Origin of the sequence: Streptomyces sp. NPDC001530 (assembly GCF_042894545.1) — a bacterium.
Classification (GTDB): Bacteria; Actinomycetota; Actinomycetes; order Streptomycetales; family Streptomycetaceae; genus Streptomyces.
This window is the reverse complement of sequence record NZ_JBIAVS010000032.1, coordinates 1-57,069: the sequence shown is the minus strand read 5'-3', so window position 1 is coordinate 57,069 and position 57,069 is coordinate 1. Positions and strand designations below refer to the sequence as shown.

Sequence of the window (57,069 nt, the reverse complement as noted above, 5' to 3'; positions counted from 1 at the left end):
GATCGCGCAGGATGCGCAGCCGTTCCACGGATGAGCGCCGGGCGATCTCGGTCAGGAGGTTGTCGGTGAAGGCGTGCTGGATCGCCAGCAGCAGCCCCTCCTTGTCACCGAACCGGCGATAGACGGACCCGACCGCCATGCCGGCCCGCTCGGCGACGGCGGCCACGGTCAGCGCCTCTACCCCGCCCTGTTCGAGCAGCGCGTACCCGGCCTGAAGGATGTCCTGCTGCGAACGGCGGCTGCGTTCCTGGAGGGCGGCAGGTCGGCGGGCTGTGGGCTCGGTCACTCGCGCATTTTATCGACGGGGCTCTTGACGTCCACGTTGCGGGCATGTGAACCTCGGCTCACATTGAATGTGAATCCAAGCTCACATATTTGAAGCTGCGACTCGACGCCATCTGCGTCCCATCCTTCCCACCTCACCCCTCGCCCTGGCGAGGGCCGTTTCCGGAGGTGCTCCATGGCTCCGCTCTACGACATCGCCGTCGTCGGCTACGGACCGACCGGACTCACCGCCGCGTCCCTGCTGGGCCGGCTCGGCCACCGGGTCGTGGTCTGCGAACGCTGGCCCGGCCTGTATGGGCTGCCCCGCCTCACCCACATCGACGACGAGACCGCCCGCACCATCCAGGCGGCCGCCGACATCGACGAAGCGCTGCACGACTCGTCCCTTTGCCAGTACGTGTGGGTCAACGGCAAGGGCGAGACCCTCGTGCGCATCCCGGCGACACCCGAGGGCTCGATGGGGTATCCGGACCACATCTCCATGTACCAGCCGGACGTGGAGAGCGCGATCGACAAGCGGCTGCGCGGCTACGGCACGGTCGACGTCCGTCAGGGCTGGGCGGTCACCGGCCTCGATCAGGACGCCGACGGCGTCACACTGCGCCTGCGCGGCTGGAACTCCGATGCGATCAGCGCCGACGGACCGCACGATCAGGTCCGGGCCCGCTATGTGATCGCCGCCGACGGCAGCCGCAGCGGGCTCCGGGAACTGCTCGGCGTGGAGCGTCAGGATTTCGGCTTCAACGAGCAGTGGGTCAACGTCGACACCGAGTGGCTGCGCCCCCAGCCCGCGGAGTTCGCGTACGGCACCCAGTACTGCGATCCCGCGCGCGGGCACATGACCATCAACATCGGCCACACCCGTCAGCGCTTCGAGTTCGCCCTGCTGCCGGGCGAGACCCGCGAGGAGATGACCGCCCCGGAGACCGCCTGGCGCCTCCTGCGCGACTACCACGACCTGGGCCCCGACGACGTGCGGATCACCCGCCGGCTCGTCTACGGCTTCGAGGCCCGCATCGCCACCCGGTGGCGGGCCGGCCGGGTCTTCCTGACCGGCGACGCCGCCCACACCATGCCCCCGTACCTCGGCCAGGGCGCGTGCAGCGGCATACGCGACTCCACCAACCTCGCCTGGAAACTCCACCTCGTCCTCGGTGGCCAGGCACCGGACGCGCTCCTGGACACCTACGAGGCCGAGCGCCGCCCGCACGTCACCGCCATCACCCATGCGGCGATCGGCCTGGGCAAGGTCGCCAACACGCACGACACCGAGGTCGCGGCCGCCCGGGACGCGGCCTTCCTCGCGGGCAAGGTGCCCCTGCCGCCTCCGTTCCCGCCGCTGAGCGACGGAGTACTGCGACCGGGAACCGACGCGCCGGTCGGCACGCTCACCCCGCAAGGGCGGATCCGTCTGGCCGACGGGCGCAGTGGACGCTTCGACGACCTGACCGGATACGGCTTCGCCCTGGTCACCGCCGAGGACCCGACCACCGCCCTCGGCCCGGAGCGGCTCGCCCTGCTCCAGCGCCTGGGCTGCGCCGTGGTCGCCCTCGATACCGTCGACGACCTCGGCGGACGCCACCGGGAGTATCTCCAGCGGCTCGACGCGGTCGCGTATCTGGCGCGCCCCGACTTCGTGCTGTTCGGCACGGCGGCCGACAGCAGGGACCTCGGCGCGTTGGTGGACGACCTTCGGGCCGCGTTGTCCGGAACGGTCGAGGCGGTCGCCGTATGACCACCGGGAACCCTGAGATGTCGGCTCCGCTGTCGCCCTTGGTGGCGGCCCAGCACCGGGCGATGCCCTTCACCCGGCTCGCCGACTGCGGCATGGACCCCGCCGACGCCCGCCGCCTGCTCGCCGCCACCGCGGAGGCGAGGCCATGGCAGGACGCAGCGGAAGCTCTGGCGGAGGGGCAGTTGGAGCGAGCACGTCTCGCGGAGGGGGCGGGCCACCGCACGACCGCCCGGCAGGCGTACCGGTTCGCTTCCGCAGCCCTGATGTTCGCGCAGATGGCCTACCAGACAGACACGCCGCGGAAACGGGAGTTGTACGCCCGGCACACCGCCGCGACCACCGCCCTGGCACCCCACGTGGAGCGCGTGGAGATCCCTTACCGCGAAGGCGTCCTCGGCGGCTGGCTGTGCCTGCCGCCGGACGGCGCGGCCCGGGCCACCGTCATCGTGTGGGGCGGGCTCAGCGGCTGGGGAGCCGCGTATCTGCCCGTCGCCGACGCGTACACCGCGCGCGGCCTGGCCTGTCTGCTCGCGGAAGGACCCGGTCAGGGCGAATCCCGGCTGCGGCACGGGCTGTACGTCGACGAGCGCGTCACCGAAGGCTTCGCCCGTTTCGTCGACCTGGTCGAGGCCGATCCCCGTCTCGGCGGTGCCATCGGTGTCCAGGGCGTCAGCTTCGGCGGCCTGTTCGCCGCCCACCTGGCCGCCGCCGACCCGCGCGTCGGCGCGGTGATGGTGAACGGCGCCCCGGCAGCCCCCACAGTCCCGGAATTCCGCACGGCCCGTGAGCAGATGGCCGCCGTGGTCGGCAGCGACGACCCGAACCGGGTGGCCGAGGTCATGGACAGCCTGCGCTTCGACCCGGACAAGCACCGCATCACCTGCCCGCTGCTCCTGCTGCACGGCGGCCAGGACCCCCTCGCCCGCTACGAGGACCAGGAGCCCTTCCTGCGCGCCGCGGACCCTGCCGCCGCTACCGTCCGCATCTGGCCCGACGGCGAGCACACCCTGTACAACCATGCGGCCGAACGCGACGCGTACGCCGGAGACTGGTTCATGGACCACCTCGTCGGCCAGGACATCCCGAGCAGGTAGGAACACCCATGGACTTCACCGTCGAGACCGCCACCGACGCGGTCGTGGACAGCTTTCGACAGACCAAGGACCGGCGGCTGCGCGAGGTGATGGAGAGCCTGACCCGCCATCTGCACGCCTTCGTACGGGACATCGAACCGACGATGGAGGAGTGGGAGGCCGCGATCGGCTTCCTCACGGCCGTCGGCCAGACATGCGACCACACCCGGCAGGAGTTCATCCTGCTCTCCGACGTCCTGGGCGTCTCCATGCTCGTCGAGACCATGAACGGGACCATGAACGGGACCGAGACGGGAACCGAGAGCACCGTCCTCGGCCCCTTCCACATGACCGAGTCCCCCCGCCGTGAACTCGGCGACTCCATCGACCTCCTCGGCACCGGCCGCCCGTGCGTGGTCTCCGGCCAGGTGCTCGCGGCCGACGGCACCCCGCTGCCGGGCGCCGAACTCGACGTGTGGCAGTGCAACGAGGACGGCTTCTACGATGTGCAGCAGCCCGACGTCCAGCCGCCGGGCAACGGCCGCGGACTCTTCCGTACGGACGTCGAGGGCCGCTTCTGGTTCCGCACCGTCGTCCCCTCCCACTACCCGATCCCCACCGACGGTCCCGTCGGCCGCCTGCTCGACGCCACCGGCAGGCACCCCTACCGGCCCGCCCACATTCACTTCATCGCGAGCGCCGACAGCCATCGACCGGTCACCACCCACGCGTTCGTCGACGACAGCCCGTACATCGACTCCGACGCCGTCTTCGCGGTCAAGCAGGGCCTGATCACCGACTTCACCGAGTCGTACGACGAGCAGGGGGCCGAGCGCTTCGGCGTGACCGTACCCTTCACACACGCCAGGTTCGACATCGTCCTGGCGCCGGAACCGGAGACGACGTGATGACCCTCCAGCAGCCCTCCTTCACCTACGAAGCCCAGCCCATGCGGGTGGTCTTCGGAGTCGGCAGCCTGGGCCAACTTCCCCAGGAGGCAGAGCGGTTGGGCCTCCGCCGACTGCTGGTGCTGTCCACGCCGGGTCAGTGTGTTCTCGCCGAGCACGCCGCCGGCCTGCTCGGCGACGCATGCGTCGGGCTGTTCACCGAGGCCCGGATGCACGTGCCGGTCGAGGTCGCCGAAGCGGCCCGCATGGCCGCGCGCGACACCGGCGCGGACGGCTGCCTGGCCATCGGCGGCGGCTCCACGATCGGTCTGGGCAAGGCGATCGCCCTGGAGTCCGGCCTGCCCGTGATCACTGTGCCGACCACCTACGCGGGCTCCGAGATGACCCCCGTCTGGGGACTCACCGAGCACGGGCGCAAGCGCACCGGCCGCGACCGGGCCGTCCTGCCCCGCAGCGTGGTCTACGACCCCGAACTCACCCTCCGCCTGCCCGTGGACGTGTCGGTGACCAGCGCCTTCAACGCCATCGCCCATGCCGTGGAAGCCCTGTACGCGCCCGACGCCTCACCGATCGTGTCCCTGATGGCCGAGGAAGGAGTGCGCTCGCTGGCCACCGCCCTGCCGATCATCGCCGCCGACGCTCTGGACCTCGAGGCCCGGACGGACGCGCTGCGCGGGGCATGGCTGTGCGGGGCGTGCCTGGGCGCCACGACCATGTCGCTCCACCACAAGCTCTGCCACATCCTCGGCGGCACCTTCGACCTGCCCCACGCCGCCACCCACACCGTGCTGCTCCCGTACGTCGCCGCCTTCAACCTTCCCGCGGCACCGGCCGCCGAGCAGGCCCTCCGCCGAGCCCTGGCCACGGACGACGTACCCAAGCACCTGGCGCACGCGGCTGCGGACCTTGGCGCCCCGTGCTCCCTGGCCGAACTGGGCCTGACCGAGCGCGACTTCGACGAGATCACCGCCCAGGCGCAGGCCCAGCCCTACGCCAACCCACGGCCGGTCACCGAAGAAGCCCTCCGCTCCCTCCTCACGGACGCCCTGAACGGAAACCTTGTGCCCTGACCGGGAAGGCGCCTCTTCGGCCAGGGAGCGGTCAGCGCAGAGGCCGGCCGCAGGTCCGCCGGCCATGGCCGCGGTGACGGCTCGGTCGAGGACCACGATGGGGTTGCGGGTCATCCGCTCCAGCAAGCCATACAGGGCGAGGGTCCGTGGCCAGTCCGGTTCCTGAGCGTGCCGGGCCTGACCGTGGACGGCCGCAATCGTCTTCTGCAATGGGCGGCGCACGCTCCTGTTCGGGCGGCCGGACGCACCGAGCCGCCTTCGGCCGTCTTGACCGTCGTCCGCCCGCACAGAGCCGGAATGCCGCCGTCAGGCGCGCGCCACTGTGCTGTACCGGCCGAAGCCGGTGCTGTGCCCGGTAGCGCCGTCCGAGGACCGCCGACAGGGCGCTCTCCACTTTCGCTCGTGCGCCACCGCCGAGGGGTCGTTGGCTGACTGCCGCTGGGCGCGGTGGCGACGCGTGGGGAGGGCTGAGGGCGGCGCCGAAGATCGGCATGTGGCGTGCCGTTGGCTGAGAAAAACGCTTGGACTGGGCGGGCGCCGTCGCGGGACACTGCCATTCCTGGCCTGCCCGACCGCACGTTGGCGTCGCCGCGAGCCGCGCGGGGGCTCCGTCGTCGTGGCCCGCATGTCGGAGGACGACCCGAGCGAGCGCGCTCACTCGAACCGAAGCTCCGCACGGTCATTGAGGCAACAGCGGCTCCCTGAGAAGTACGTGGCGGGCTGCCGTACGACAACACGGGGTGGGGGATGGGATCGCCTGAATCGCGCGAGGTCTCGCCGGGGAAGGGCCCGGTGCTCCTCGCACTTCGTTATTACGGACGGGAGTTAGCCCGGCTACGCCGGCTGACGGTGCCCGCGATGCTGCTGCCGGCGCTGGGCAACATCGGGATCAACTACATCGCGCCGCTGGTCGTCGCGAAGCTCGTCGGCCGCATCGCCGGCGACGCGGGTATCGCCATCGGCTCGACGCTGCCGTACGTCCTCGGCTTCGCCGGTGTCCTGTTGCTCGCGGAGGTGCTGTGGCGCATCGGGCTGCACTGCCTGAACCGCCTCGACGCGCTCGGCATCGAGCACCTGTACGTCATCGGCATGGACGAGCTGTTCGCCAAGGACGCCGCGTTCTTCCACGACAACTTCGCCGGGTCGCTGACCAAGCGGGTCCTCAGCTTCGCCTCCCGCTTCGAGGAGTTCGTCGACACGCTGACGTTCAACGTCCTGGGCAGCCTCGTGCCGCTGGTGTTCGGATCGGTGGTGCTGTGGCGCTATGAACCGCTGCTCGTAGTCGGGCTGTTGGCGATGATCGCGCTGACGGCGCTGTGCGTGGTGCCTCTCATCCGTCGCCGTCAGGCGCTCGTCGACCAGCGTGAGGAGGCGATCGCCCGGGTGTCGGGCCACGTCGCCGACAGCCTGATGAACATGGACACGGTCCGGGCGTTCGCGGCCGAGGAACGCGAGGCCGCCGAGCACCGGTCCCGCGTCGCGGCGTCGCGGCGGCTCATGTTGAGGTCGTGGGACTACGGCAACCTGCGCATCGACACGCTGGTCGCGCCGATGTCCGTACTGACCAACGCACTGGGCCTGCTGCTCGCGGTCGCGCTCGGCGGGGGCGGGCACGGCGTGGAAGCGGTCGTCGTCGCCTTCACGTACTACTCCAACGCGACGCGGATCATGTTCGAGTTCAACCAGATCTACCGCCGGCTGGAGAGCTCGATGACGGAGGCCGCACAGTTCACCGAACTGCTGCTGAAGCCGCCGACCGTGCTCGACCCGGCGTCGCCGGAGCCGCTGCTGTCGCGGGGCGCCGACGTCCGCTTCGAGCGGGTGACCTTCGCCCACGCGGGCGCGGAGCCGCTCTTCGAGGGCCTCGAACTGGCTGTGCCCAGCGGGGCGAAGATCGGTCTCGTCGGCCGGTCCGGCGGCGGCAAGACCACGCTCAGTCGGCTCCTGCTGCGGATGACGGACATCGACGCCGGCCGGATCCTGATCGGAGGCCAGGACATCAGCAAGCTGCGCCAGGCCGACCTGCGCAGCCTGATCGCCTACGTGCCGCAGGACCCGGCGATGTTCCACCGCACGCTGCGGGACAACATCGCGTTCGCCCGGCCGGACGCCACCGACGCCGAGATCCGCCGCGCGGCCGAGGCGGCGCACGTCACGGAGTTCGCCGACGCGCTGCCGGACGGCTTCGACACGATGGTGGGCGAGCGCGGGATCAAGCTGTCCGGCGGACAGCGCCAGCGGGTCGCCCTCGCCAGGGCGATCCTGCGCGACGCGCCGATCCTGCTGCTCGACGAGGCGACCAGCGCCCTGGATTCCGAGAGCGAGATCCTCGTCCAGAAGGCGCTGTGGCGGCTCATGGAGGGGCGGACGGCGCTCGTGGTGGCGCACCGGCTGAGTACGGTCGCCGGCATGGACCAGCTCGTCGTCCTCGACCGCGGCCGGATCGTCGAGCAGGGCACGCACCAGGAGCTGCTCGCGTCGGACGGCGCCTACGCGAAGTTGTGGCAGCACCAGTCGGGCGGCTTCCTGGACGACAGCCCCGCGCGGGCCGATCTGCACTGAGCGCGAGGCCGCCCCGCCGCGCGGTACAGCTGATGCCCCGACAGGGGCGACCGTTTCCGGCAGGCGGCGCATGCGGTGCGCCGCCTGCCGGACCGGCTTGGCCGTTACTGCTGGGCTGCGCGGCGGCGGCGTACGACCAGGACGGCGCCCGTGCCGGCGACGACGGCGGCGACCGCCGCGCCCGCGAGGGGCAGGGTGGAACCGGAACCGGTGTTGGCCAGGTCCCCACCCGTGGTGGCGGAGCCCGACGAACCGGTCACCGAAGAACCACCCGTGGTGGAGGAACCACCCGTGGAACCGGAACCGCCGGCGGACGTGGTGCCGGAGCCCCCGGTGGACGAGGTGCCGGAGCCTCCGGTGGACGACGTCGAGCCGCCGCTCCCCGTCGAGCCACCACCCGTCGACCCGCCGCCGGCGACGTCGAGCTGGATGTCGGCCGTGTCGTTCGCCTTGTTCTTGTCGAACGGCCGGGACTCGTCGGCGAGGGCCACCGAGCCCTTGGCCCCCGGCACAGCCTTGTCGATCTTCAGCTTGAAGGTGTAGGTCTCGCCGTCGCCTTCGTCGACCCAGGACTGGCTGGTGCCGCAGCTGTAGCTTCCGGATCCCACGCTCTTGCAGTACCCGTGGGCCTTGGTCACCGTCGTACCGGCGGGCATCTTGACGAGAACCCGGGTCGGCGCGGTGCCCAAGTCCCGCAGCATCCAGCCCGGCCCGGCGTTGGTGAACTTCACTTCCAGGGGCACCGTTTCGCCGACGCGGCCCTTCAGCTGCGCTCCTGTCACCTGGAAGTCTGCCGTGTTCGTCGCGGTCACCTTCGCAGTGACCGCGTCCCAGTCGGGGTGGGTGGAGTTGTTGGGGTCGGCCGGGGTGGCGTCGGGCCGCTCCACCAGCTTCACCGCGGGGCCGGTTCCGCGCACGGGCTCCGGACCACCGTCCCCGGGGACGATGACGGAGGTGGAGACCACCACGCGAAGCCTGTCGTACAGCGCGTGGTCGAGAGCGTTCAGCGTCAGCGCCTTCTCGGGCGCGTAGACGACGCCGGGTTTCACCGGCTGGTCGAACTCGCAGACCGCGTCGGAGTAGCTCGGGGCCTCGTCGACGGAACTGAGCTCGTAGCGCAGGCAGTTGGAGGGCAGCTCGGTGTGGCTCAGCCCGCGCGTGACCGAGTACGACAGCCAGATCTTGTCGACCGACTCGGCGCCCGTGTTCGTGAAGGTGGCCGGCACCTCGAAGCTGCTGCCCGGCTTCACCCCGTCGATCGGGGCGATCTGTCCCAGAACCAGTCCGGGGCCGGAGCCGTCGGCGACGGCGGGCGAGGCGCCCAGCGCGATGAGCGCGACGGCGCCGATCGCACCGGCGGTCTTGCGGAGCACGGGAAGGCCAGGAGCCGTTTCGAGCATGGAGGTCCCTCTGAGTGAATCGTCGGCGACGGATGGGCGAACTGCGAGGGAACGTCAGTTCCCGCACGTGAGACCCCCGCCGCGATCAAAGGGTTGTACCGTGACGGATTTCCGTTGTCGTGATGCTGTGAAGAATGTGCGCAGGCGGGAGCTTGCTCGCCCGAGCTGCTGTGCCCCGGGTCCGCGACAGCTCGGACCATATGGCCGCACTCGGTGTGGTCGCCCTATTTGTGGGCCACGGCCTCACCGTAAGTGTTTTCGGCGTAACCCTCGGAATATGGCTTATTTAATCTCTGAATGGCTGAATCCAGTGTCATTGCCGCGCCTTATTGGGCGCGTGCTTCCATGATGTGACGTTTCGGCAGCGACGGGGTGTCCCGACGGCTCGCGCGATAGATATAGCACGGCATGTGGCGTGCCGGAACGCGATCCTCCGTTCTCCATGCGGACGAGTGGAAGCCATTCGGTTCGGTTTGTTGGTAAGTCACCCCGGAAAAGTAACCTCGCGACGGGTTGGGGATAGGTCGTGCGAATATTTGGATTTCGCACCAAGAAATCGTCTCGGGGTCATGGATCACAAGAATTTGGAAGACCACTTAGGTGAGTTCGGTATCGTCGATCGAGCAATTCGCGAATCCCAGGAAGAGATGCGGCGGGAGCTGTCCTGGGATGTGATCGCCAGTCACCGGGAGCGTCTGATGCGGCTGGTCCGCCGGCGGCTTCCGAATGCCCAGGACGCGGAGGACTGCGTACAGGAAGCGATGCTGAGGGCGGCCGCCCACGGCAATCTGGACCACGAGCGGATCGGTCCCTTTCTGACCACGGTGGCCCTGCGCCTGTGCGTCGACCACTATCGCGAACTGGAGCGCAGGCGGCGGTTGTTGCGCCGCGCGGCGGACGTGGGTGCCCCCGAGACACCGGACGAGGGCGTGTGCGACCAGGACTTCGGGCGCTGGCTGCTCCGCCAGGTCAACCTGCTGCGGGGCCGCGAGCGCCAGGTCGTGCTCGCCCGTGCCCATGGAATCTCCACGCTGGAATTCGCGCGCATACACCAGATCTCGGTGAAGGTGGCCGAAGGCGCGTTCACGCGGGGGCGGGCACGGTTGCGGCTCGTCTGCGCGAAGGCCCTGGACGGCGCCGCGGCATAACGGATTTCCGTTCTCTTCCCGCGGGCGATGCGTGTTCCCGTGGGTTTCAAAACGGCTCCCGAATTCCGGGAGTGCAGGTGAACAGCGAGAGCGAAAGGGTATCTTCCGTGGGCAAAAACAATACCCAGGACACCATCAAGGATTTCATCGGCGATATCGCCGACAGCACCAAGAAGGCGTTCGACGAGATTCTCGACCGGATCGGCGACGACAGTCATTCCGGGGACTGGCTCAACCCGGTGAACCCGTATCAGGCGCTCAATGGCCTGCCGGGCGACGTCCTGAGGACGGTCAGCGCGCTGTCCGCCCTCGGCGGCGTGGCCAATCCCGTGGCCGCGCTCGCGAACGCCGCCAACGCCGCGGCCGGAGTCGGCGCGGCGAATCCGCTGGCCGCGCTCGCCGGTGGTGCCCCCAACCCCCTGGCCGCGCTCACGGGCGGGGCGCCCAACCCGCTCGCGGCGATCGCCGGGGGAGGGGCGAACCCGCTGGCCGCCCTCAGCGTGGCCACCGGGTAGGTGCCGCCGAGCACACGGGAGACGGTGCACGCCGACACATCCGCACGGGTCGCGACGTCCCGGACCGTCGAGGCATCGCGCTGGGACGAGGTCGCCGCCTTCTTGCCCACCGTTGGGCCCGTGGGAGCAGGGCCGGGACCGGCTTCGACGGCACGGCCGCCGGCCGAGCCGTCGAAACCGGTCGTACCTCGGTCAGGAGGACTGGCGGGTGAAGCGCGCGGTGATCGTGACGAAGGTCAGCGGCTTCAGCATGTTGGCCTGGTTCCAGGTCATGCCGAAGTCCTTGCGGTCCACCGGGATGTCGGCGGTGAGGGTGACCGCGTCCGCCGAGACCTCGGACGCCTCCGCGGTGAAGGAGAGCTCACGGCTCACGCCGATGATGGTCAGGTCGCCGGTGACCCGGGCGGTTCCGTTGCCGACCGGGGTGACGTCGGTGGCGGTGAAGACGAGCGAAGGGTGCTTGTCGACGTCGAAGAAGTCCGCGCCGCGCAGGTGGGTGTCGCGCTTGGCGTTCTTGGTGTCCAGGGAGGCGGCGTCGATCGTCACGCTGCCGTGCGCACCACCCCCGGCGAGCACCTCGCCGTCGCCGCTGACCTTGGTGAAGACGCCCTTGACGTTGACCAGGCCCCAGAACGTCTTGTGCTGGATACGGACTGCGGTGCCCGCCGGGTCGAGGGTCCAACGACCGGCGGCGACATCCGCGAGCGAGCCGGAGTGGGGGGAGTTCGAGGTGGTGTTGGACATGGTCGTCCGTGCCTTTCGTGAGCGGTAAGGGGAGCCGGAGGCGATTCGGGCGCTGGAGCGGGCCGTCGGCGGTGCGGGGAATCAATTGAAGAATCAATACACCGCTGGCTATTACATTGGTAGCTATTAGGTAGTTAGCGAGATAATAGCGAGGCGGGGTATCCTCGGCAAGTGGCCGGGACTCGGAACCGGGTGGGCCAGGACGTGGGAACGGACGACGGGAGCCGGCGCATGGGGGAGTCCCAGCGGTCAGTGGAGCGGGTCGAGTGCCCCAGCGCGGCGGACCAGTGCCCGAGCGCGGAGGAGACCGACCTGTTGCAGCGCTGGAACGCGCTGGCGACGGGATTTCGGGAGCTCACCGACGAACTGCTCGCCGAGGCACAGCGGGAGGTCGGCCTGCCGCCCTCGTCGCTCGAAGTGCTCTGCTTCCTGGTCGCCTCGCCGGATCAGGCCGCCCCCATGCGGCTGCTCGCCCAGACGCTCGGCTTCTCCACGGCGGGGACGACCGGTGTGGTCGACCGGCTGGCCGACGCCGGGCTCGTCGAGCGCCGCCCGTCGAGTTCGGACCGCAGGGTGACGTACGCCGTGCTGACGCCGCTCGGCCGGGAGACCGCCACCACCGCGGCCAAGGTGTTCGCCGACGCGGTGCGCCGCCGCGTCGTGGAACCGCTGGGTGAGGAGGGCTTCGTGTCCTTCACCCGCGCCTTCGTCACCCTCGGCATCGTGGACATGGACGAGGCCTGTCCCGAGCCTGCGGAGTCGAGCTGACGCCTGTTCCTCTGCGGGATCGCGGACGAACGGGTCTGTGCGCCGATGCAACAGGCCCGTGTGAACGCCTGGTTGGCCCGTACGGCTGCCGACGGAGGCTTCGGCGGCCGGGATCTGAGCGCTATGGCGGAGTTCCTGAGGCCGGGCGGTGCGGAGTTGTTCAGGTCCGGCAGTGCGACGTTCCGTACGTCGGGCGGACCTGGTGTTCCCGAGCCCTGCTAGGCCTTGAGCTGGGTCAGGCCTTGAAGCCGACTGCGCCGTACAGGGAGACGGGCCCGTCACCGATCGGGGTCTCGTCCTCCGCGAGTTCGGGATGCCAGTCCTTCACGGACACGATCCCCGGCTCGACCAGGTCGAGTCCCTTGAAGAAGCGGCTCACTTCGGCGTGCGAGCGGCCCACGAGGGTCACGCCTCCCTTCCCGTACATCTCGATGCCCCGCCGCACGTTCTCCGGCTCGAAGTCGGCGGTCATCGCGGACAGGACCAGGCAGCTGCCCGGCGCCAGCGCGTCGACCAGGGTGTCCACCAGCTCGTAGGCGCCGCTCTCGTCGGCGATGAAGTGCAGCAATGCGATGAGCGACAAGGCTATGGGCCGATCGAAGTCGAGGACGCGCCCCGCCTCTTCCAGGATCTTGCCCGGCTCGCGCGCGTCCGCCTGGATGTACTCCGTCACGCCCTCGGGGGTCCCGCGCAACAGGGCCTCGGCGTGTGCGAGGACGATCGGGTCGTTGTCGACGTACACCACCCGCGCGTCCGGAGCGGTGAGCTGCGCGATCTGGTGGAGGTTCGGCTCCGTGGGAATGCCGGCGCCGACGTCGAGGAACTGGCGGATGCCCGCCTTCCGGACGAGGTGGCGTGTGGCCCGCCGCATGAACCAGCGGTTGCTGCGCGCCGCCCGCTTGGCGCCGGGATCGATCGACGTGATGTGCTGCCCGAGCTGCTCGTCGACCGGGTAGTTGTCCTTTCCGCCCAGGTACCAGTCGTACACCCGCGCCGGATGCGGCTTGCTGGTGTCGATCCGGTGTGCGGCGGACTCGGTCCCCGTCATGCGGCAACTCCTCTGCTCGGACTGGCCAGTTCGCCTCACCGACGTGTGATCGACAAGACATGCGAGCAGTCTGCCATCCGTGCACGCCGCCGGCCGCGCCGGATATGGACACGGGAGGCTCTGTCCGAGCTGTGGTGTGCGGGCCCGCGCCGCGTGGGGTTCACCGACGCGCTGACAATGGGCCGGAGCATGAAGGTCCTCTCAATCGGGAGCTGCGGGCGTGCCACGGAGCCCGAGTCCGGCGGGGATTCGAGGAGGGCCGGGGCACCCGGCGGAGTGCAGGGGCCACCTGGCGAGACGCTCCTTACGCGGCGAGATGCATGGACATAGCATCGGTCCCCGCATGAACACGATGACGCTCTGGCACATATCCATCTGGGAGTTCGCCGCTCTCGCCGCCGCGGCTCTGCTCGTCGGCTTCTCCAAGACCGCCGTGAGCGGGGCCAACACGGTCAGCCTGGCGATCTTCGCCGCCGTGCTGCCCGCCCGCGCCTCGACCGGTGTCCTCCTGCCCATCCTGATCGTCGGGGACGTGCTCGCCGTCCTCACCTACCGACGGCACGCCCACTGGCCCACGCTGTGGCGGCTGTTCCCCGCGGTCGCCGGGGGTGTCGTCTTCGGCACGCTGTTCCTGATGTGGGCCGACGACGGGGACGTGCGGACCTCGATCGGCGCGATCCTGCTGCTGATGGCGGCGGTCACCATGTGGCGCCGCCGGGCCGCCCAGGACGAGGAACCCGACTCGGTGGTGACACGCACGGGCCGGATCAAGGCCCGTTCGTACGGCGTGCTCGGCGGCTTCACGACGATGGTCGCCAACGCGGGCGGCCCGGTGATGTCGATGTATCTCCTGTCGGCGGGCTTCAGGAAACTGGGCTTCCTCGGCACGTCGGCCTTCTTCTTCCTGATCGTCAATGCGTCGAAGGTGCCGTTCAGTGTGGGACTCGGCCTGATCGACGGCCACTCGCTGTTGCTGGACGCGGCGTTGGCGCTGTTCGTCGTGCCGGGGGCGTTCATCGGCAAATGGGCTGTGAACCGAATCAACCAGCTGCTTTTCGAGCGGCTGGTGATCGCGGCGACAGTGGTGGGCGGAGTGCAGCTGCTGCTGCGCTGACCGCTACCGGGAAGCGGCGGCGTCCAGCAGGGCGGGGAGATCCGCGAACGAGTCCAGGACGTGGTCCGGCTCGCCGCTCGCCGCCCGATGAGTCTCCGGCAGGTATTTGCCGGTCTTGACGAGGACACCGGTGATTCCCGCGCGCTGCGCCGCGAGGACGTCCGACTCGATGTCGTCGCCGACCATCAGTGCCTCGTCGGGACCGACCCCTAGACGCGCCAGCGCCGTCTCGAAGAACGCGGGCGCCGGCTTGCCGGTGATCTCCGCCTCGGTGCGGGCCGCCCGCTCCAGGCCGATCAGGAACGCGCCGGTGTCGAGTTGCAGCCCCTGGTCGGTGCGCCAGTACAGGTTGCGGTGCATAGCGATCAGCCGGGCGCCCCGCTGGAGGTGGCCGAAGGCCCGGTTGAGCGCGGCGTAACCGAACTCGGGACCGGCGCCGCCTACGACCACGACATCCGGGACGGTGTCCTTGTCGCCCCCCGTGTCGCCGTTGGTCTCGCCTTCGATGCCGCCTTCGATACGGTCTTCGATGTCGCCTTCGTCGATCAGCGTGACGCCCGCGAGGTCCTCACGGATGTCACCGCTGTTCAGCAGGGAGCACCGGGCGCCCGGATGACGCTCGGCGAGATACGCGGCGGTGACGGCGGGGGCGGTGAGGATGTCCTCGGCGTCCACGGGGAAGCCGGCTTCGCCCAGGGTCGCGGCGATCGACGCGCGCGTACGGGACGTCGTGTTGGTGACCAGGGCGACACCGAGCCCGGACGCACGGATCTGCCGCAGCGCCTCGACCGCGCCGGGCAGCGGTTTCCACGAGACCGTGAGCACACCATCGATGTCGATCAGGACCGCGCGAACCGACTCCATGTCCGGACGATACCGATCTGCGGCGGCCTCACGCATGCGCTCCGACGTCCCGCGCCGACAGCTCACCCTGCCGGACCCGCCGTACGCCGGTCGCGTCGCCCCGCAGGGCGCTGACCAGGTCACATGGCCCGGTGGCCGAGGGGAAGACCCACCGGCCCCTCGACGTACTCACCAGTCGCTCCCCGGGGCGGGACCCGGCGCTCCGCTCCTCAACCCTCCCCGTACGCTCGACCCCATGCCCCCCATGTCCCCCCACGTCCTGGTCCTCGGCGGCACCACCGAGGCACGCGAACTCGCCGCCGCGCTGGCGGCGCGTCCCGGTGTGCGGGTGACGACGTCCCTCGCGGGGCGGGTGTCCCGGCCGGGGGGGCTTGACGGGGACGTACGGATCGGGGGATTCGGCGGGGCGGAAGGGCTGGCCCAGTGGCTGCGCGAGCATGGCGTGGATGCCGTGGTGGACGCGACGCACCCGTTCGCCTCGGGCATCACGGCGAACGCCGCGCGGGCCGCGGCGGCGACCGGAGTCCCGGCCGTGGTGCTGCGCCGCCCGGGCTGGCGCCCCGGCCCCGGCGACCGCTGGCACTCGGCAGCCTCCCTCACCGAGGCCGCCGCGCTGCTCCCGGCGTTGGGCCGCCGCGTCTTCCTCACCACGGGCCGTCTGGGCCTGGCCGCCTTCGCGGATCTCGCCGAACTCCACTTCCTCCTGCGTTCGGTGGAGCCCCCAGAGCCGCCGCTGCCCCCCGACGCCGAAGTACTGCTGGCACGCGGCCCGTTCACGGTGGACGGCGAGCGGGCCCTGCTGCACGAGCACCGCATCGACGTCCTGGTGACCAAGGACAGCGGAGGAGCCGCCACGGCGGCCAAACTCACGGCCGCCCGTGACCTGGGCCTCCCCGTGCTCGTCGTCCGCCGCCCACCACTCCCGGATGACGTGACCGCGGTACCGGACGTCTCATCGGCCCTGGCCCAGCTGGACCTCAGCCCGCGCTGACAGTCGCCCGGATGCGTTCGACGGCCCGCAACACCTCGTCCCGGTTCTTGGCACTCTTGATCCACACCGGCAGTCGGGCGACCACCGTCATCTTCTGCCCGATGTCGTACCAGGGCGCCCGTTCCCGCAGCGAGGCGGCGACGAACTGCCGGAGGAATGCGAGGTGTTCGAGGTTGTAGGCCCACAGCCAGCCGTGCCGGGTCTCGGTCTGGAGCCACAGGGGGGCGCGGAAGTAAGGGTCCAGGGCAGGGCCGACGGAACTCCGCCACAGAGAGACGCGCTCGCTGTCCGTCTGCCGCGAGAGCCCGCAGCCATGGCAGGTCAGCCGCCGTGGCGCGCGAAAACACGGCCGAGTGCCCTGTCCCTCCCCGTCCGGCACCGGCCGTACGTGAGCGATCCGCTCGCACCTCGGGCAGCGCACCACGATCGACTCGGTGAAGTCGTACTTGGTGTGCCGCGGGTCGCGGAACCGGGCGGGAGCGGGGGATCGGGGCTTGGCCATCGCAGCAGTATGGCAACGGCGGGCGGCGGCGAGCATGGGGTTTTCCCTGGTGGGCCAGGGATGCCTCGCTCGTTCCGATGAGCCCGTCGTACGGGAGGCCGGCTCTGGAATCCGGGTGGGGAGGCCGCTGGTCATTTCTTCGACCAGGAGGTGGCTGGTACGTCGGTAGCGTGACCAGTGCAGGCGGTGCTCGTTGCTGGGGCCGTGGGGCCGGGGCCGCCATGGCGAGGGTGATGTGCCGGCGCCAGGCCCGGTAGAGCCTCACCTGGTAGTGGTCCAGGCCGCACTCGCCCTTGGCGATCTGGAAGCACTCCTCCACCTGCCATCGCGCCCCCGCGGTCTTGACCAGGTCCTTCAGACGCGAGGTGACAGGCCGCAGCGTACGTAGCCGCATTTGATTTCAACCGATACCGTATCGAATGAATAGATGGCTGGTAATATGCCGGCATGGCCGCCGACGTTCCTCGCCAAACCACCGCCTCGCATGCGACCGACCGCCCCGGGGATGCCTCGCCTTTCGCTCTCGGCTTGCTGCTGCGCCGGGCGCACTGGCACGCGGCCTCGGTGATGACGGAGGCGCTTCGGCCGCTCGGCATCGAGTTGCGGCATTTTGCCGTGCTGATCGTGCTGGTCAACCGCGGGCCCACGGTGCAGCGGGACTTGGCGGCGGCGACGGGGTCGGACAAGGCGGGGATCATGCGGGTCGTGGACGACCTGGAGCGTAAGGGGCTGGCCGTACGCAAGGCGGTTCCGGGGGACCGGCGGGTGCGGGCAGTGGAGATCACGCCTCAGGGACTCGAGCTTTTCGATGCGGCTCATGTGGCGGCGGAGCCGCTGGCTGAGCGCCTGGTTGCCGAACTGGGGCCCGGCGAGCCCGAGCGGCTGACGGATCTGCTGACCCGGTTTACCTATCCCGCAGGCGGCGAGGCGTAAGCACGCCCGCGCGACGGTTGCCTGCCGCGTAGGCGCGCTTCGTCTCATGCGGCTTTCGCGGCGAACCCGGCCTTGAGAGCCGCGGCCATCGTCGCTACGCGCCGGCCCTGGCTGCGGGCGGCGGTCAGGGCTTCGTCGCCGACGGGGACCGAGCTGTCCGCACGGCTACCGCGGCACACCTGGCCGATGGCGCGCTCTTCACCCTCGCACGCATCGCCGTCGTCTCCATGCGCGGTCCGCCGACAGGCCGAACGCTCCGGCCGCCCCCAGTACCGGGCCACCGGCCCCCAGGGACAGGGCACCACCGTCACCGTCGGAGACGGCGCAGACGACGAGGGCGCCGTGTGACGTCCTGGGTCGAGGCGTCACACGGCGTCTATGGCCCGGGGGTTACGCGGCGAGGCGCTCCGCGAGTTCCTTGGCTTTGGCGGTTGCGTCCTCGAAGGCGCGCTCGCGGGAGGCCTCGTAGAGGGGGACCAGTTCCGACATGGCCGGGTTGCGGGGGGCCATGGTGAGTTCCGGGACGATGAAGTCGAGGTCCAGGCCGAGCGTGCGCTTCAGGACGGCCTCCAGGTAGTTCTGCACGAACTCGAAGCCCTCGCGCGGCGTGCCCGGCGCGTAGGAGCCGCCTCGGCTGGCGATGACGGTGACTGGGGTGCCCTGGGCGGAGGGGTTCTCGCCCGCGGTGCGGCCGAGCAGGAGCACGTTGTCCAGCCACGCCTTGAGGGTCGACGGGATCGAGTAGTTGTACATGGGGGCGCCGATCAGGACGGCGTCCGCCTGCTCCAGCTCCTCGATGAGCTGCACGCGCGCGGCGAACGCGGCGGACTGCTCCGGGGTGTGCTCGGACGGGGCGGCGTAACCGGCGGACCAGGCGTCGGCGGTGATGTGCGGGACAGGGTTGGCGGCGAGGTCGCGGTAGATCACCGTGCCCTCCGGGTGCTGCTCCTCCCATGCCTTGCGGAAGGCGTCTGCGACCGAACGGGACGAGGACGCCTCGCCGGGGAACACGGACGAGTCGATGTGCAGCAGCGTGGCCATGGACTTTCTCCAAAGAACAGTGCCCGAGGCGGGGAACCAAGGGCGGAGGATTCGTACCGGACGATAGTTAAACACGAGATGGTATTAAGTGATACCGTTGTGTGTGTAACGGAGGTAGGCGCGTGTGAGCAGATGAGAGGTAGGCGATCATGGACGTCTATGAGGCAGTCACGAGCCGACGGGCGGTGCGCGGATTCACCGACCGGTATGTCCCGAGGGAGGTGCTGGAGCGCGTGCTGGCCGCCGCGGCTTGGTCACCGTCCGCATCGAACCTCCAGCCGTGGCACGCCTACGTGCTGACCGGCGCGCCGCTGGCCGAGCTCAAGAAACGCACCGGCGAGCGCCTGGCCGCAGGCGACCCCTGGGACGAGCCGGAGTACGAGCAGTACCCGCCCGCACTGAAGTCCCCGTACCGCGAGCGCCGATCCGCCTTCGGCGCACAGCGCTACGGCGCACTCGGTATTCCGCGCGAGGACCTGGAGGCGCGCCAGAGGGCCGCTTCCGCGAACTGGGAGTGTTTCGGCGCGCCCGCCTCCCTGTTCTGCTACATCGACCGCGACATGGGCCCGGCCCAATGGTCCGACGTCGGCATGTATCTGCAGACCGTCATGCTGCTGCTCCGCGCCGAAGGGCTGCACAGTTGCCCGCAGATGGCATGGGCGAAGTATCACAGGACCGTCGCGGAGGTCCTGTCACCCCCGGACGGGCTCATCCTCTTCTGTGGCATGTCGATCGGGTTCGAGGACGTCACGGTGGATTACGCCCGTACGGGCCGGGCGCCGCTCGACGAGACGGTCACGTTCGTCGAGGGTTACTGACACCGCCCGCCCTCAGTTGATTGAGGCGCCGTCTCTTGCCCCGCCCGCATAGTGGTTCATATGTCACATTCCGGTCGGTAACGACGGTGCGCTGTGACGGGTGCTGGATTGAGGAGATGCGGTTGCAGACTAGGCCCGCGGGTGCCTGCGCAGCAGATATGTGTCCATGATCCATCCCTTGCGCTCGCGGGCCTCGGCGCGCAGCCGCTCGATACGCGGGGCCGCCTCGGCTATGGGACCGGAGGCGAGGATCTCGTCGGGCGTGCCTATGTAGGCGCCCCAGTAGATGTCGATGTCCTCGTCGGCGTACTGCCGGAAGGTCTGGTGGGCGTCGAGCATGACCACCACGTCGTCGACACCCTCGGGGAAGCCCTCCGACAGGCGACGGCCCGTGGTGATCTGGACCGGCCGGGCCACCCGGTTCAGCCCCGTGCGGTGCCGGGCGACGAGCGCGGAGACGCTGCTGATGCCGGGCACGACGTCGTAGGTGAACGCCACCGCGCCCCGGTCCAGGATCTCCTCCAGGATGCCGAGCGTGCTGTCGTACAGCGCGGGATCGCCCCAGACCAGGAACGCGCCGCTCTCGTCCTCGCCCAGCTCCTCGGCGATCAGCCGCTCGTAGATGTCCGCGCGGGCACTGCGCCAGTCCCCGACGGCCGGCGAGTACGCCGCGCCCCCCGCGGAGCGGTCACGGTCCGGGTCGCGGGCCTCGACCAGTCGGTAGGCCCCCTGCGGTATGTGCGCATCGAGGATGTCACGGCGCAGCTGGACGAGGTCCGACTTCACCTCGCCCTTGTCCAGGATGAAGAACACGTCCGTGCTCCTCAGCGCCTTGACCGCCTGCAGCGTGAGCTGATCGGGGTCACCCGCCCCAATCCCGATGACATGAATCTTTCGCACACCCAGAGTCTGCCGTACGCCACTGACAGTGGACGCACCGCACCCGGTTCAGGGGTCGCGCCCAGGCCCGGCCCGCCCGGAGGTCGCCCGCTCAGTCCCCGCGCCCGCGCAGCCGTGGTGCCCACGCCTCCGCGCTGATCGCCTCGCCCTTCCGCTCCACGGCCCCCGCCAATTCCCGCGCCCAGGCGCTCAGTTCCGCGAGCTCCATCCCGTACGGCCGAGTCCGGCCAGTCTCCGAGGCCCACTCCTCGGCCGCGCCGGCACCGCGCCGCAGCAGCCGGGCGCCGCCCGTGGTGTTCCCCCGGGCCGCGTGGGTGAGCCCCACCGCGAGCTGGGCCAGACCCCGCCAGAGCGCGCGCTCGTCCTCGGGCCCGGACTTCCAGGCGTCCTCGAAGACCTCGTGCGCGTGGAACGGCTTGCCCGCGTCCAGCAGCGCCTGCGCCTCGGCGACCGTCTCCGCCGGGCTGCGTACGACGCCTTCCGGCTGCCGTTCGACGCCGTCCGCGCCGTACGGCAGCGGGCGCCCCAGCCCGTCGCGCGGCCGGGCGTTCCGTGCCCGTCCCGCCGTGTCCCGGTCACGCCCGCCGTCCCACCGCACTCCAGATGTCCCGCTCATACGCCGATTGTCGCTCGCTCCGCGCCCCCTTCGGAGCAGCCCCCGACGTGGGGTAAAGTTCTGTTCGCACGATCACGCGGGTCACCGCGGGTGAACGCACCGGGACGTGGCGCAGCTTGGTAGCGCACTTGACTGGGGGTCAAGGGGTCGCAGGTTCAAATCCTGTCGTCCCGACGGTGCGAAGGGTCTTCGCAGGCGAGAGCCTGTGGGGGCCCTTTTCGTATGGGCCGTTTCCGGTCTTCTAGGTTGAGCACGCCGCTCACAGGGCGCCTTTACTCGGAGGTCGGCGAAGCCGCCGCCACTGGACCTGGACAAGATCACTGCGGGTCTGTCGAAGACCTGGTGGTCGCCGACTTCGCAGCCGTGCAGGAGTACGGGGTGAAGGCCGAAGGCAGCTCCGCCGGGATGAACGCCGCGGTCCTCGCCGAACTCGCCGTGCTGGTCGCCTCCGGGGACCTGGACGTGCCGATCGCCGCGACGTTCCCGCTGGACGAAGTCCGGGCCGCGTTCGAGCTGCTGGAGCAGGGGCACACGCGCGGCAAGATCGTCCTGTTGCCCTGACGGGCACCGGCCGTCGGCTGTGCCGAGGTCAGGTCGTGCCGCCCAGCTCGCGGGCCCACAGGTCCCAGACCCGGTCGATGCCCTTGTCGACGGTCGCGGCCGCGTTTCGCGCTTCGTCGCGGCTCAGGTAGGTCGCCGCACCGAGCGCGAGCCCCTGCAGCTGCACGCGGTCTGTGGGCAGGGTGCGACCGGGCCGATCTTCCACATGGAGCGGGTCATGGCCGGGCCGAGGATCTGCGACGACACGAGCGCCGCCCGCAGCAACCGCTCTCGTCGGGCAGGGAGGCGGCGATCGTGGGGAGGATGAGCGCCTCGAAGAGGGCCCGCAGCCGTTGCATCACCTGGGGTTCGTGCGAGGCCGTCAGCAGCAACAGCCTGACGATCTCGACGTTCGTCGGGTCCTCCCAGGCGGAGATGAAGAACTCGATGATTTCTGGCGCATATATCCCACTCGAATGACGGTCTCGGCGGGAGAAACGGACGGCCGGCAGAGCTCCCCAATCGAGGGAACTGTGCGGTGTTGGTCATGGGACGGACCGCGCCGCTGTGCTGCACGGCCGCCGCGCCGAGCCCGGGAGCCCTGGTCCGTCTCACAGTGAGACGATGACAACCGCCGCCGACCGACACCCTGGAGGTGAAGCCCCGAGGCAAGGGAGGCCAGGGATGGCGGCACGGTCATGGGGACATCGGGATCGGTTGCTGGCGTTCGGCGGACTCGGTGTCCTGCTGGCAGTGTGCGGAGCGATTGCCACGGCCGCAGGCGGCTCCGCCGGTCCCGGCATGACGCTCGCGGGGACGGTGCTGGGCTGTTGGGAGGGGCTCGGTCTGTGGCTGCATGGCGTACACGGACGACGTTCCCCCAAGGAATGAGGGGCCCCGGCGCCGGTCCCCGCCCGGCGCCGTCCCGCCGTCACCCAGGGTGCGGGCCCAGCCGGATCCCGTACGCTGCGATCTTCCGGTAGATCGTCGCCCGGGAGATCCCCAGCGCCTTCGCGGCCTTCGCCTTGTCGTCGCCGTGGTCGAGGAGGGCCTGGACGATCAGGTCCCGTTCCGTGGACTCCCAGGCGGACAACGGGTGTTGAGCCTGGGACAGCAGGGACGGCGGCAGATCGTTCTCCTCGATCACCGAGCCGGTACGGTGCGCCTCGGCGTATCGGAGCGAGCCGGCGAGCTGGCGGACATTGCCTGGCCACGGCGCCCGGGACAGGGCGCGCAGCACGGCCTCCGAGCAGGTGGTGTCCCCACCCTGGCGTGCGATCAGGTTGGTCACGAGCGCCGGGATGTCGGTCGTACGATGGCGCAGCGGCGGCACCGTCACCTCGGCCCCGAACCGTGCCCGTACGGCGTCGACGTGGTCCGCGGCCTTCCGCGGCCCGCCCGCGCCGGGCAGCGTCGGCCCCTCGCGCGTGTGCAGCGCGGCCACCCAGCCGGACCGCCCCGCGGTGGTGCGCAACACGGCGTCGAGCTGCCCGGACACCATGGCCGGCAGCACTTCGAGATGGCGCAGCACCACCGTGCCCCGGTCCTCGGCCAGGTCCTGGAAGACGGCACGCAGCCAGGCAGCCGCTCCGCCGCGCACATCGGCCGCGTCGTGCACGGCATACGGTGCGGTGGGGGCGACGTGCCGATGCACGGCCCGTACGAGGTCCTGCTTCCCGGTGCCCGCCTCGCCGTCCACCAGCGTCCAGCGTCCCTGCCCGCAGTGCCGGATCAGCTGATGCACCACGCCCTGGAACACGGGGCTCGAACCGGCGATCCCCGGCAGCCGCGGCACGCTGACCGCCGTGCGCGGCCCGGACTCCTCCTGCTCCGCGACCAGCCGCAGCTCGATCAGATACGCGGCCGGGCTTCCTGCGGGCGCCCCGTCCTCCACCTCCCGGCCCCGCACCTGCACGGTCCGCCCGTCGCTCAGCACCAGTCGTTGTTCGCGCAGCCCCGCAGGGTCGGCGGCCAGCTCCCGCAGCCGGCGGTGGTCGTCCGGGCCGAGCAGCTCCGTGGCGGCCGCGTCGGCGAGCAGTAGCCCGTCGGTGAGGGTGAGCAGTGCCCGCCGGGAACGCTGACGCGACGTCAGGAAAGCCCGGAACGCGGCCCGTTCGCGCTCCGAGCCGATCTCCAGCAGCCGCTCCTCGATGTCGGCTGCGGCCTCCCGCACCAGCGCCAGCATCAACGGCGAAGCCGTGTGCTGCCAGGAGGTCAGGTCGATCAGGCCGATCACCCGGCCGCTGGCCGGATTGCGGATGGGCGCGGCCGCGCACGACACCCGTTGCAGCCGCTCGGAGAAGTGCTCCGAGCCGAAGACGTGTGCCGTGCGGCCGTCCTCGGCGGCGGTGCCGATGCCGTTCGTGCCGACGTACTCCTCGGCGTAACTGAAGCCCGGTGCCAGGCAGATGTCGTCGAGGTGGCGGTGCAGTGCCCGGTCACCGGTCCTGCGCTCGCGCACCCGGCCCTTGGAGTCGGTCAGGATCAGGGACATCGGGGTGTCCTGGAGGGCGTCGGAGAGCCGGTCGAGGACCGGGCGGGCGGCCGTGGCCAGTCGGGAGTGCGGGTCGAAGGCGGCGTTGTAGGGGGCCTCGATACGGTCGGCGTCCACGCCCCAGAAGCGACAGCGCTGCCAGGAGTCGAGGATGGGCGCCCGGACCTCGGAGGACGGGACGGTCTCCCCTTCCAGGAACAGGTTTCGGGCACGGACGGGGTTGAGGTGCGGGAGGGGGCGGTCCGGGCCGAGCGGGGAGACAGTCGGAGACGGCCTCGTCCCGTCCAGGGGGTGCGCGGATTCCAGGGGTTCCATCGGCTCTGTGCCTTCCGCCGTGCGATGACGCCGCTTGTCCCTGCGGCGACGCTCCGGGTTCCGGTATGCCCAGCACGTTAAGTCCGGCCGCCGCACGACGGCCATACCCGGGTTGTGACCCGTGTCTCAACTTGAGACGACCGACTGCTGCAACAGCCCCCACGATGGGCGACGCCCGGTCACAGACGGCAGTGCGCCGCCGGGATCGCCGGGAACACCGCCGAGTCAGCCGGAGGAGCATCACCCGTGAGCCGACAGAGCCTGAGCAAGGCGCACAAGAAGATCACCGAGTTGTCGTGGGAGCCGACGTTCGCGACGCCTGCCAACCGCTTCGCGACCGACTACCGCTTCGACAAGGCCCCCAAGAAGGACCCGCTCAAGCAGGTCCTGCGCTCCTACTTCCCGATGGAGGAGGAGAAGGACAACCGGGTCTACGGCGCGATGGACGGCGCGATCCGCGGCAACATGTTCCGCCAGGTCCAGCAGCGCTGGATGGAGTGGCAGAAGCTGTTCCTGTCGATCATCCCGTTCCCCGAGATCAGCGCGGCCCGCGCGATGCCGATGGCGATCGGCGCGGTGCCCAACCCGCAGCTGCACAACGGGCTCGCGGTCCAGATGATCGACGAGGTACGCCACTCGACGATCCAGATGAACCTCAAGCGCCTCTACATGAACCACTACATCGACCCCGCCGGGTTCGACATCTCCGAGAAGGCGTTCGCCAACTGCTACGCCGGCACCATCGGCCGCCAGTTCGGCGAGGGGTTCATCACCGGCGACGCGATCACCGCCGCCAACGTCTATCTGACGCTGGTCGCCGAGACCGCGTTCACCAACACCCTGTTCGTGGCGATGCCCGCCGAGGCCGCCGCCAACGGCGACTACCTGCTGCCCACCGTCTTCCACTCGGTGCAGTCGGACGAGTCCCGCCACATCTCCAACGGCTACTCGATCCTGCTGATGGCCCTCGCCGACGAGGACAACCGCCGGCTCCTGGAGCGCGACCTGCGCTACGCCTGGTGGAACAACCACTGCGTCGTCGACGCCGCCATCGGCACCTTCATCGAGTACGGCTCCAAGGACCGCCGCAAGGACCGGGAGTCGTACGCCGAGATGTGGCGCCGCTGGATCTACGACGACTACTACCGGTCGTACCTGATCCCGCTGGAGAAGTACGGCCTGAAGATCCCGCACGACCTCGTCGAGGAGGCGTGGAAGCGGATCTGGGACCAGGGCTATGTCCACAAGGTCGCCCAGTTCTTCGCCACCGGCTGGCCCGTCAACTTCTGGCGCATCGACGGGATGACGGACGAGGACTTCGAGTGGTTCGAGTCCAAGTATCCGGGCTGGTACGCGGAGTACGGCGCCTGGTGGGAGGCGTACAACCGGATGAAGCACCCGGGCGGCAACAAGCCGATCGCCTTCGAGGACGTGGGCTACCAGTACCCGCACCGCTGCTGGACCTGCATGGTGCCCTGCCTGATCCGGCAGGACATGGTGGTCGACAAGGTCGACGGGCAGTGGCGCACGTACTGCTCCGAGACCTGCGCGTGGACCGACACCACCGCCTTCCGGCCCGAGTACGAGGGCCGGGCCACCCCGTCGATGGGCCGCCTGACCGGCAAGCGCGAGTGGGAGACGCTCTACCACGGCCAGGACCTCGCCGACATCGTCCAGGACCTCGGTTACGTCCGCGACGACGGCAAGACGCTGATCCCGCAGCCGCACCTCGACCTCGATGACCCGAAGAAGCTGTGGACCCTCGACGACGTCCGGGGCAACACCTTCGTCAGCCCCAACGTGACGCTCAACGAGATGTCCGACGAGGAGCGCGAGGCGCACGTCGCGGACTACCGCAGCCGCAGCAACATCACGCCGTCGATGCTCTGACGGCTCCGTGCGAGGGGCGGCGACATCTCCGTCGCGGGGTCGCCGCCCCGGAAAGGGCTGGTCCTTGTGGGCGACAAGCACCGCATCCGATTCGAACCGGTCGGCATCGAGATCGAGGCCGACGAGGACGAGACCGTCCTGGACGCCGCGTTCCGTCAGGGCGTCATGCTCATGCACGGCTGCAAGGAGGGCCAGTGCTCGTCCTGCAAGTCCTTCCTGCTGGACGGTGACCAGCAGATGGAGCGCTACTCCACCTTCGCACTGGCCGACTACGAGAGCGAGGAGGGGTACGTCCTGCTGTGCCGGGCGCACGCCTACGGCGACCTCACCATCGAACTCATCAACTACGACGAGGAGATGCTGCTCTCCGGTATTCCGCCGCGCGAGGCCCGCACCACCGTCACCGCCGCCGAACCACTCACCCACGACATCGTCCGCCTCACCCTGGCCGTCGACCCGGCCGACGAACTTCCTTACCGCACGGGGCAGTACGTCGACATCAAGGTGCCCGGCACCGAGCACGTGCGCTCCTTCTCCATGGCCGGACTCCCCGGCGGCACGCTGGAGTTCCTCATCAAGCGCTACCCCGGCGGCCTGTTCTCCGGCCTGCTCGACGGCACCCTGCGCCCCGGCGACCCGCTGACGGTCAAGGGCCCCTACGGCACCTGCGTCATGCGCGACGCCCCCGACCGCGATCTCATCCTCCTCGCGGGCGGCGCCGGCATGGCACCGATCCTGGCCCAGCTGCGCGGCCTCGCCGCCACTGGCAGCACCCGTCGCACCCGCTTCTACTACGGGGCGCGCACCGAGCGGGACCTGTTCGCCCTCGACGAGATCGCCGAGCTCGGCCGCGGCCTCGCGGACTTCGCCTTCGTACCCGCCCTGTCCGAGGACGCGTCGGGATCGTACGAACAAGGCCTGATCACCGAGGTCGTCGACCGGCACGAGGGCGACCTCTCGACCGCCGACGCCTATCTGTGCGGCCCTCCGCCGATGTGCGACGCCGCGCTGGAACTGCTCACCGGCAAGGGCATGCCCGAGGAGCGGATCTTCCTGGACAAGTTCACCACTTCCACCGACACCTGACCCGACCGTCGCGAGGAGCCGTACGCATGACCACGCAAGCCGACAAGCCGGTCAAGGCCGAACGCAGCTTCCCCAAGCCGCAGTTCACCGACGCGGAGGCGGGAGCGCTCGTCTTCCCGAGCTCCACCAGCCGCACCTTCTCCTACTACAAGCCGCAGAAGCTGCGGGCCACGATGTACGAGGACGTCACCTTCGACGTCCAGCCCGACCCCGAACGCCACCTGTCGCAGGGCTGGATCTACGGCTTCGCCGACGGCTCCTCCGGCTACCCGCAGGACTGGACAGGCCTCAAGTCGTCCGACTGGCACCGCTTCCTCGACCCCAACGAGGAGTGGGAGCAGACCATCTACCGCAACAACGCCAACGTCGTACGGCAGGTCCAGCAGAACCTGGCCAACGCCCGCAAGGCGGAGGCGTATGGGCAGTGGACGCGCTCGTGGACCCAGTTCGTCGAACGGCACGTCGGCGCGTGGATGCATGCCGAACAAGGCCTGGGCATGCACGTGTTCGTAGCGATCCAGCGCTCCGCACCCACCAACATGATCAACAACGCGCTCGCCGTGAACGGCGCCCACAAGCTGCGTTTCGCGCAGGACCTGGCCCTGTACAACCTCGACATCGAGGAACAGCTCGAGGGCTTCGACGGCTCCGCCCACCGCGCGGTGTGGCAGTCGGACCCCGCCTGGCAGGGCGTGCGCGAGAACGTGGAACGGCTCACCGCCGTCCAGGACTGGGCCGAGGGCCTGTTCGCGGCGAACCTCGTCTTCGAGCCCCTCGTCGGCGAGCTGTTCCGCAGCCACCTCGTCCTGCAGATCGCCGTCCGCAACGGCGACTACACCACCCCCAGCGTGATGGGCGCCGGCGAGAACGACTACGACCGCGACCTGCGCTACACCCGCGCCCTGTTCACGCTCCTGCTCGGCGACGACACCTACGGCACCGGCAACAAGGCGGTCGTCCAGCAGTGGCTGGAGCGCTGGGTGCCGGTCAGCCTCGACGCGGCGCGCCGGCTGCAGCCGCTGTGGTCGCAGCCCGCCGAGAAGCCCGTCCGCTTCGAGGACAGCCTCGACCGCGCCAAGGAGCGCTTCGCCCGCCTGATCGAGGACCTGGGCCTTCAGGCCCCCGCCGGCCGTACCAGCGAGAGGACCGCGAAGTGACCAGTGCCGCACCCCAGCCGTTCAGCGCGGACCGCACCTCGTCGAACAAGTGCGGCGTGACGCTGATGAACAACCAGAACGGCCACGTCGTCGCCGACGTGATGCGTGGCAAGGAGCACGTCACCGTCACCGACTACCCGTCGATGATCCGCGTGGACGGCGAACGCGTCCTCACCTTCGACTTCGACGAGATCTCCAGGGCCCTCGGCTTCGACTTCGATCAGGCCGACTTCGAGGAGATCATGTCCACCCACTACGGCCGCATGGTCCACCTCGACGACCGCACGATGCTCTTCGCCAACCCCGAGGACGCCGCCGAATACATCGACTTCGACCTCAGCCCGGTCGACTGACATCCCGAGGAGGACCCGTGTACCACAAGGACGGCGTCGACTACTTCATCGTCGACGGACACATCCACCTCTGGGACGCGAGCGAGGAGAACATCGCCAACAAGTACGGCGAGGGCTTCATCCGCTGCTTCTACGACTACCAGCGCAACCTCAGCCCCGAGGAGTGGGTGTGGCCGCTGGAGAAGTTCCGCAAGTACAGCGAACAGGACCTGATCCACGACCTGTTCGACACCGGGTACGTCGACGTGGGGATCTTCCAGCCCACGTACCTCAACGAGTTCTACCGCAAGGGCTTCAACACCACCGAGCGCAACGGTCGGTTGGCCCGCAAGCACCCCGACCGGCTGATCGCCAACGGCTCCTTCGACCCGCGCGAGGGCGAGGCCGGCCTGGAGCGGCTGCGGAAGCTGGCCGCCGAGTGGCAGCTGCGCGGCGTCAAGCTCTACACCGCCGAGTGGCGCGGCTCGTCCAAGGGCTGGAAGCTGTCCGACCCCGAGGCCCACGACTATCTGGCGCTGTGCCAGGAGCTTGGCATCCGCAACATCCACGTCCACAAGGGCCCCACCATCTGGCCGCTGAACCGGGACGCGTTCGACGTCGCCGACATCGACGACGCCTCCACCGCATTCCCCGGGTTGAACTTCATCGTGGAGCACTCGGGGCTGCCCCGCCTGGAGGACTTCTGCTGGATCGCCACCCAGGAACCCAACGTGTACGCGGGCCTGTCGGTGGTCATGCCGTTCATCCACACCCGCCCGCGCTACTTCGCCCAGATCATCGGCGAGTTGCTGTACTGGCTGGACGAGGACCGGATCGTGTTCGGCAGCGACTACGCGATCTGGAGCCCGAAGTGGCTGATCGAGAAGTTCGTCGACTTCCAGATCCCCGAGGACCTGCAGAGCGAGTACGGCACGCTCACCACCGACGTCAAGCGCAAGATCCTCGGGCTCAACCATGCGCGGCTGTACGACCTGAAGGTCCCCGAGAGCGCGGCACTGTCAGTGGTGGCGGCATGACGGCCGTCGCCGAGGCGGTCGACCGGGTCACCGCCGTCAACACGGCCTTGGCGGTGGTGCTCGACCCGGAACTCGACCGGCCCATCACCGACCTCGGCTTCGTACGAGCCGTCAGCGTCGGCGCCGACGGCTCCGTGGAGGCCAGACTCAGGCTGCCGACCTACTTCTGCGCCCCCAACTTCGCCTGGCTGATGGTGGAGGACGCCCGCCGCGCCCTGTCCGGGCTGGCCTGGGCCAGGGAGTGCACGGTGGTCCTGGAGGACCACTTCGCCTCCGACGAGATCAACCAGGGGGTGGGCTGCGGAAAGTCCTTCGCCGAGGCGTTCCCCGGCCTCGCCGACGCCGACCGCATGGAGGAACTCCGCGCCGTCTTTCTGAGGAAGGGGCACCTGGCCGCCCAGGCCGGGCTCGGCAGGCGGCTCCTCGAACGCGGCTGGACCTTGCAGCAGTTGGCGGACGCGGTTCTCGGCGATCTGCCGGAGCGTCTGACAGTGACGCTGCGACGCCGGCGCGCCCTCCTCGGTCTGTCCGTGGACGTGGCCGCGCCCCTGTTCACCGACGACGAGGGGCATGCCGTACCGGCGGTCGGACTGGAGCGGCATCTGCTGCGGGGGCGTACGGCGGGAGTCGGCATCGGCGCCAACACCGAGTTGTGCGAAGGGCTGTTGGCCACCCGCTACGGGGCCGGATCCCGGAAGGAGGAAACCGTATGAAAGCCGTACGACTGCACCGCTACGACCACAAGCCCAAGCTCGACGAGGTGCCCGACCCGGTCGTCGCTGGTCCGCTGGACGTGGTCGTGAAGATCGGCGGCGCCGGAGTGTGCCGCACCGACCTGCACATCATCGAGGGCCAGTGGCAGGCCAAGAGCGGCGTGACCCTGCCGTACACCCAAGGTCACGAGAACGCGGGCTGGATCGCGGCGGTCGGCTCCGCCGTCGCCGGCCTCTCCCCGGGCGACCCGGTGATCTTGCATCCGCTGGCCACCTGCGGACTCTGCGCCGCCTGCCGGCGTGGCGACGACGTGCACTGCACGGCGAGCGCCTTCCCGGGCATCGACGCCGACGGCGGCTTCGCCGAGTACCTGCGCACCAACGCCCGCGCCGTCGTCCCGCTCGACCCCGGGCTCGCCCCGGCCGACGTGGCGGCGCTGGCCGACGCGGGCCTGACGGCGTACCACGCGGCGAAGAAGGCGGCCCGCAGGCTCGCCCCGGGCGCCAAGGCCGTGGTGATCGGCGCGGGCGGGCTCGGGCACATCGGTATCCAGGTGCTGCGGGCGCTGACCCCGGCCGAACTGATCGTCGTCGACAGGTCGGCGGAGGCATTGAAGCTGGCCGAAGAGCTCGGCGCGCACCACACGGTCGTCGCCGACGGCAGCCAGGTCGACCAGGTCTCCGCGCTCACCGGAGGGGAGGGCGCGGAGGCCGTCCTGGACTTCGTCGGCGAGGGCGGTGCGCTGGAGGACGGCGTACGGATGCTGCGCCGGGCCGGCGACTACTACGTCATCGGCTACGGCGGCACCCTGTCCGTGCCGACCATCGACATCATCTCCACCGAGATCAACTTCGTGGGCAACCTGGTCGGCTCCTACACCGACCTGGTGGAACTGATGGACCTCGCCGCGCGCGGCCTGGTCACCCTGCACACGGTCACCTACCCCTTGGCCGACTTCGGCCGGGCCCTGGACGACCTGGACCAGGGCCGGGTGCGCGGGCGCGCGGTACTCGTGCCCTGAGCCGCACCTCCCCGTACAGGTGGCGGCGGCCGCTCCGTGGACCCGTACGTGAGGGTCGGCGCACCACGGAAGCCCGCACTCCCGGCCGCCGCCACCGCCTCCTCTTCTGAACGCCCTTTGGACAGACCAGCCTTGAAAGGGACGACACAGCCATGGCGAAGGAACTGCGCTTCAATGCCGAAGCGCGCGCACTGCTGGAGAGCGGGGTGAACGCGCTGGCCGACGCGGTGCGCGTCACCCTGGGCCCGAAAGGCCGCAACGCGGTCCTGGAAAAGCTGACCGGCCCGCCCACCATCACCAACGACGGCGTCACCATCGCCCGCGAGATCCAGCTCAAGGACCCCTTCGCCAACATGGGCGCCCAGCTCGTGAAGGAGGTGGCCACCCGCACCAACGGGGATGTCGGTGACGGCACCACGACGGCGACCGTGCTCGCCCAGGCGATCGTCCGCGAAGGGCTCAAGGCCGTCAACGAGGGTGCCAACCCCGTGCTGTTGAAGAACGGCATCGAGGCCGCCGTGGCCGCCGCCGTCGACTCGCTCACCGCCCAGTCACGGCCGGTGCGCACGGACGACGAACTCGTGCGCGTGGCCGCCCTGTCCGCCAACAACGACCCCGCCATCGGCGAGGCAATCGCCCAGGCCGTGGCCCGCGTCGGCCGCACCGGCGTCGTCACCGTCGAGGAGTCGTCGGCATTCGGGCTGAGCGTCGAGTACGCGGAGGGGCTGGAGTTCGACAACGGCTGGCTCTCCCCGTACATGGTCACCGACCAGGGACGCATGGAGACCGTGCTGGAGAACCCGTACCTGCTGTACTGCGACACGAAGATCACCAAGGTGCAGGAGCTCATGCCGATCCTGGAGCGGGTGACGCGCACCGGCTCCCCGCTGGTCGTCGTCGCGGAAAACGTGGACGGGCCCGCGCTCGGCATGCTGGTCACCAACGCCGCGCACGGCACCTTCCGTTCGCTCGCGGTGCGCGCCCCCGGCTTCGGCTTCCGGCGGATCGCCGAGTTGGAGGATATGGCGGCGCTGACCGGCGGGCGGGTCATCACGGGTACGGCCGGCCGCACGCTGGAGGGCGTGACCCTGGACGACCTCGGTCGCGCGGAGAAGGTCATCGCCACGGAGCGTTCCACTACGGTGCTGGGCGGGGCGGGCGGCGACGAGAAGGTCGCCGAGCGCATCGAGAACCTCAAGATCGAGCTGGAGCGGGCCACCAACGAGCATGACCAGGACAAGCTGAGCGAGCGCATCGCGAAGCTGTCCGGCGGCGTCGCCGTGATCCGCGTCGGCGCGGCCAGCGGCGTCGAGCTCAAGGAGAAGCAGATGCGGCTGGAGGACTCGCTCGCCGCGACTCGGGCGGCGGCCGAGGAAGGGGTCGTGGCCGGCGGGGGCGCGGCGTTGCTGCACGCTCGCGCTGACGTCGCCGCTGTTGAACTCCCTGGTGATGAGGTCGCATTGGGCCGCGCCATCGTGGCCAAGGCGCTGGCCGAACCGCTGCGGTGGATCGCCATCAACGCCGGTCTTGATCCGGACGAGGCGGAGGCGAAGGTCGCTGCGCAGCCGGTCGGGCATGGCTTGGACGCTTTGCGCGGCGACTACGCCGACCTGCATCTGCGGGGGATCATCGACCCGGTCAAGGTCACGCGTAGCGCTCTGCTGAGTGCCGCGTCGATTGCTGCGCTGCTGCTGACGACGGAGACGTTGGTCGTCGAAGAGGTCGTCGGGAATCCCGGTGCCATTTATTCGCCTGAGATGGGTGATCTGGCGGAAGGGCTGCCTCGGCCGTCCAACATTCCGTAGCGGGTGGGTGCGTTGCGTCTGCCCTGTGCGGTTCGTGGTCGGCTGCGGGGCGGTTGTAGCTGGTCGCGCCCACGCGGCGGAGCCGCATATGGACACAGCCCCGCGCCCCTTTGGGGCGCATCCCTCCCCGGTGATGAGGAGAACAGCGGCGTCATGGCTACCGAATCAACTCCGGCTCGGCCCGGGCAACTCGATCAACCGACGAGCACAGGTAGGACATTCACCGGCCGTACACCCGGTGAGCGGCGGCCCCGGTTGCGCTCGGGGCTGTCGTACAGCCTGCTCGGGCCGGCGTTCGTCGCCGCGATCGCTTATGTCGATCCGGGGAACTTCGCCACCAACGTGCAGGCCGGTGCGACCTTCGGGCCGCTGCTGCTGTGGGTGCTGCTCGCGGCGAACGTCGTGGCGATGCTGTTGCAGTACCTCTCCGCCAAGCTCGGCGTCGCCACCGGGATGAGTCTGCCGGAGCTGTGCCGTGAGCGGTATCGCAGGCCGGTGGTGTGGGGGCTGTGGGTGCAGGCGGAGGCGGTCGTCGTGATGACCGACCTCGCGGAGGTGGTCGGTGGGGCCATCGCCCTGCATCTGCTGTTCGGGCTTCCGTTGTGGGTGGGTGGCGTGGTCGTCGGGGCGGTGTCGCTGCTGCTGATGCCGATGCGCGGGCGTGGGCGGCGCCGGTTCGAGGTGCTGATGGCGGCGGGCCTGGCCTGTCTGCTGGGGCTGTTCCTCGGACAAGTGCTGGGCGCCGGCGCTCCGTTGGCCACGGCCGCCGACGGGCTGATGCCGGGGCTCTCGGGAGCCGAGAGCGTGGTCTTGGCCGGGGGGATCGTCGGTGCCACGGTCATGCCGCACGTGATCTATCTGCACTCGGCGCTCACGAGCGATCGCTACAGCCTCTCCCTCGCCCCCGGAGCCGGCGGTCCGCCCGACGACCCCGATCGACCGCTGCGCCGCCGCCTCCTGCGCCACGTACGCACCGACGTACTGATCGCGATGGGCCTCGCGGGCGCCGTGAACGTGGCACTGCTGGTGTCGGCGGCGACCCTGTTCCACCCCGGTGCGCCCGAGGCCGCCGACTCGCTCGGCGCGGCGCACGACGCGTACGGGCGGCTCGTCGGCCCGGTCGCGGCCCTCGCCTTCGCGCTGGCCCTGCTTGTGTCGGGCCTCGCGGGAACCAGCGTCGGCATGTATGCGGGCGAGGTGGTGATGGGCGGCTTCCTCGGCCGCCGGATACCGGTACTGCTGCGCAGGCTGCTCACGATGACACCCGCGATCGTGGTGCTCGCGGCCGGCGCCGGTCCTACAGAGAGCCTGGTGTTCAGTCAGATCATCCTCTCCTTCGGCATCCCGTTCGCTCTGGTCCCGCTGGTCCTGCTCACCCGCGACGCCGGCGTCATGGGCCGCTGGGTCAACCGGCGGGCGACCACGTGTGCGGCGTGGGTCATCAGTGCGACCGTGGTGGCCTTGAACGTGGCCCTGCTGGTGAGCCTGTTCGCCGACTGAGCGCCTGCCCCGTCGAACCTCCAGGGAGCACCTAATGATCTTCATCGCCGTACGCTTCCCCGTCCGCCCGGAGTACCGGGACGAGTGGCTCGACCGCGTCGCGGACTTCACGGCTGCCACCCGCGCCGAGCCCGGCAACCTCTTCTTCGAGGGGTCCGTCGACACCGCCGACCCGAACCGCTTCGTCCTGCTGGAAGCCTTTGCCTCCTCCGAAGCCGGCGTCGAGCACGTCAACTCCGCGCACTTCAAGGCGGCCATGGCCTGGATGCCGGATGTCGTCGCCGAGACGCCCGAGATCATCAACGTCGAGACCGAAGGGCAAGGATGGTCGCGGATGGCGGAGATCGCACCCCGCAACTGACGGCTCGCGGGAGGGGCTGCGTCGTGGCCCACAGGATGAGGACCGCTCACGGCAGTCCGAGGGTGGCATGACGCCCTCTGCTCACCCAACGCCGGGGAGCAGAGGGCGCGGAGACTCAGGCTCTGCCCTGGAGCCGCCAGATCTGGTTCTTCTTGGCGCTGAGGGCGCTCGCGGGGTCGCAGGTCCACTGGTGGATCAGGGCCCGGGGCTGGGTGGAGACGGCGGAGATGTCGACGCACTTGCCGCTGTGCACGGCGACGAGCTGGTAGGCGTGGCCGTTGCCGAGTGCCGTGACCGGTTGAGGGTGAACATCTGGTCGGTCTGCCCGTCGGGACAGTGGTCACCAGCCGGACAGACGACCTCGTGAATTGTGCAAAGCTGGATTTCTCGCCGCGAGGACGACGCTCTTCGGACTGGGAACGGTGAGTACAGATGAGCTCGAACTCCGCCGATGCCCCGCATCCCAGGCCTACCCGTACCGGCAACGGCCCTGCCGTCTCCCGTCGGGAGTTCGACGCACTCTTCGAGGCGGTGCGCACGTGGGGTCGCTGGGCCCCGGCCGACCGCGGTGCCTGGAACCGCGTGACCGCGGACCGAGTGCGGCGGGCCACGGCCCGAGTACGGTCCGGGACGGTCGTCCCCATGGCGCTGCCCTGGAACACCCGGCCCGGCCCGGACAACCGCAGGCCCGCCCTGCACCACATGACCGATCTCGGTGACGTGGAGAGTCCGGAACCCTCCACCCACAAGGACTTCATCGCCGCCGACTACCACGGCAAGGGCGTCACCCATCTCGACGCGCTGTGCCACATCGCCTACCGGGGGCAGCTCTACGACGGCCGGGCGGCACGCGAGGTCGTCGATGCCGCAGGTGCCCGCTTCGGCGCGGTGTCGACGCTCGGGCCGCTCGTCACGACGGGTGTGCTCCTCGACCTCCCCGCCGTCCTCGGCATCGGCTGGCTGGATCCGGGACAAGCGGTGCACGCCAGGGACATCGTCGCCGCGGAGAAGGCGCTCGATGTCACGATCGGCGAGGGCGACGCGGTACTGCTGCGTTCCGGACACGTCCGCCGCCGCAGGGAACTCGGTGCCTGGGACCCCGACACGGCGAGCGCGGGCTTCCACGTGGACGCCGTACCGCTGCTGGCCGAGCGCGGCATCGCGCTGCTCGGCGGAGATGGCGACAGGCGATGTACGGCCCTCGCCCGTGGACGGTGTGCACTCGCCGGTCCACGCTTTGGCCGTGGCCGCGATGGGGGTGCCGTTGCTGGACAACCTCGACCTGGAATCACTCTCCGCCGCGACTGCCGAGGCGGGGCGGTATGAGTTCCTGCTCGTCGTGGCGCCGCTGAACGTCCCGGGCGGGACGGGCTCACCCGTCAACCCGGTCGCGGTCCTGTGACAACCGACCCCGCCCGGTTACCGTGCGGGGGATCTTACGAACCGTGACTCACGTCCCTGATGCCCGTATCCTCGTGAATGCCGGATATTTCCGAAATGCGGATTATCTAGGGCGTGAGTGAGGCGGAGCGTGGTTCGGTCTGGCGGCGAACCGATGCCGGCGGGGCGTGCTGCAGGCGGCACGGGGCCCGCCCGTTTCCGTGAGCGGTTTCTGCAGGGGGAGCCGGTCGAGGCGGGTGTGCGCACGCCGATCCTGAATTCCTGGCAGCGCTGCCGGTCCATGGGCCTGTCGCCGGACCAGTCCGACCTTCCCTTCCTGCAGGACTTCGATCCGGACGACCGGCTCGTCCAGGCGGCCGTGCCGGTGCTCGACCGGCTGCAGTCCAGGTTCGCCGGCAGCTCGATGAACATCTCCGTCGCCGATGCGAGCGGGACGGTTCTCCTGCGCCGTTTCGGAGAGGCGTCGCTGGCCAGAAGTCTCCCGGCCTTCCAGAGCGTCCCGGGGTTCGTGTTCGCCGAGCAGGTCGCCGGTACCAACGGCATCGGTCTCGCCCTGGCGGAACGCAAGCTCGTCCGGGTCTACGGTGCTGAGCACTTCGCCGAGCGCTCCCAGGGCAGTGCCTGCCGGGCGCTTCCCGTTCGCGACCCGCTCAGCGGTCGCATCGAGGGCGTCCTGTGCTTCGGCTATCCGCGCAAGGCCGAGGACCCGGCGCTCGCCACCGTGATCCGCAAGGCGGCCGAGGCCATCGAGCGGCGGCTGCTGGGGCAGAGTTCCGCGCGTGAGCGCGCTCTGCTGCGGACGTACCTGGACACCGCGGCCGAAGCCGCCGTTGGCCTTTACCGCAGCGTCGGGGTGGACGAACTGGCCCTCGAGCTGCACCCCCGGGACCGGGCGGTCATCATGGAGAAGGCCGCCGAGCTGATCTCCCGCGCGCAGCGGGCCGCGGTCGATGTGTCCCTGCCCGACGGCCGGCCGGTCACGCTGGTGAGCCGTCCGATGAAGAGTGCCTCCGGAGTGGAGGGCATCGCCATCGAGGCCGTCCTCCCCGGCACTTCACCGCGCGAGCCTTTCACCATGCCGCACCAGGTCGACGTGCCGCGTGGCTTCCTCGCCGAGCCTGCCGTCGTCCCTGCCTCCCAGGCGTCCGGGGCCGTTCCCGGCGTCGCGGCGCCCGGGCATCTCTCCGTCACGGCATCCGGCCAGGTCGCCGTAGGCGGCGAGGGCATCACGACCGCCGACGTCGACGGCGCGACGGACGGCTACCTCGGCTCCCCGCTTCCCGCGAGAGGGCTCGTGATGGTGGGGGAGCCGCACGTCGGGACGTACGCCTTGGCCGCGCGCCGCCGCCTGGAGCTGCTGTCCGAGGCCAGCGCCCGCATAGGCTCCACCCTGGACGTGCGCCGCACGGCCGAGGAACTCGCGGAGACGGCGGTGCCGCGACTGGCCGACTTCGTCACTATCGACCTGCCGGAGCCCGTACTGCGCGGCGAGGAGTCCGCCGATCCCCGCAGTGACCTGCGCCGTACGGTGGTCCACGGCATCTGCGACGACCTTCCCTTCAGCCCGGTCGGCAAGCAGGCCGACTTCGGCCCGACCGCGCCCCAGCTGCGGTGTCTGACCAGCGGGGAGGCAGTGCTGGAACCGGACCTGAAGGTCGCCGCGGGCTGGCTCGCGCAGGACCCCGAGCACACAGAACGGCTGCTGAGCCACGTCCACTCCCTCATTGCGGTGCCCCTCGTCGCCCGCGGTGTCGTGCTGGGCGTCGCCTCCTTCTACCGCGCGCAGGACCCCGCCCCCTTCGGGGACGACGACCGTTCGCTGGCCCAGGAACTCGCCGCCCGCGCCGCACTGTCCATCGACAACGCCCGGCGCTACACGCGCGAACGCACCATGGTCCTGGCCCTGCAGCGCAGCCTGCTCCCGCATGGTCTGCCCGACCAGGACGCCGTCAAGGTCGCCCATCGCTACCTGCCCGCCGAATCCTGCGTCGGGGGAGACTGGTATGACGTCATCCCCCTGTCCGGCACCCGCATCGGCCTCTTCGTCGGCGACGTCGTCGGCCACGGCATGCTCTCCGCCGCCACCATGGGCCGGCTGCGCACCGCCGCCCGCAGCTTCGCCGAACTCGACTTCCCCCCGGACGAAGTGCTCACCCACCTCGACAACCTCGTGGGACGCCTGGACCGGGAGGACCCCGCCTCTGACGGCGCCGGCATCATCGGCGCGACGTGTCTGTACGCCATCTACGACCCGACCTCACAGCAGTGCACCATGGCCCGCGCCGGCCACCCCCCGCCCGCGCTGGTCCACCCCGACGGCAACGTGTCGTTCCCCGACCTGCCCGCCGGACCCCCTCTCGGCCTCGGGGGCCTGCCCTTCGAAGCCGCCGAGATCCCCCTCCCCAAAGACAGCCAACTGGTCCTCTACACCGACGGGCTCATCGAGGACCGTCACCGCGACGTCGACGTGGTCCTCGACCAGCTGCGCGGGGTACTGGCCCACCCGGAGCGCACGCCCGAGGAGACCTGCCAGGCGGTCCTGGACACCGTGGCGCCCGCCCATCCCTGCGACGACATCGCCCTGCTCGTTGCCCGCACCCAGGCCGTCGACCCCCAGCGGATCGCCACCTGGGACCTGGCCGCCGACCCGGCGCTCGTCAGCGAGGTCCGCGCCTCCGCCACCCGGCAGCTGGCCGACTGGGGGCTCGACGACGCCGCGTTCGCCGCGGAACTGATGCTCAGCGAGCTGGTCACCAACGCCATCCGCCATGGTGCCGGGCCCATCCGGGTCCGGCTGCTCCACGACCGCACCCTGATCTGCGAGGTTTCCGACGCCAGCAACACCGCCCCGCACCTGCGCCGGGCGGCCAGCACCGACGAGGGCGGTCGTGGCCTGTTCCTCGTCGCGCAGCTGTCACAGAGCTGGGGCACGCGCTACCTCCCGCAGGGCAAGGTCATCTGGGCGGAATGCGGGCTCGAAGCCGCGTGAGGACGGGCACGGCGCTCCGACGGCGGCCCGCTGACCCCTTGGAGCCACAGCGAGCTGGAGAATGTCCGAAATATTGTGATTTGTTCGGCTAGTATCCCCCTTGAACGTCGGGAAGAACTCGCCAGGCCGATCCCCGGAGATGTCCGTGCACGACGCTCCCGACACCTCTGCGCAGGTGGTCCCACCCTTCGGGGCGGAACCTCTGGTGCGTATCCGCGGGCTCGCCAAGCGGTTCGGCGGGACCCTCGCGCTGGCCGGGGTCGACCTGGACGTCCACGCCGGCAGCGTCCTCGCCCTGCTCGGTCCCAACGGAGCCGGAAAGTCCACGCTCATCAAGGTGCTCGCCGGCGTCCACCACGCCGACGCAGGGCGGATCACGGTGGACGGGCACCCGCTCGGGAGTCATGCCGCTTCCCGCAGCATGTCCTTCATCCACCAGGATCTCGGTCTGGTGGAGTGGATGACGGTCGCCGAGAACATCGCCCTGAGCACGGGGTATCCGCGGCGCGCCGGGCTGATCTCCTGGCGGCGGAACCGAGAGGGCTGCGCCGAGGCCCTGCGCATCGTCGCCGGACATCTCGATCCCGACGCACCCCTCGCCCGGCTCGCCCCGGCCGAGCGTTCACTGGTCGCCATCGCACGAGCCCTGGCGGCACGCGCGAAGCTCATCGTCCTCGACGAGCCGACCGCCCGCCTCCCCGCCGCGGACTGCGCCCGGCTGTTCCGCGTCCTGCACACCCTGCGCGACCGGGGGCACGGCATCCTCTACGTCAGCCACCGTCTGGACGAGGTGTACGAGGTCGCCGACACCTTCGCCGTCCTGCGTGACGGCCTCCTCGTCAGCCACGGCGCGCTGGCGGGCCAGAGCCCTGCCCGCCTCGTGCACGACATCATCGGAGAGGAACTGACCGACCACCACCCCGCCACGGCCCCGGTCGGCGGCCCGGCCGTCCTGACCCTCGACGGCGTACGGACCGTCGGCGCGGGACCGGTCGACCTGGAACTCAGGGCCGGGGAAGTCCTCGGCCTGGTCGGCCTCACGGGCGCCGGACACATGGACCTCGGCCGAGCCCTCGCGGGTTCCCGACCCCTCCTCGGCGGACGGGCCCTTCTCGGCGGCCGCCCCTACAGTCCCCGTACGGTCGCCGACGCCGTCGGACTCGGTGTCGCCTTCGTGCCCGGCGACAGACAGCGGGAGGGCTGCCTCGCCGAGCTGACCGTACGGGAGAACCTCCTGGCCAACCCCCGTGCGGGCGGCCTGCCGGCGCTGCGCTGGATCAGCCCCCGCCGCGAACGCGCCGAGGCCGCCACCCTGATCGAACGGTTCTCGGTGCGCCCCCGCGACAGCGAGGCCCCCATCGCCACCCTGTCCGGCGGAAACCAGCAGAAGGTCATGATCGGCCGGTGGCTCCGGGTGGGCCTGCGCCTGCTGATCCTCGAGGAGCCGACCGCGAGCGTGGACGTCGGCGCCAAGGCCGCGGTCCACCGCCTGCTCGACGAGGCACTGGCCGCCGGCCTCGCGGTCCTGCTCATCTCCACCGACTTCCAGGAGGTCGTGGACGTGTGCCGGCGCGCCCTGGCCTTCGTCCGCGGGTCCGTGACGGCCGAGTTGAGCGGTCCGGCCCTCACCGTCGCCGGGCTCACCCGGGCGGCTTCGGCCATGCCTCCCGCCGGAACCGCGACGAACTCGTGACCGCCCCGCCGCCCTCCCCCTCCTCGCCCCGGCCGCGACCGCATCGACAGGGTCGGCTGAACCGACTCAGCCGACGGGGCAGGCCGAGTCTCCCGGCCCGACTGCGCGGCGCGGGCGGGCACCTCATCGGCGCTTACGGCCTCCTGGCCCTCACCGCCCTGCTCTTCCTGATCTTCTCCCTCACCCTGCCGCGCACTTTTCCCACCCTGGACACCGTCGACTCGATCCTTTCCAACCAGTCGATCCCAGCCGTTCTCGCGCTGGCCGCCATGGTCCCCATCGTGACCGGTGCGTTCGACCTCTCCCTCGGCTACGGCCTCGGCCTGGCGCACGTCATGGTGCTGCAGCTGGTCGTCAACGACGGGTGGCCCTGGCCGCTCGCCTGCCTCGCGGTGATCGTCGGAGGGGCGGTCGTGGGCGTCCTCAACGGCGTCATCGTCGAGTTCGGCCGGATCGACTCCTTCATCGCCACCCTCGGGACCGGCAGCATGATGTACGCCGTGACCGGCTGGATCACCGACGGCGGCCGGATCGTCGCCGGCCCGCAAGGCCTCCCGGCCTCCTTCACCGACCTGTACAACTCCACGTTCCTCGGCCTTCCGCTCCCCGCCTTCTACGTGCTCGCCCTCGCGGTCGCCCTCTGGCTGGTACTGGAACGGCTGCCGCTCGGCCGGTACCTGTACGTCGTCGGGTCGAACCCGCGCGCGGCCGACCTCGTCGGCATCCCGGTCCGCAAGTACACCGTCTATGCCTTCGCCGCCTCGGGGCTGATCGTCGGCTTCGCCGGAGTGCTGCTCGCCGCCCAGCAGCAGATCGGCAATCCGAGCGTCGGACTCGACTACCTGCTGCCCGCCTTCGTCGGCGCCCTCCTCGGCTCCACCGCGATCAAACCCGGCCGCCCCAACGCGATGGGCACCCTCGTCGCCGTCGCTGTCGTCGCCGTCGGCCTCACCGGCATCGGCCAGATGGGCGCCGACTTCTGGACGGTCCCGCTGTTCTACGGCGGCACCCTGCTCATCGCCGTCGGCCTGGCCGGCTACTCCGCGCGCCGCCTGCGCACCGGCGCCATCGCGGCCCGCGATGCGCCTGCCGTACCGCCAAAGCCGCCATCCTCCCCGACGCAGGACGGTGGCGCAGCGGGCACCTCTCCATGAACCGTGCCATGGGCACCCCCTGGGTGCCCCCGGCCGCGTCCTCCCGCTCATCTCCGCGAGGAGCTCCCGTGCACTGCAACCGCAAAGCCACCCCCGGAGTCCTCAAAGGTCGGTCCGTCGCCACCGCCCTGCTGGCTGCGACAACCGTCCTTGCCGGCTGCGAACGCGGCTCGTCGAGCGGCCCGGAGGAGTCCACCACGGGCTCGAGCGGCTGCCCCGCGGCCCAGGCAAGGGCCCAGGCCGCCGTCAGACAGGCGGAGAAGACGGACGTCCCCTGGAACGGACCGACCAGCGGCCCGCCGGCGGTGTCCGGCAAGACCATCGTCTACGTCGCCCAGACCATGACCAATCCCGGAGTCGCGGGCGCCGCGAAGGGCGTGAGGGCAGCCGCGCGGGTCATCGGCTGGAACGTCCGGGTGATCGACGGTGGCGGTACCCCCGCCGGCATCCAGGCGGCGATGAGCGAGGCCGTGGCCCTCAAGCCCTCGGGCATCGTCATCGGCGGCTTCGACCCCAACTCGACCTCGCGGCAGGTCTCGCGGGCCAACGCGGCACGTATCCCGCTCATCGGCTGGCACGCGGTCGCTGCCCCCGGCCCCAGCCGGCGGCCCCGGCTCTTCACCAACGTCACCACCGACGTCGACGACGTTGCCAGAGTCAGCGCGCAATGGGTCATCTCGCACTCCAACGGCCACGCCGGGGTCGTGGTCTTCACCGACGCCTCGATCCCCTTCGCCAAGAACAAGTCCGAGCTGATCAGGAAGGAGCTCGCCACCTGCTCGGGCGTGAAGCTGCTGGCGTACGAGGACATCCCGATCCCGGACGCGAGCAGCCGCACGCCCCGGGAGGTCTCCTCGCTCCTCTCCCGCTTCCAGGGTCGGTGGACCTACTCCGTCGCCATCAACGACCTGTACTTCGCCGATGCCGCCCCGGCCTTCCGCGCGGCCGGCGAGAAGGGTTCCGGCCCGCCGTTCAACATCGGCGCCGGGGACGGCGACCCCTCCGCCTTCCAGCGCATCAACAGCGAGCAGTACCAGGCGGCCACCGTGCCGGAGCCGCTGTCCCTGCAGGGCTGGCAGATCATCGACGAGTTCAACCGCGCCTTCTCCGGCCGTCCCGCCAGCGGATACGTAGCCCCCGTCCACATCACCACGGCCGACAACAGCGACGGTGCCACGACCTGGGACCCTTCGGGCTACCGGGAGGCGTACCGGAAGATCTGGGGCACGTGACAGCGGCGTCGGGGACTGGTCAACGTGATCCACCGTGATCGGCGCACTGGTCGGCGGTCTCGTCAACAACCCGGTCAACGGCACCGTGCTCGCGGCCATCGTGTGGATCCTGGACGTCATCCTCGGCCCCGTCCTCGACGCCCAAGACCGGCCCGTCGCCTCGCCGGGCGCCCACGCCCTGTGCCACCCCGTGGATCCTGGACCTGTCCTCCCGTCGGCCGGACGCCTCGGCGATCTCGGCCGAGCCCTGCTCGGGTGCCACCTCCCTCACCGAGCAGGCGCACAGCTTGCGTGTCTCAGGGCGACGGGCCGAACTCGGCGCGTGTGGACGGTGGTTCCGCAGCCGTCTATGGCGGCGGGGCGTATGCGGTGAGCAGGAGAGCGATGTCGTCCATCCTGTCGGGGGACTGGCAGGCATCCTGGAGCAGCCCATCGGCCAGATCCTCCAGGCGGTCCCCGCCCATGCGGGCCAGTGAGGCCCGGAGCCGGTCGACGTCGGAACCGATGTCCGAGTCGCGCCTCTCGATCAGCCCGTCCGTGTACAGGACGAGGACCGATCCGGCGACCAGGTGCAGCTCCGACTCCGGGTAGTGGGGCGTTGCCTCGACGCCGAGCAGAGGGCCGCCCGGCACATTCAGGATCTCGGTGCGGCCGTCGGGCAGGCGCAGGAGGGGCGGGCAGTGGCCCGCGCGGACGATGCGCACGACCCCCGAGCGGGGATGGAAGCGGGCGTAGCAGCAGCTGGCGAGCAGCGTGGGGTCGAGGTCCAGATGGAGCCGGTTGGTGCTGGCGACGACGTCGCTCGGCCGGTGCCCGGCGGTGACGAAGGCCCGCATCGCGCTGCGCAGCTGGCCCATGGTGGCCGCGGCGGCGACGTTGTGCCCCTCGACGTCCCCGACGATCAGCGCGACCTCCTCGCCGACGGGGATGACGTCGTACCAGTCGCCGCCGATATCCATCCCCCCGGTGCCCGGAAGATAGCGCCCGGTGATGCGGAGGCCCGGCACTGTGGGCAGCCGGTGCGGCAGCAGCGCGTTCTGCAGGCCGCGGGCGAGGGCGAATTCGGCGTCGTAGAGCCTGGCGCGTTCGAGGGCCTGGGCGATCAGGCCGCCCAGCGCGGTGAGGACGCCACGCTCCTCGTCGGGGAACCGGTGGACGTCGTCGAAGCCGAGCATGCAGGCGCCGACCGGGCGGTTGGAGGCGATCAACGGCAGGAACGCCCAGGAGTTGGAGCGGCCGACCAGAATCCCGGGGTACGTCTCGAGGAGCTCCTCCCGCGACTCGACGAACAGGGGTGCCCCGGAGGTCAGCGCATCCGTCACGGGCAGCCGGGCGTGCAGCGGGCTGCCTTCGAACCGGGCGAGAAACCGCTTCGAGTAGCCGCGCTGCGCGAGCAGGCGCAGGCGCCGCTCCTCCACCACGGCGATCGCCAGCTTCTGACCGCCGAAAGCGGGCAGCAGCTGCTCGGCGACCACATCACACACCTCGTGCGCGGTGACCGCCGCAGTGAGGGCGCTGCCCAGCTCGAGCACGCGGTACAGGGAACCCAGGCGGGGGGCCGTGGGCGGAGGCGACAGGGAGGCGGGCGGACCCTCCTCCGCGACGGGCGCCCCGGGTCCGGTCCCGGCAGGCACCGGCTGGCTCACGGGTGCCGCCCATCCCGTCATGCCCTGCCCGCCCGGGTGCAGGGAGAAGACGAGCCACTCGTCGGGTGGGCGGCGGACCAGGAAGGAGACCGGTTGCTGGGAGACCGCGGCGGCCCGGTAGCGGTCCTCGTACACGGGATCGGCCAGCCAGGGCAGCACGTCCCAGGGACGCCGGCCGAGCAGCTCGTCCTGGCGGACCCCGAGCAGACCCTCCAGACTGTGGTTGGCGTAGGTGACACGTCCGTCCAGGGAGAGCGCGAAGAAGCCGTCCGCGAGCCGCTCGAGCGCCGCCACGGCAGCCATGCCGCTTCCGGAGTCGAGCACGGCGCCGACCAGATGGGACGCCGTCTGTGGGTCGTGCGGGCTCTCGGGTACCCGGCCCCACAGCTCGACGGTGCGAAGCCCCCCACCGCCATCCCGGATGCGCACGTAGTGCGCGAGCACATGCCCCTCCTCGACCGCGGCACGGGCGGCGGACCGGAAACCGGGCAGATCCGCAGGCTCGATCCTGGCGGCCAGGGTGGCCAACCGTCCGTCGAACTCGCGGGGCGGAATCCCGAAGATCGCGCACAGCTCGTCGTCGGCCGTGAGGGCTCCGGTGTCGAGGTTCCAGTCGAACAGGCCCACCCGTATCACCGGAGCCGACGGCACCGGGACCACCACTGGAGCCGTCCGTTCGTCCAACTCGCCGAGCAGCCGGTGGGCGCTCAGCCCGGCGAGGGCGGTGCCCAGACGGTCGGCCGCGGAGCGCAGCTGCCGGCGCTGCGCCCTCGACAGCCCCGTCCGGTCGGCCCCGGGCGTCCACAGCACGGCCATCGTTCCGAAGGTCCACCCGCCCGCTCTGACGGGCACCGAGGCAGAGCCGAAGGGATAGGGCACGGCGACCGAGAGCTGGGGGAAGCGCCGCATCGTCTCCTCCGCGTCGGTCAGGTGGACCATCCGTCCGGAGCGGTATGCCTCCGCCACCGGGATACGGCTGTTCACCGGGATCCGACGCCACCCGCCCAGCAGGGAGGGCGGTGTCCCGCACGCCGCGGCCAGTACGAGCGAGTGATGGTCGCTGGAGAGCAGGAACACACTTCCGGCATGCGCTCCGGTCACCTCCACGGCACTGACGAGGGCTCTGACCAGCGCTTCGTCGCGCTCGGGCGCTTCGCCGACAGTCGCGGCGCCGAACGGGTACGAGCTCGATGCCACACCGTTGGCCGACACGTTGCCCTCGATCATCCCTGGATAATTTGTTCCATTTTAGGTTGGCTTGCGGCTCCCTGTGGGCGAGTGCCGGGCCGGAATCAGGGGGGCGGTGATCGGTGGTGCGGGGGCCGCCGTTGGTTCAGAGGCGCCGTTGGTTCATCGGATGTGGCGCAGCCGGCAGCTCTCACCGGCCGCGGCGGCCTTCCTCGAGTGCGCGACTCGAATGCCAGGTGGTCTCGAAAGTAAGCCGACCACGGGTGACTGAGGGCGCAAGGACCGTGCGCATACGCCGACTTGGCGGCTTTCGGCCGAAGCATGGCGACGGAAGCGCCAAGCGGATGCGGCTCCCCTCGCTTCAGCGGAAGGCGTGGTGGGAGACGCCGAGGCTGCCAGGGGTCGCAGGATCACATCCTGTCGTCCCGACCAGCTCATGAGCAGGTCGGAGGCCGTTTTCTCAGCGATGAGAAGACGGCCTTTCCCGTTCCCTCTTTCAGGGCAGGGGCCTCGCTCAGGACAGGCGGCCGACGTGGGCGAGGGCCTGCTTGAGAAGGACCCCGTGTCCGCCCGGCATCTCGTCGATGACCAGCGGCGACGAGGCCTCTTCCGGGCTGAACCAGACCAGGTCGAGGGCGTCCTGCCGGGGGCGGCAGTCGCCGGTCACCGGAACGATGTAGGCCAGCGACACGGCGTGCTGGCGGGGGTCGTGGAAGGGCGTGACCCCCAGCGTCGGGAAGTACTCGGCAACGGTGAAGGGCTGCAGGGAGGCCGGGATCCGGGGCAGTGCCACCGGGCCGAGGTCCTTCTCCAGGTGGCGCAGGAGGGCGTCGCGGACCCGTTCGTGGTGCAGCACCCGGCCGGAGACGAGAGAGCGGGTGACGGTTCCGTCCGGTCCGATGCCCAGCAGGAGTCCGATGTGGGTGACTTCGCCACTGTCGTCGACGCGCACGGGGACCGCTTCGACATACAGGATCGGCATGCGTGCGCGGGCCAGTTCCAGTTCGTCGGGATTCAGCCAGCCGGGCGAGGTTTCGGTCATGTCAGACATTGGTTGATCATACTTTCCGAGTTGGCCGCTTCGCTCTTCCGCTGAGGCCCGATCCCGCCCCTCACCGCGTGGGGGCGGCGGTCCCGTCCCAGCGCAGCAGGGCGGTTCCGATGGACATGCCGCCGCCGAATCCGGCCAGCAACAGCGTGTCCCCGTCGTGGAAGGCGCCTGCGCGGCGTGCCGCGTCGAGCGCGAGCGGCACGGACGCCGCACCCGTGTTGGCGTGCTCGGCGACCGTCATATGGGTGCGGGCGCGGGGGAGTCCGAGGCGGGGCAGGACCTCGAGCAGCATGGCCCCGTTGGCCTGATGCGGAACGAAGTGGTCGACGGCGTGCGGATCCGTACCGCAGGTGCTGAGCAACCGCTGTATCGCGGCGGGAAGTTCCGCCGTCACGAACTCCCGCACGGCACGTCCCCGCATCCGGAAGAAGTGCTCGCCCTCGGCGAGGGATTTCTCCGAGGCGGGTGTGCGGCTGCCGCCCGCGGGGACCCCGATCATGTCGTGGTGCTCGCCGAAGCTGGTGAGGTCCGAGCCGACGATGCCGTATCCGGCGCGCACCGGGCCGAGCACCACCGCCCCCGCGCCGTCACCGAACAGCACGGCGGTGCGCCGGTCGGTCGGATCGATGATGCGCGAGTACACGTCGGCGCCCACGACCAGCCCGTACGGTGCCTCGCCCGCCGTATCGGCGCAGAGCAGGCGCGCCGCGGTGACCAGGGCGAAGACGAAGCCGCTGCACACGGCGTTGATGTCGAACGCGGCGGCCCCGGCCGCCCCGAGGCGGTACTGCACCAGGCTCGCGGTCGCCGGCTGGGGGTGGTCCGGAGTCGAGGTCGCCACCACGATCCAGCCGAGTCGACGCGCCCCGACGCCGGCGTCGGCGAGCGCGGCCCGCGCCGCGGCCACGGCGAGGTCGGACGTCGCCTCGTGATCGGCAACGTACCGGCGCTCGTGGATGCCGGTCTTGCGGACGATCCAGTCGGCTGTCACCCCCACGCGCTCGGCGACGACGCTGTTGGGCACGGTGTCCGGAGGCAGGAACGATCCGGTTCCGCGAATTCCGGTGGCGAGGGGTCCACGCTGAGCGGTCACGGTCTGCTCCTGGTCGGTGGTCCGCGGTGGCCCGTGTCGACTGCCGCGCAGGCCCCAGCGTCCTGACGACCCTGGGAACCTCGTGCTATGGGAGGACACCCCTACTCGTCGCGTCCTCCCCCCGATCCCCGACCCGCTCTCCATCGCGTCGAGCGGTGAGCCACTCGGTGTCGGACCAGACGACCGCGGCCGGGATCCGGTCCGCGTGGTCCGGGTTCTGCTCCAGCCGCGCACGGACACTCGCGTGCACGTGCGCGTCCCGCGGAAGGCCCCGGCGCCGGTAGGTGAGCAGGGCCCAGATCCAGCCCATCCGGTGCACCGTCCCCAGGGCGTCGTCGGGCACGAGGGTCACCTCGCGCGCGTACGCCCCGGTCTTCAGCAGGAGGCCTTCGTCGAGGGCGCCGTCCACGATCCACTTGAGGGCGATGGTGGGGAGTCGCGGATCGTCGTCGAAGGTCCCGCCGACGTCGGAGTGCACCCCGGCGAACCACACCTGCTCGACCGAGTCGGGCGAGGGGTGCTTCGTGTCGGGCGTGACCAGGTACTCGCGATACGGTCTGCGCTTCTCGTCGATGGACACGGCATGGCGCACGCGGCGGACGTTCGGGAGATGACGGGTGTACGGCCACCGCAGGTTCCAGCGCAGCACACCGGCCGCCTTGACGGAGTCCCAGATCCCCAGGTACGCGACGGAGATGCCGACGCGCCCGTCGACCGCGTTGCTGAAGGCGCCCGCGAAATGGTGGAGTTGGTCCCAGTCCTGCCGGGTCCAGTCCTTGCTCTTGGCGTAGACGGACACGGCGTACGGGACGAGGTTCTCCATGCCGGGCCGCATCAGGCCGACCGCCTTGAGCATGCCCACGAGCGCGCGGGCCGTGTACGCGCCGCGACTGAAACCGAAGACATAGATCCGGTCGCCGGGCTGGTAATGCCCCATCAGATACGTGTACGCCTCGGCGAGGTTGGCCTTCATTCCGGAGCCGAAGGTGAGACCGAAGAGCTTCGACAGGCGCCGGGCGGCGGGCGTCCAGGCACCCGCGGCGGAGAAGGTGCCGACTCCGGGGTCGTAGAAGGCGATCTGCCGGCCGGGATCGGAGAGGTCCAGCATTTCGTAGAGCCGGACGACGTTGGTGTTCCCTTTCGCCTTCAACTGATTGCCCGTGCCGTCCAGGCAGATGACGAGGTTCTTGGCCATGCCGGACCTCACGTTCACTGACACACCAGGACACATAGGACTTTCATAAATATAATAAGGGAAATGATGCTCGCAGGCAGTCTCCGGCCTCGCGGGCAGTCTCCGGCTCAGTCGGGTTCCGGAGGATCCATGGCCGGTTCCGTAGTTCACCTCGAAGAGGGCGCCGGCCTGCCGCGCACCCACGCGCTGGTCATCGGCGTCGGCAAGTACCCGCATCTCGCGGGTGGCGAGGCACCGGTGGCGGACTCCGACGGGATGCGGCAGCTCAGCTCGCCTCCCGTCTCGGCCCGCACCCTCGCGGACTGGCTGCTGGCCAAGTACAACGATCCGCGGCGACCGCTCGGCAGTCTCGCCCTGCTGCTGAGCGAGGAGCAGCCGACCCCGTTCGAAAACCCGCGCACGAAGACCCCTCACGACGTCGACGTCGCCACCATCGACAACATCCTCACCGCGATCACGGACTGGTACGACCGCGGTAACACCCACGTCGACAACCGGCTCATCTTCTACTTCTGCGGACACGGGGTCTCGCAAGGTGAGGACATGGCGCTCCTTGCCGCCGACATCTTCGACGACGAGCACAACCCCCTCAACTGCGCACTGGACTTCGCGGGTCTGATGAACGGGCTCGCGCGGTGCAGGGCCAGCCAGCAGGTGTTCTTCGTCGACGCCTGTCGGTCCAACTCCGATGTGCTGATCGAGAGTTCGGGCACGCGGTTCGCCGGGCGGTCGCCGCTCGGAGCCGGGGCGCGTCCGCTCGATCTGCCCAGACGCTTCCACATTCCGTACTACGCCACCCTGGCCGGGGACCGCTCGCACGCGCGGCCCGGGCAGGTGAGCCTGTTCACCGAGGCGCTGCTCAAGAGCCTCGCCGGTGCGGCGAGCGACGATCCCGAGGGCGACTGGCGGGTCAACACCTCTGGTCTCCTCGAGGCGATCGACCACTTCATGCATCAGCCGCAGTTCGCCGGAGCGGTCGCGGGCGTCCAGGTCCCCTCGGTCGGTGAACTGCCCGTGTTCGTGCTGCACGAGCTGGCCGAACTCCCCGTCGTCCCCGTGTACGTGAGCTGCGGGCGGGCGGAGGACAACGCCGAAGCCGAATTCGTCTGCCGCGAGGGCGGCCAGGAACGGCGCCGGCGGGCGCCCGGTGACGTCGACGAGGCGGATCCGAAGGGCGAGTGGGCCATTGAACTCCACTTCGGGAACTACGACTTCGAGGCGAGACTCGGCGACCACGACGTGCTGACCAAGTCCGTCACCGTACGTCCGGTCTTCCGCCGCGTACAGCTGGTGAAGCCATGAGTGGCGTCCTGAGCGTGCGGGTCGCGCTGAGCCTCAACGAAACCGACGTCGCCGGCGGGGCGAAAGTCGTCGGCAACATCTACCCTGCCGACGGCGGCGGCGGTGCCGCGCTCCGCAACGTCCTCTTCCCCTGCGGTACTTCGGCCCCGCCGGCACGCTACGAGGTCGAACCCGGCCGCTACACCGTGTCCGTCACGCTGCCCTCCGGCGTCCTGCTCTCCAAGGACGCCGAGGCACGGGAAGGCACCGACACGTCCGTGACGCTGTGCACGGCGCCCTCGCCGTACGAGTCGCACTCCTGGCAGTACCTGATGGGCAACATCGAGTCCTACGGGGCCTACCACGACAGCGAGCCGACACCGGTGCCCCGCTCCCGGGGATCGAGCTCCGGGGTCCGGGAGTGGTCCTCGGTCGTCGAACGCGGCCACGCCGCCTGGGTCGGCGACCCCAAGACGGCCAGCTGGCAGTTCGCGTCCATGCTCAAGCTCACCGAGGAGCCCCCGCAGGGACCGGCGGTGTTCGAGATCGCCCACTCCGTGCCCCGTTCCGTCCCCAGCCTGGACCTGGGCGACGCGGCGGCGCGGCTCTTCCGCTTCGGCCCGCACGGCCCGGTCGACGAGCACGGCGAGCCCAGGCTCGGCGGGCCCACGGGTGCACGGCAGTTCCTGGTCGTCGCGCTGGCCGGCAGCGAATACGTCGTCACCCTCCCGGCGCCCTGGGGGTCCGCGCAGATCGAGGTCCTCGTCAACGAACGGCAGAGCCCCACCGGCAGCGCCGTCTCGGTGATCGTGCGCGACAGCCAGGTCGGACCCGCCCTCGGCTATATGGTCCGCGGCGCCTTCGACTCGGCCGCGACCCTCGTCAAGGACGCGGAGAGCATGCTCTACGGCACGATGGCGAACCCGCTCGCGGCGGTGGCCGGCGCCTACGTGCTGGTCGGCAGCGAGCTGACCGAGCGGCCGCGCCGCTGGGACCCGTGGCTCTCCCGGCTGCGGAACGAGTTCGACTGGATGAGCGACGGATCCCTGCTGTGGGCCATGCGCCATCTGCGCCGGGCGCACAGCGAGGCGGAGCGGGAGGCGGCGCGCGACGCGCTCGTCGAGGCCTTCGACCGCGGAGTGCCGGTCTTCACCCTGGGCCTGAGCCGCCTCATCCACGGGCTGTCCGAATTCCCCGACGACCCGGAGTGCGTCGACCGGCTCGAGCAGGCCCGCCGCCTGTCGTGGCGCGTCGACCTGCGCGAGCCGTTCGTGATCGTCGCTCTGTACAAGAGGCCGGAATGACCGGTCCGCTTGGGAGGCCGCAATGATCAGGTTCACCATGATGCCCGGCGAGGACGGCGACTGCCTGCTCCTGGAGTACGGCGACGACACCTTCGTACGCCGCATCCTCGTCGACGGCGGCCGCGCGGGCACGTATCCGCTCATCAAGCCGACGCTCGCCGGGCTCGACGGCCTGGTCGACCTCCTCGTCGTCACCCATGTCGACCAGGACCACATCCTCGGGGTGCTCGCCCTGATGGACGACCCCGACCGGTCGGTGGAGTTCGGCGACGTCTGGTTCAACGGCTTCGACCAGCTCCTGGACGCCGAGGGGTTCGGCGCCGTGGACGGCGAAAAGTTCACCAGCGCCCTGCTCGCGCAGAAGGTGCCGTGGAACGACGCGTTCGGCGGGCGCAGCGTCGAAGTCGGACGGGAGCTCGCGTGGTTCGACGACGGCTCCACGATGGACGTGCTCTCGCCCGACCGCGGGCAACTGGAGAAGCTGGCCCCGGCCTGGAGCGCGGAATGCGCCAGGAACGGTCTGATCCCGGGCCGGGACCCCGACGAGATCCCCCCGGTGGAGGGCTTCGAGCACTTCGGTGCCCCGAACGTGGAGCAGCTAGCCGCGTCACCGTTCAAGCCGGACACCTCGAAGACGAACCTCACCAGCATCGGCCTCCTCTTCGAGTTCGAGGGCAGGCGCATCGTCCTCACCGGCGACGCCGACGACCGCAGGCTCGTGGAGTCGATACGACCCCGGGCCGAGGCGGAGGGCGGCCGCTTCCACCTCGACGTCCTCAAGGTCGCCCACCACGGCAGCGACCACAACCTCTCGAACGAACTGCTCGACCTGATCGACTGCGACCGCTATCTGATATCCACGAGCGGCGCCCGGCACGACCACCCCAACGAGATCGCCCTCGCCCGCATCCTCAAGCGCGGCGGCACCGAGAAGGACATCGTCTTCAACTACCGTGACCGCGCGGCCCTATGGGACGTCCCCGCCCTCAAGAACCGCTTCGGCTACACCGTGACGGCGCCGGAGGAGGACGCGGAGGACGGGTTCGTCAGCTTCGACCTATGAGTTCCGGACTGACGGCGGCGTACGAGGATATCGAGTTCCACGATCACGGGAGTGACGCCGATCAGTTGATGACCACTGACCTTCCAGCGTAGAAGTAACCGCAGTTGTTCGTGTAGCCACCGCGATAGCAGGTCTCCGGATCGGTGATCGACTTGTTGCTGTTGTCGTAGTTCCGAGCCGCGGCGCTGCCCGGCCTGTGCCCCCAGAATCCACCCTGCTGTTCGCGGTACCAGTGGTAGTCCCAGCCGGGCCAGACCACCAGAGCCATGTGCCGACGGGGATTCTCGCGCGCCGGGAGCGAGCCGCACCAGGACTCTTCGTCGTCGCCTATTGCGGAGACCTTGAACTCCCGGTAGCCGAAGCCGTCGTATCTCTGTCCGGGAATCCCCGCCACATCACTGCTTGCTTCGTCGACGGTCGCCAGAAGTTCGTCCGTGGCGGCCGCGTCGGAGATTATCCATGTCGGATTGGGCCCTGGCGCCCGGGCATGATCAGGGTCTTGGAACCCCACGCACGGAGGATCTCGTTTCCCAGCGGCACTGCCGGCGGAAGCGTGATGCCGATGGCTTCGACCCCGGGGCGGCCTAGAAGGCCCGGGTCCTGTTCGTCAAACCGCTGAGCTCCCGATGGGCCATCAGTTGTGTTGTTTTCCAAGGGAGTTAGAGCGGGAACCTCGAACTGCTCGTCGCTCGCGGGCGTGGCACACATCACCCTCGGATTAGGCGGAAAGGTGGAGCGGGGCTTCACAGGTTCATGACACGCTCACCCCTGGTTACCCGCCGGTAATCCCATGTCACCCCCCACCCCCCCTCAGGACTGACCTTGCGTATCCGCAAGCGGCCCCTGCGCGCCGTCATGCCCGCGCTCGCCGCATCCGCCCTCTTCCTTGCCGCCGGTTGCTCCGCAGAGCCCGGTGCGCACGCCCCCTCCGCCGCCGAACGCGCCGAGGGTGCCGAAGCCTCCGCCATCGCGACCGCGGACACCGGCCAACCGCTCGCCGTCGCCGCCGCTCCCGAGGCGGCAGCCACCTCGACCGCCGTCGCGCGGCCGGGTGCGACGGGCGGCAAGGTCCGTAAGACCGGGCTGAAAGTGAAGTCGTACGACAGCCACACCCGACGTGCCGTCATATCCCCTGAAAACAAAGGAACTTCGACAGGCGAGGGGAGATCCGGAGACGAGGGGGCTTCGTCGCCGTCCCCGAGTGCCGGGAGTACGGCGCGGCCGCGCGGCACCGCCGTCGGCGACGTGATCGCCAGCGCCCCCGCGCCCGGCGCCCCGGACGGACTCCTCGCCAAGGTCACCAAGGTGATCGGCGAGAGCGCGGACGGCACCGAGGTCCAGACCGCGCCGACGACCCTGGACACCCTGCTCGGCGACGACGAGGCGAAGGGCTCCGTCCCCGTCGATCCCGCGTCCTTCGAGGTCGAGCGGCTGCTGCCCGAGGTGAAGGTCTCCTGGGCGAAGACGGGGGACATCCACTCCGGACCGGAGGGCACGAAGGTCCCGCTCGGCAGCCTGCGGATCGACGTCGGGGCGAAGGTCGGCACGGCACAGGGGGCACCGGCCTCGGCGACGGCGTCCGTGTCCGGTTTCGTCCAGGTCGCGCCCGAGGTCGACTTCTCCTACGGCGGTGACTCGACCGGTTCCGGACCGGCGGCGGCGTACCTTGGCGTCTCCGGCGACTGGACCTCGCGGTGGGCGGTCAAGGGGCGCGCGGCGGCCTCCGCCCAGCCCGTGCGGCTGCCGTTCGCGAAGCTGCACGCCGACCCCGTACTCCAGGTCGGCCCGATTCCCGTCGTGGTGAACCTCGATCTGACCTGCTACTTCCAGATCGGCGCCGACGGGAATGTCACCGTCGACATCGAGCAGGACCTCAAGGGCGACTTCAAGGCCGGTGGCACCTTCGGCCCTGCCAAGGGCTGGACGCCCGTGAACGAGTCGCACATGACGAGCTCACCGGTACGCACCTCCGTCACCGCGGCCGGAAGCGTCAAGGCGTCCCTCGGCGCGGAAGCCACCGTCGGTCTGTACGGAACAGTCGGCGTCACCGCCGACCTGGCCCCGTATCTCCGCGGTGAGGCCGCGGGCTCGGTCGACGCCACGTCCGCGACCGGCGCCACGGCGAAGACCGGTGTCGGAGCGTCAGGTGCCTGGGCCGTCTACGGCGGCGTCGACCTGACCGGCACCCTGCGTATCCAGCTGTCCGTCTTCGGCACACCTGTCTTCCAACACAGCATCCCCCTGGGCACGTTGCACCGGGAGTGGAAGCTCGCCGATGGCAAGGTGTAGCCGTACGACCCGGCCGGGCCCGGTGGCAACCAGGCGACCAGGCCCGGGAGTTGGGCGTCGAGCACGTCCTCGGCGCCCAACGGGCCACCCCACTCTCCCCATTGGTTGATCATTCATCGCTCCGACACCTCCAGACGCTGGCGTTTTCCACAACGGCCCGGAAAGCTGAGCTGGGCATGCCAAGACGACGCATGGCCTGCCCTGCCCCCATGCCGCGGTCGATCTGGAGGACGCAGTGAAGAGAAGCTCGCGGATCCGCAGGGTCTCGCTCATCCTCGGCAGCGCCGTCGCACTGGTCGTCGCCTTTCCCGGCAGCGCGCTCGCCGACCCGCCGAAGGCCTTGCCCGCGAACGCGGACGGACTGGAGCAGACGTTCCAACCGGCCTACGACTACGACACGGACGGCTGCTACCCGACTCCCGCCATCGGCCCCGACGGCACCATCAACGGCGGCCTCAAGCCGACCGGCGCCCTCAACGGCCAGTGCCACGACTCCTGGGACCTCGACAACACCAACGGCTACGCGCGCGAGAAGTGCAACAACGGCTGGTGCGCCATCATGTACGGCCTGTACTTCGAGAAGGACCAGGCCGTGGCCGGCAGCAGCCTCGGCGGGCACCGCCACGACTGGGAGCACGTCGTGGTGTGGGTGCAGGACAACGAGGCCAAGTACGTGTCCACTTCGGCCCACGGCAACTTCAACATCTACGGCCGCGACCAGATCCGCTGGGACGGCACGCACCCCAAGGTCGTCTACCACAAGGACGGCGTCAGCACGCACTGCTTCCGCCCGGCCAACTCCAACGACGAACCGCCGGAGAACCACTACCACACCTGGCAGTTCCCCGCGCTGGTCGGCTGGAACGGCTACCCCGCCGGCCTCAGGGACAAGCTGAGCGCGTACGACTTCGGCAGCGCCACCTTCGGTCTCAAGGACGGCAACTTCAACTACCACCTGGAGAGGGCCAAGCCGGCCGGCATCTCGTTCGACCCCAACGCCTGATCGACGCGAGGGCGCCACCGACCGTGCCGACGTGCAAGGCCATTCCCCCGCGTGCGGTAGTGTTTACCTGCACGAACACGGGGGTCACCCCCGGGTGAGAAGCATCGGGACGTGGCGCAGCTTGGTAGCGCACTTGACTGGGGGTCAAGGGGTCGCAGGTTCAAATCCTGTCGTCCCGACGGTGCGAAGGGTCTTCGCAG

51 protein-coding genes, 2 tRNA genes and 2 pseudogenes (1 of these 55 only partly in view) are annotated in these 57,069 nt (G+C 70.1%); 36 read left to right on the top strand and 19 right to left on the bottom strand.

What is annotated here, in order from left to right:
• Positions 1–286: the 5' end (the start) of a TetR/AcrR family transcriptional regulator gene (locus ACFY0T_RS44055; RefSeq protein WP_388884171.1), read on the bottom strand. The gene continues 362 nt to the left of window position 1, outside the view; the window shows 286 of its 648 coding nt (coding positions 1–286); it begins with the start codon at positions 284–286; its stop codon lies beyond the left edge, outside the window.
• 174 nt (positions 287–460) lie between these two features.
• Between ACFY0T_RS44055 and ACFY0T_RS44050 the strand changes: the two genes are divergently transcribed.
• The 5 genes from ACFY0T_RS44050 to ACFY0T_RS44030 all read left to right on the top strand — a co-directional run bounded on the left by ACFY0T_RS44050 (position 461) and on the right by ACFY0T_RS44030 (position 7,633).
• Positions 461–2,020, top strand: coding sequence for a bifunctional 3-(3-hydroxy-phenyl)propionate/3-hydroxycinnamic acid hydroxylase (locus ACFY0T_RS44050; protein WP_388884170.1), 1,560 nt, complete (start codon positions 461–463; stop codon positions 2,018–2,020).
• Positions 2,017–3,114, top strand: a complete 1,098-nt coding sequence (locus ACFY0T_RS44045) for an alpha/beta hydrolase family protein (protein ID WP_388884169.1) — start codon at positions 2,017–2,019, stop codon at positions 3,112–3,114. Before ACFY0T_RS44050 ends, ACFY0T_RS44045 begins: the two co-directional genes overlap by 4 nt.
• Before the next feature lie 8 nt (positions 3,115–3,122).
• The gene (locus ACFY0T_RS44040; RefSeq protein ID WP_388884168.1) at positions 3,123–4,001 is read left to right on the top strand and encodes a dioxygenase; all 879 of its coding nucleotides are present in this window, start codon (positions 3,123–3,125) and stop codon (positions 3,999–4,001) included.
• Complete coding sequence (locus tag ACFY0T_RS44035; RefSeq protein WP_388884167.1) at positions 4,001–5,071, top strand: maleylacetate reductase; 1,071 nt, start codon at positions 4,001–4,003, stop codon at positions 5,069–5,071. The genes ACFY0T_RS44040 and ACFY0T_RS44035 overlap by 1 nt, the downstream gene beginning before the upstream one ends.
• A gap of 747 nt (positions 5,072–5,818) precedes the next feature.
• Positions 5,819–7,633 (top strand): ABC transporter ATP-binding protein, encoded by a 1,815-nt coding sequence (locus tag ACFY0T_RS44030; RefSeq protein WP_388884166.1) that lies wholly within the window; start codon positions 5,819–5,821, stop codon positions 7,631–7,633.
• Positions 7,634–7,737: 104 nt separating this feature from the next.
• Here ACFY0T_RS44030 and ACFY0T_RS44025 read toward each other — a convergent pair whose 3' ends face one another.
• A complete protein-coding gene (locus ACFY0T_RS44025) occupies positions 7,738–9,033 on the bottom strand; it encodes a hypothetical protein (protein ID WP_388884165.1) in 1,296 nt (431 codons plus the stop codon).
• A gap of 569 nt (positions 9,034–9,602) precedes the next feature.
• On the opposite strand from ACFY0T_RS44025, the gene ACFY0T_RS44020 reads away from it, so the two are divergent.
• Both ACFY0T_RS44020 and ACFY0T_RS44015 read left to right on the top strand, forming a co-directional pair.
• Entirely contained in the window at positions 9,603–10,181 is a 579-nt protein-coding gene (locus ACFY0T_RS44020) for an RNA polymerase sigma factor (protein ID WP_388884164.1), read from the top strand.
• 77 nt (positions 10,182–10,258) lie between these two features.
• Complete coding sequence (locus ACFY0T_RS44015; RefSeq protein WP_388884163.1) at positions 10,259–10,696, top strand: hypothetical protein; 438 nt, start codon at positions 10,259–10,261, stop codon at positions 10,694–10,696.
• A 192-nt stretch (positions 10,697–10,888) separates the two neighbouring features.
• Here ACFY0T_RS44015 and ACFY0T_RS44010 read toward each other — a convergent pair whose 3' ends face one another.
• Complete coding sequence (locus ACFY0T_RS44010) at positions 10,889–11,440, bottom strand: YceI family protein (protein WP_388884162.1); 552 nt, start codon at positions 11,438–11,440, stop codon at positions 10,889–10,891.
• Positions 11,441–11,611: 171 nt separating this feature from the next.
• Between ACFY0T_RS44010 and ACFY0T_RS44005 the strand changes: the two genes are divergently transcribed.
• Entirely contained in the window at positions 11,612–12,208 is a 597-nt protein-coding gene (locus tag ACFY0T_RS44005; RefSeq protein WP_388884161.1) for a MarR family winged helix-turn-helix transcriptional regulator, read from the top strand.
• 235 nt (positions 12,209–12,443) lie between these two features.
• On the opposite strand, the gene ACFY0T_RS44000 is transcribed toward ACFY0T_RS44005, so the two are convergent.
• Positions 12,444–13,256 carry an SAM-dependent methyltransferase gene (locus ACFY0T_RS44000; RefSeq protein ID WP_388884160.1) on the bottom strand — a complete coding sequence of 271 codons (813 nt, stop codon included), beginning with the start codon at positions 13,254–13,256 and terminating at the stop codon, positions 12,444–12,446.
• Positions 13,257–13,599: 343 nt separating this feature from the next.
• On the opposite strand from ACFY0T_RS44000, the gene ACFY0T_RS43995 reads away from it, so the two are divergent.
• Positions 13,600–14,370 (top strand): sulfite exporter TauE/SafE family protein, encoded by a 771-nt coding sequence (locus tag ACFY0T_RS43995; RefSeq protein ID WP_388884159.1) that lies wholly within the window; start codon positions 13,600–13,602, stop codon positions 14,368–14,370.
• Positions 14,371–14,373: 3 nt separating this feature from the next.
• Here the strand turns inward: ACFY0T_RS43995 and ACFY0T_RS43990 are convergent, their stop codons facing one another.
• Positions 14,374–15,234: an HAD-IIA family hydrolase gene (locus tag ACFY0T_RS43990; protein ID WP_388884158.1), complete on the bottom strand. Its 861-nt coding sequence runs from the start codon at positions 15,232–15,234 to the stop codon at positions 14,374–14,376.
• Between the two features lie 28 nt (positions 15,235–15,262).
• Positions 15,263–15,406: a hypothetical protein gene (locus tag ACFY0T_RS43985; protein WP_388884157.1), complete on the bottom strand. Its 144-nt coding sequence runs from the start codon at positions 15,404–15,406 to the stop codon at positions 15,263–15,265.
• A 72-nt stretch (positions 15,407–15,478) separates the two neighbouring features.
• Between ACFY0T_RS43985 and ACFY0T_RS43980 the strand changes: the two genes are divergently transcribed.
• Positions 15,479–16,225: a cobalt-precorrin-6A reductase gene (locus ACFY0T_RS43980; protein WP_388884198.1), complete on the top strand. Its 747-nt coding sequence runs from the start codon at positions 15,479–15,481 to the stop codon at positions 16,223–16,225.
• On the opposite strand, the gene ACFY0T_RS43975 is transcribed toward ACFY0T_RS43980, so the two are convergent.
• Both ACFY0T_RS43975 and ACFY0T_RS43970 read right to left on the bottom strand, forming a co-directional pair.
• Entirely contained in the window at positions 16,212–16,727 is a 516-nt protein-coding gene (locus tag ACFY0T_RS43975) for a hypothetical protein (RefSeq protein WP_388884156.1), read from the bottom strand. The two genes, ACFY0T_RS43980 and ACFY0T_RS43975, sit on opposite strands and share 14 nt — an antisense overlap.
• Positions 16,728–16,935: 208 nt before the next feature.
• Positions 16,936–17,070, bottom strand: a pseudogene (locus ACFY0T_RS43970) (IS701 family transposase); the annotation flags it as partial.
• Between the two features lie 104 nt (positions 17,071–17,174).
• On the opposite strand from ACFY0T_RS43970, the gene ACFY0T_RS43965 reads away from it, so the two are divergent.
• On the top strand, positions 17,175–17,660 hold the full coding sequence (locus ACFY0T_RS43965) for a MarR family winged helix-turn-helix transcriptional regulator (protein WP_388884155.1): 486 nt from the start codon (positions 17,175–17,177) through the stop codon (positions 17,658–17,660).
• 390 nt (positions 17,661–18,050) lie between these two features.
• Here the strand turns inward: ACFY0T_RS43965 and ACFY0T_RS43960 are convergent, their stop codons facing one another.
• Positions 18,051–18,701 (bottom strand): FMN-dependent NADH-azoreductase, encoded by a 651-nt coding sequence (locus ACFY0T_RS43960; RefSeq protein ID WP_388884154.1) that lies wholly within the window; start codon positions 18,699–18,701, stop codon positions 18,051–18,053.
• Positions 18,702–18,850: 149 nt separating this feature from the next.
• Between ACFY0T_RS43960 and ACFY0T_RS43955 the strand changes: the two genes are divergently transcribed.
• Positions 18,851–19,519, top strand: a complete 669-nt coding sequence (locus ACFY0T_RS43955; RefSeq protein WP_388884153.1) for a nitroreductase — start codon at positions 18,851–18,853, stop codon at positions 19,517–19,519.
• A 129-nt stretch (positions 19,520–19,648) separates the two neighbouring features.
• On the opposite strand, the gene cobF is transcribed toward ACFY0T_RS43955, so the two are convergent.
• Positions 19,649–20,419 carry a precorrin-6A synthase (deacetylating) gene (gene cobF, locus ACFY0T_RS43950; protein WP_388884152.1) on the bottom strand — a complete coding sequence of 257 codons (771 nt, stop codon included), beginning with the start codon at positions 20,417–20,419 and terminating at the stop codon, positions 19,649–19,651.
• A 91-nt stretch (positions 20,420–20,510) separates the two neighbouring features.
• Positions 20,511–21,035, bottom strand: coding sequence for a DUF309 domain-containing protein (locus tag ACFY0T_RS43945; protein ID WP_388884151.1), 525 nt, complete (start codon positions 21,033–21,035; stop codon positions 20,511–20,513).
• A gap of 100 nt (positions 21,036–21,135) precedes the next feature.
• On the opposite strand from ACFY0T_RS43945, the gene ACFY0T_RS43940 reads away from it, so the two are divergent.
• Positions 21,136–21,209: transfer RNA gene (locus tag ACFY0T_RS43940), tRNA-Pro, on the top strand.
• A gap of 168 nt (positions 21,210–21,377) precedes the next feature.
• On the top strand, positions 21,378–21,596 hold the full coding sequence (locus ACFY0T_RS43935) for a zinc-binding dehydrogenase (protein WP_388884150.1): 219 nt from the start codon (positions 21,378–21,380) through the stop codon (positions 21,594–21,596).
• 28 nt (positions 21,597–21,624) lie between these two features.
• Here ACFY0T_RS43935 and ACFY0T_RS43930 read toward each other — a convergent pair whose 3' ends face one another.
• Complete coding sequence (locus ACFY0T_RS43930) at positions 21,625–21,762, bottom strand: hypothetical protein (RefSeq protein WP_388884149.1); 138 nt, start codon at positions 21,760–21,762, stop codon at positions 21,625–21,627.
• A gap of 744 nt (positions 21,763–22,506) precedes the next feature.
• Positions 22,507–24,384 carry a sigma-54-dependent Fis family transcriptional regulator gene (locus ACFY0T_RS43925; protein WP_388884148.1) on the bottom strand — a complete coding sequence of 626 codons (1,878 nt, stop codon included), beginning with the start codon at positions 24,382–24,384 and terminating at the stop codon, positions 22,507–22,509.
• A gap of 246 nt (positions 24,385–24,630) precedes the next feature.
• On the opposite strand from ACFY0T_RS43925, the gene ACFY0T_RS43920 reads away from it, so the two are divergent.
• From ACFY0T_RS43920 to ACFY0T_RS43875, 10 genes are all read left to right on the top strand, one after another.
• On the top strand, positions 24,631–26,274 hold the full coding sequence (locus ACFY0T_RS43920; RefSeq protein WP_388884147.1) for a methane monooxygenase: 1,644 nt from the start codon (positions 24,631–24,633) through the stop codon (positions 26,272–26,274).
• A 66-nt stretch (positions 26,275–26,340) separates the two neighbouring features.
• Entirely contained in the window at positions 26,341–27,360 is a 1,020-nt protein-coding gene (locus tag ACFY0T_RS43915; protein WP_388884146.1) for an FAD-binding oxidoreductase, read from the top strand.
• Between the two features lie 26 nt (positions 27,361–27,386).
• Positions 27,387–28,517: an aromatic/alkene monooxygenase hydroxylase subunit beta gene (locus ACFY0T_RS43910; protein ID WP_388884145.1), complete on the top strand. Its 1,131-nt coding sequence runs from the start codon at positions 27,387–27,389 to the stop codon at positions 28,515–28,517.
• Positions 28,514–28,870 carry a propane 2-monooxygenase effector subunit MimD gene (gene mimD, locus ACFY0T_RS43905; RefSeq protein ID WP_388884144.1) on the top strand — a complete coding sequence of 119 codons (357 nt, stop codon included), beginning with the start codon at positions 28,514–28,516 and terminating at the stop codon, positions 28,868–28,870. The genes ACFY0T_RS43910 and mimD overlap by 4 nt, the downstream gene beginning before the upstream one ends.
• Before the next feature lie 17 nt (positions 28,871–28,887).
• Positions 28,888–29,886 (top strand): amidohydrolase family protein, encoded by a 999-nt coding sequence (locus tag ACFY0T_RS43900; protein ID WP_388884143.1) that lies wholly within the window; start codon positions 28,888–28,890, stop codon positions 29,884–29,886.
• Positions 29,883–30,599, top strand: a complete 717-nt coding sequence (locus ACFY0T_RS43895; protein WP_388884142.1) for an iron-sulfur cluster assembly protein — start codon at positions 29,883–29,885, stop codon at positions 30,597–30,599. The genes ACFY0T_RS43900 and ACFY0T_RS43895 overlap by 4 nt, the downstream gene beginning before the upstream one ends.
• Positions 30,596–31,621: an NAD(P)-dependent alcohol dehydrogenase gene (locus tag ACFY0T_RS43890; RefSeq protein WP_388884141.1), complete on the top strand. Its 1,026-nt coding sequence runs from the start codon at positions 30,596–30,598 to the stop codon at positions 31,619–31,621. The genes ACFY0T_RS43895 and ACFY0T_RS43890 overlap by 4 nt, the downstream gene beginning before the upstream one ends.
• Positions 31,622–31,773: 152 nt before the next feature.
• Entirely contained in the window at positions 31,774–33,426 is a 1,653-nt protein-coding gene (groL, locus tag ACFY0T_RS43885; protein ID WP_388884140.1) for a chaperonin GroEL, read from the top strand.
• Between the two features lie 153 nt (positions 33,427–33,579).
• The gene (locus ACFY0T_RS43880) at positions 33,580–34,926 is read left to right on the top strand and encodes an Nramp family divalent metal transporter (protein ID WP_388884139.1); all 1,347 of its coding nucleotides are present in this window, start codon (positions 33,580–33,582) and stop codon (positions 34,924–34,926) included.
• 34 nt (positions 34,927–34,960) lie between these two features.
• Complete coding sequence (locus ACFY0T_RS43875; protein WP_388884138.1) at positions 34,961–35,287, top strand: putative quinol monooxygenase; 327 nt, start codon at positions 34,961–34,963, stop codon at positions 35,285–35,287.
• A 115-nt stretch (positions 35,288–35,402) separates the two neighbouring features.
• On the opposite strand, the gene ACFY0T_RS43870 is transcribed toward ACFY0T_RS43875, so the two are convergent.
• Positions 35,403–35,540: a hypothetical protein gene (locus ACFY0T_RS43870; protein WP_388884137.1), complete on the bottom strand. Its 138-nt coding sequence runs from the start codon at positions 35,538–35,540 to the stop codon at positions 35,403–35,405.
• A 179-nt stretch (positions 35,541–35,719) separates the two neighbouring features.
• On the opposite strand from ACFY0T_RS43870, the pseudogene ACFY0T_RS43865 reads away from it, so the two are divergent.
• The 6 genes and pseudogenes from ACFY0T_RS43865 (at position 35,720) to ACFY0T_RS43840 (ending at position 44,129) form a co-directional block, all read left to right on the top strand.
• Positions 35,720–36,689: pseudogene (locus tag ACFY0T_RS43865) on the top strand (cyclase family protein).
• A 129-nt stretch (positions 36,690–36,818) separates the two neighbouring features.
• Positions 36,819–39,677, top strand: coding sequence for a SpoIIE family protein phosphatase (locus ACFY0T_RS43860; protein WP_388884136.1), 2,859 nt, complete (start codon positions 36,819–36,821; stop codon positions 39,675–39,677).
• A gap of 145 nt (positions 39,678–39,822) precedes the next feature.
• The gene (locus ACFY0T_RS43855) at positions 39,823–41,370 is read left to right on the top strand and encodes a sugar ABC transporter ATP-binding protein (protein WP_388884135.1); all 1,548 of its coding nucleotides are present in this window, start codon (positions 39,823–39,825) and stop codon (positions 41,368–41,370) included.
• A complete protein-coding gene (locus ACFY0T_RS43850; RefSeq protein WP_388884134.1) occupies positions 41,367–42,524 on the top strand; it encodes an ABC transporter permease in 1,158 nt (385 codons plus the stop codon). Before ACFY0T_RS43855 ends, ACFY0T_RS43850 begins: the two co-directional genes overlap by 4 nt.
• A 68-nt stretch (positions 42,525–42,592) precedes the next feature.
• Positions 42,593–43,756, top strand: coding sequence for a substrate-binding domain-containing protein (locus ACFY0T_RS43845; RefSeq protein ID WP_388884133.1), 1,164 nt, complete (start codon positions 42,593–42,595; stop codon positions 43,754–43,756).
• 34 nt (positions 43,757–43,790) lie between these two features.
• A complete protein-coding gene (locus tag ACFY0T_RS43840) occupies positions 43,791–44,129 on the top strand; it encodes a hypothetical protein (RefSeq protein ID WP_388884132.1) in 339 nt (112 codons plus the stop codon).
• Here ACFY0T_RS43840 and ACFY0T_RS43835 read toward each other — a convergent pair.
• The 4 genes from ACFY0T_RS43835 to ACFY0T_RS43820 form a co-directional block, all read right to left on the bottom strand.
• Positions 44,104–46,629 (bottom strand): SpoIIE family protein phosphatase, encoded by a 2,526-nt coding sequence (locus ACFY0T_RS43835; protein WP_388884131.1) that lies wholly within the window; start codon positions 46,627–46,629, stop codon positions 44,104–44,106. The genes ACFY0T_RS43840 and ACFY0T_RS43835 overlap by 26 nt on opposite strands.
• 475 nt (positions 46,630–47,104) lie before the next feature.
• On the bottom strand, positions 47,105–47,632 hold the full coding sequence (locus tag ACFY0T_RS43830; RefSeq protein ID WP_388884197.1) for an NUDIX hydrolase family protein: 528 nt from the start codon (positions 47,630–47,632) through the stop codon (positions 47,105–47,107).
• A gap of 70 nt (positions 47,633–47,702) precedes the next feature.
• Positions 47,703–48,734 (bottom strand): 3-oxoacyl-ACP synthase III family protein, encoded by a 1,032-nt coding sequence (locus tag ACFY0T_RS43825; protein ID WP_388884130.1) that lies wholly within the window; start codon positions 48,732–48,734, stop codon positions 47,703–47,705.
• Positions 48,735–48,819: 85 nt separating this feature from the next.
• Positions 48,820–49,929, bottom strand: a complete 1,110-nt coding sequence (locus ACFY0T_RS43820) for a DUF2235 domain-containing protein (RefSeq protein WP_388884129.1) — start codon at positions 49,927–49,929, stop codon at positions 48,820–48,822.
• Positions 49,930–50,058: 129 nt separating this feature from the next.
• Between ACFY0T_RS43820 and ACFY0T_RS43815 the strand changes: the two genes are divergently transcribed.
• The 3 genes from ACFY0T_RS43815 to ACFY0T_RS43805 are packed head-to-tail and all read left to right on the top strand — an operon-like array spanning position 50,059 to position 53,577.
• Positions 50,059–51,231, top strand: coding sequence for a caspase domain-containing protein (locus tag ACFY0T_RS43815; protein ID WP_388884128.1), 1,173 nt, complete (start codon positions 50,059–50,061; stop codon positions 51,229–51,231).
• On the top strand, positions 51,228–52,514 hold the full coding sequence (locus ACFY0T_RS43810; protein WP_388884127.1) for a hypothetical protein: 1,287 nt from the start codon (positions 51,228–51,230) through the stop codon (positions 52,512–52,514). The genes ACFY0T_RS43815 and ACFY0T_RS43810 overlap by 4 nt, the downstream gene beginning before the upstream one ends.
• Before the next feature lie 22 nt (positions 52,515–52,536).
• Positions 52,537–53,577 (top strand): ComEC/Rec2 family competence protein, encoded by a 1,041-nt coding sequence (locus tag ACFY0T_RS43805; protein ID WP_388884126.1) that lies wholly within the window; start codon positions 52,537–52,539, stop codon positions 53,575–53,577.
• 61 nt (positions 53,578–53,638) lie between these two features.
• Here ACFY0T_RS43805 and ACFY0T_RS43800 read toward each other — a convergent pair whose 3' ends face one another.
• The gene (locus tag ACFY0T_RS43800; RefSeq protein WP_388884125.1) at positions 53,639–54,088 is read right to left on the bottom strand and encodes a hypothetical protein; all 450 of its coding nucleotides are present in this window, start codon (positions 54,086–54,088) and stop codon (positions 53,639–53,641) included.
• A 344-nt stretch (positions 54,089–54,432) separates the two neighbouring features.
• Between ACFY0T_RS43800 and ACFY0T_RS43795 the strand changes: the two genes are divergently transcribed.
• From ACFY0T_RS43795 to ACFY0T_RS43785, 3 genes are all read left to right on the top strand, one after another.
• Complete coding sequence (locus ACFY0T_RS43795) at positions 54,433–55,866, top strand: hypothetical protein (RefSeq protein ID WP_388884196.1); 1,434 nt, start codon at positions 54,433–54,435, stop codon at positions 55,864–55,866.
• Positions 55,867–56,101: 235 nt separating this feature from the next.
• The gene (locus ACFY0T_RS43790; protein WP_388884124.1) at positions 56,102–56,869 is read left to right on the top strand and encodes an NPP1 family protein; all 768 of its coding nucleotides are present in this window, start codon (positions 56,102–56,104) and stop codon (positions 56,867–56,869) included.
• A gap of 105 nt (positions 56,870–56,974) precedes the next feature.
• Positions 56,975–57,048, top strand: a tRNA-Pro gene (locus ACFY0T_RS43785).
• Positions 57,049–57,069 lie beyond the last annotated feature (21 nt).

Coding starts and splice junctions, on each gene's coding strand:
- ACFY0T_RS43820 (WP_388884129.1), bottom strand. CDS start 49,929: ATGGCCAAGAACCTCGTCATCTGCCTGGACGGCACGGGCAATCAGTTG.
- ACFY0T_RS43990 (WP_388884158.1), bottom strand. CDS start 15,234: ATGGAGTCGGTTCGCGCGGTCCTGATCGACATCGATGGTGTGCTCACG.
- ACFY0T_RS44025 (WP_388884165.1), bottom strand. CDS start 9,033: ATGCTCGAAACGGCTCCTGGCCTTCCCGTGCTCCGCAAGACCGCCGGT.
- ACFY0T_RS44000 (WP_388884160.1), bottom strand. CDS start 13,256: ATGACGGGGACCGAGTCCGCCGCACACCGGATCGACACCAGCAAGCCG.
- ACFY0T_RS43795 (WP_388884196.1), top strand. CDS start 54,433: ATGCCCGCGCTCGCCGCATCCGCCCTCTTCCTTGCCGCCGGTTGCTCC.
- ACFY0T_RS43955 (WP_388884153.1), top strand. CDS start 18,851: ATGGACGTCTATGAGGCAGTCACGAGCCGACGGGCGGTGCGCGGATTC.
- ACFY0T_RS44030 (WP_388884166.1), top strand. CDS start 5,819: ATGGGATCGCCTGAATCGCGCGAGGTCTCGCCGGGGAAGGGCCCGGTG.
- ACFY0T_RS44045 (WP_388884169.1), top strand. CDS start 2,017: ATGACCACCGGGAACCCTGAGATGTCGGCTCCGCTGTCGCCCTTGGTG.
- ACFY0T_RS43815 (WP_388884128.1), top strand. CDS start 50,059: ATGGCCGGTTCCGTAGTTCACCTCGAAGAGGGCGCCGGCCTGCCGCGC.
- ACFY0T_RS43910 (WP_388884145.1), top strand. CDS start 27,387: ATGACCACGCAAGCCGACAAGCCGGTCAAGGCCGAACGCAGCTTCCCC.
- ACFY0T_RS43890 (WP_388884141.1), top strand. CDS start 30,596: ATGAAAGCCGTACGACTGCACCGCTACGACCACAAGCCCAAGCTCGAC.
- ACFY0T_RS43895 (WP_388884142.1), top strand. CDS start 29,883: ATGACGGCCGTCGCCGAGGCGGTCGACCGGGTCACCGCCGTCAACACG.
- ACFY0T_RS43810 (WP_388884127.1), top strand. CDS start 51,228: ATGAGTGGCGTCCTGAGCGTGCGGGTCGCGCTGAGCCTCAACGAAACC.
- ACFY0T_RS44040 (WP_388884168.1), top strand. CDS start 3,123: ATGGACTTCACCGTCGAGACCGCCACCGACGCGGTCGTGGACAGCTTT.
- ACFY0T_RS43805 (WP_388884126.1), top strand. CDS start 52,537: ATGATCAGGTTCACCATGATGCCCGGCGAGGACGGCGACTGCCTGCTC.
- ACFY0T_RS43925 (WP_388884148.1), bottom strand. CDS start 24,384: ATGGAACCCCTGGAATCCGCGCACCCCCTGGACGGGACGAGGCCGTCT.
- ACFY0T_RS44020 (WP_388884164.1), top strand. CDS start 9,603: ATGGATCACAAGAATTTGGAAGACCACTTAGGTGAGTTCGGTATCGTC.
- ACFY0T_RS43980 (WP_388884198.1), top strand. CDS start 15,479: ATGTCCCCCCACGTCCTGGTCCTCGGCGGCACCACCGAGGCACGCGAA.
- ACFY0T_RS43960 (WP_388884154.1), bottom strand. CDS start 18,701: ATGGCCACGCTGCTGCACATCGACTCGTCCGTGTTCCCCGGCGAGGCG.
- ACFY0T_RS43965 (WP_388884155.1), top strand. CDS start 17,175: ATGGCCGCCGACGTTCCTCGCCAAACCACCGCCTCGCATGCGACCGAC.
- ACFY0T_RS43880 (WP_388884139.1), top strand. CDS start 33,580: ATGGCTACCGAATCAACTCCGGCTCGGCCCGGGCAACTCGATCAACCG.
- ACFY0T_RS44010 (WP_388884162.1), bottom strand. CDS start 11,440: ATGTCCAACACCACCTCGAACTCCCCCCACTCCGGCTCGCTCGCGGAT.
- ACFY0T_RS43875 (WP_388884138.1), top strand. CDS start 34,961: ATGATCTTCATCGCCGTACGCTTCCCCGTCCGCCCGGAGTACCGGGAC.
- ACFY0T_RS44035 (WP_388884167.1), top strand. CDS start 4,001: ATGACCCTCCAGCAGCCCTCCTTCACCTACGAAGCCCAGCCCATGCGG.
- groL (WP_388884140.1), top strand. CDS start 31,774: ATGGCGAAGGAACTGCGCTTCAATGCCGAAGCGCGCGCACTGCTGGAG.
- ACFY0T_RS43975 (WP_388884156.1), bottom strand. CDS start 16,727: ATGGCCAAGCCCCGATCCCCCGCTCCCGCCCGGTTCCGCGACCCGCGG.
- ACFY0T_RS43835 (WP_388884131.1), bottom strand. CDS start 46,629: ATGATCGAGGGCAACGTGTCGGCCAACGGTGTGGCATCGAGCTCGTAC.
- ACFY0T_RS43945 (WP_388884151.1), bottom strand. CDS start 21,035: ATGAGCGGGACATCTGGAGTGCGGTGGGACGGCGGGCGTGACCGGGAC.
- ACFY0T_RS43995 (WP_388884159.1), top strand. CDS start 13,600: ATGAACACGATGACGCTCTGGCACATATCCATCTGGGAGTTCGCCGCT.
- ACFY0T_RS44050 (WP_388884170.1), top strand. CDS start 461: ATGGCTCCGCTCTACGACATCGCCGTCGTCGGCTACGGACCGACCGGA.
- ACFY0T_RS43830 (WP_388884197.1), bottom strand. CDS start 47,632: ATGACCGAAACCTCGCCCGGCTGGCTGAATCCCGACGAACTGGAACTG.